Genomic DNA, 50,722 nt, shown 5'->3' with positions numbered 1-50,722 from the left:
GAGAATTGTTACTAAGGAATTCATATAATAGAGTAGACAAATGCACTATTATATGGTATAAGCAACTGCGTAGAGCACTTCAAGAGCACGTTTATACTCTCCGCCCTCTTCATTCGGGTCACCCTTTCCGCGGACTGCAACGAAATTCATGGACGGAACTGTAATGATCTCAGGCTTGGTCTTCGGCATATAGAACTCTTTGTACTCCTTTTTGTAATCAAAAGCCATTGTTCTCTCCCCCTTCGTAATGTAAAATAAGTATATCATACCAACGATTATGTGTCAATCAGGAGAAAGCAATTGACCTTTTTACTCAATAATGATATAATGTAATCATCAAAACATATGTGAGGAAAAAACATGGACAAGAATAAAAACGCCATAATGTCGCTTCATGAGATAGCCGAGTCGGATATGTCCGAAACAGAGTTTTTGCAGGCTGTTGAGAACAACATGATACCCCTTAAGGAGTTTTTCACATACTACAAATGCGCCATTATGGAGATAGAGACCAAATTCCGCGTGCTCAACGAGCAGTTTTCCATAAACGGCGAAAGCAATCCCATTGAATTCATACAGTCAAGGATAAAGAGCTACGGAAGCATCTTCCGCAAGATGATAGCAAAGAATATACCTCGTACCATTGAGGATATCGAGAAAAATGTCTCGGATATAGCAGGTATAAGGGTAGTCTGCTCCTTTGTGCAGGATATCTACCGCCTTGCTGACTGCTTTCTGCGTCAGGACGATATATTTCTCATTGAGAAAAAGGACTACATAAAAAATCCCAAGCCAAATGGCTACAGAAGCCTGCACCTTATTGTTGAAGTGCCTATCTTCCTCGAAAACGAAAAGCGTCTCGTAAAGGCAGAGGTGCAGCTCCGCACTATAGCTATGGACTTCTGGGCAAGTCTCGAGCATAAACTCCGCTACAAGAAGGACCTGCCGCAGAACAAGCTGGATATGCTCACCGACGACCTGAAAAAGTGTGCCGACCAGAGCGCCGAATGGGACATACGTATGCAGGATATCAAAAACATAATCGAGAACGATCAGGCGTGAGCCGCCGATATGCTGAGTTACAAGGAGGTCTGTTATGAGCAGAAGCTATAAGCACAGGAAAAGTCCTGTTGTACACATAAAAGATCCGAACAAGAAATTCTTCAAAAGGAAAGCCTCTGCGGCAGTTCGCAGGGCTGCTGACGTTCCGAACGGAAAGCAGTACCGTAAATTCTTCTGTTCATGGGATATAAGCGATTATTCATGGACCGAAACGAAATACACACGGGAAGAATTCCGCCGCAAATGGTTCGATACCTCCCATTACAATGCCGACAAATACGGAAAAGACAGGTTCAATTACTACAGAAAAAGATTCCGTAACTGGAGAGAAGCATACCGTGACTATATCAGGGATCACAAAACAAAGTAGCTCCTCCGCGACTAAAAAAATGATTTACATTCCCCCTTTTCATGACATGAAAAGGGGGATTTTTGGTAAAATTACGCATTGAAATATTATTATGATGTTTATTTTCTCATTTTCTTACCGAAAACAGTTGCAAAAAATTCACAATTATGGTATATTAAACATAATGGCAGACGCCGCATACAATAATAATGTAGATTATCAACAACATTTATTAACTAACGCTCTGTCATGCACATTAAATTATTGAATGAACGGAACTCGGTTCCGTAGGGGAAATTAAAATCCAAAGGAGGAATTACTTATGAAACGTATCGTTTCAGCAGCTGTTGCCTTAATGACAGCAGCAATGTCCGCAGGAACACTGTTTCCTGCATCTGTAAGTGCAGCAAATGTTTCATTTACAGGCAATGAGTGGACAGGAAGAAACGGCGCAGAGGACGTTTTCGCAGTTAACCGCGAAGCAGCTTCCTGCAATCCTGTACCATATCAGAGCACCGATGCAGCAGTAAACGCTGTATGGGACTACAATGCGCGTGAACAGTCGGATTACCTGCAAATGCTGACAGGCAAGGATCAGGACTGGGATCTTGTGGTCGTTCAGAACTCGGAACAGGCTCAGACCCATATCAATGCAGGCTGCCTAAAGACAGACTATCAGCCATCGGCAGATCACGGCTGGAAAACGGTACAGCTCCCGAAAAGCTGGACCTGTCTCGGATTTGACTATTCTATCTATACAAATATAGGCGAGCCATGGCAGGCAAAGTACGACAGTAACGTACCTGCGCCGCAGGCTCCCAAAAATTACAATCCTGTGGGACTTTACAGGAAAAAGTTCACTGTTGACAGCAGTATGCGGCAGTCGGGCAGACGTATCTGTATTGAATTTGACGGCGTGGAGTCGGCTTACTACGTTTATATCAACGGACAGGCAGTCGGCTACAGCGAAGACACCTTCAGCCCTCACCGCTTCGACGTTACCGATTATCTTACCGACGGTGAGAACACCCTTGCCGTAGAGGTACACAAGTTCTGCGACGGAACATGGTTCGAGGATCAGGATATGATATACGACGGCGGTATCTTCCGCGATGTTTTCCTTGTAAGCTCTCCCGATGTGCAGATAAGTGACTATAAAGTCCTCACCGACCTGGATGATACATATACAAACGCAAATCTTGAGATATCAATGGATATCCGCAATACCTCGGGCAATGCAAAAAACGGCTGGAGCGTTTCTGCGGAAGCCTATGACGAGAAAGGCAATAACATACTCAGCGGTGCTTCCGTGAAGCTGGACGAGCTTGCTTCGGGCAGGGACGGCAGCGCTGTACTGAAAACGAGCGTTAAGTCGCCAAAGCTTTGGTCGGCGGAAACTCCCAATATCTACGCCCTCGTACTGAAACTAACAGACGACAAGGGCAATGTGCAGGAGATACTCTCCACGCAGCTCGGCTTCCGCGAGATTGGCTTCACAAAGGCAGAGGTTGACTGGTCGTATAACGTGACCACAAAGAACTGGCAGCCCATAACCATAAACGGCAAAAGACTGCTTCTTAAAGGCGTTAACCGCCATGATACAGACCCCTTCAACGGCAAAGCCATCCCTCAGGAGACAATGCGCGAGGATGTTGCTCTCATGAAAAAGAACAACATCAACGCTATAAGAACTTCCCACTACAGCAACGATTCTTACCTCTACTGGCTCGCAAACAAGTACGGTATGTACGTTATGGGCGAAACGAATATGGAGTGCCACGCACTTCAGGACGGAACGAACAATAATACCAAGGCTCTGTTTTACGAGCTTGCTATGGACAGAACGGAAACAGCCTACAAGCGCCTGAAAAACAATCCTTCCATTGTCGCATGGTCTATCGGAAACGAAATGGGCTACACGGGCAATGCAGGCGACGCAGGCGGAATGTTCCGCGATATGATATGGTACTTCAAGGACAATGACAGCTCACGTCCTGTTCACAGTGAAGGTCAGGGCTTCGGCATGGGCGTTGATATGGGAAGCAATATGTACCCGGGCTCGGACGTTATCGGCAATAACGCAGGCAAGGGAAAAATGCCATACGTAATGTGCGAATACGACCACGCTATGGGCAACTCCGTAGGCGCTCTCAAGGAGTACTGGGACGTTATCAGAAGTGCGAACAATATGCTGGGCGGCTTCATCTGGGACTGGGTAGACCAGTCAAGAGCTGTGAAGCTTCCCAACGGCGGCTGGGACTACTATTCCGAGCCCTACGCCAAGACCAATCTCTACTCGGAAGAGGCAAAGGGCAGGTACTACGGCTACGGCGGCGACTGGGGCGACTGGCCCAACGACAACAGCTTCTGTGAAAACGGACTTATCAGCCCTGACAGAACTCCTCAGCCGGAGCTTGCAGAGGTAAAGTATCAGTATCAGAGCTTCTGGTTCTCAGCCGACGCTTCTCAGCTGGACAAACAGGAGGTATCTGTATACAACGAGAACAACTTCCTGAACTTAAGCGATTTCGACGTAACATGGACTCTCCTCAAAAACGGTATCGCAGTAAAGAGCGGAACTGTTGAGGATGCGGATGTTGCTCCGCTGACAAGGGGCACGGTCAAAGTACCCTTTGAGATACCGAGCAAATCGCTTTCGGGAGATGAATATTATCTCGATATGTCTGTCAAGGTGCGGAACGGCTCTGATATGCTGCCCGCAGGCACAGAGATATCATACGGACAGATAGCTCTCGCTTCAAACGGTACTGCTGCAAAGTTCGACAGAGGCAGCGACCCTGTAACTGTTGTTGAAACTCCCGATTCATTCGTTCCCACAGGAACGGGCTTCAATTTGCTTATCGAAAAGTCAACAGGTCTCATGAAGTCCTATTCATACAGGGGCGAAACTCTTGTTGCGGAAGGTCCTGCACCCAATTTCTGGCGCGGCAATGTTGAGAACGACACAGGCTGGGCAGCAAGAGGCGAATTCGATGACAAGTGGCGCGGCGCAATGAACGGCGCCAAGTGCACAGGCATAGACGTCAAGGAGCTTGACGGCGGCGAGAAAATGCTGATATCACACCTGTCACTTCCAAGTGCAGGCGGCACTACTGTAGATATAGCGTATACCGTTCACTGTGACGGCAGCCTTGACATCGAGTTCAATGTAAACGCAGTCGGCAAGGGCCTCGGAAACTTTATCCGCGTGGGCTCCATAATGAAGCTCCCCGAGGGCGCCGAGAAGCTCAGCTGGTACGGAAACGGCCCCGTGGAGACCTTCAACGACCGCAAGACCAACGGCAGACAGGGCGTATGGGAGAGCACGGTTTCTGATATGTTCTACCCGTACATGAAAGCTGACGATACAGGCAACCTCACAGACGTCAAGTGGATTGCGGTACAGAACGAAAACAGGAACATGAGCCTTATGATAGCATCAGAGGGCACTGTGGAAGCAAGCGCTCTCCACTTCACTCCCGAGGACCTTCAGAACGCAGACCACCCCTACAAGCTTAATCCGAGAAGCGAGACCATACTCAGCGTTGACTACGGCTCAATGGGTACGGGAAGCGCTACCTGCGGTCAGGCAACTCTTGAAAAATACCGTCTTTCATCGGGCAGACCCTATACATGGAAATACACATTAGTACCTGTTGCTTCGACAGCCACAGGTCAGGATATGACAACTCTCTACGCAAAAATGCGCTCCGACGGAGCAGTTGTACAGGACAAGAGCAGCAACGCTCTTACAGTACCCGTATCTGGCGGCGCAAGGCTCGGACACGACGACAGCGGAAACTACATCTCGGGCGCTGTGAGCATACCTCACAACAGCAGGCTCGATTCCGCACTTGAGGGCAATAACTCATTTACCGTTGAAGTAAATGTAGTTCCCACAGGCGTACAGCAGTTCAATATGTTCGCCGGCAAGGGCGATAATGCATTCGGCTTCCGAACAACGGCTTCATCTCTTGACTTCTTCGTTTACGCAGGCGGCGAATGGCGCAGTCTTTACTATGAAATGGACGTGAGCGCAGATTCAGGCTGGATAGGAAAAAAACATCAGGTTGCCGGTATATACGACGCCGAGAACAATATGCTCCGCGTATACGCAGACGGAAAAATGCTTGCAGAAAAGGCTGTGGGCACTACTGCGGGAGTTGCTCATTCGGGCTACAACCTTACACTTGGCGCCTGCCCCGACACAGGAAGAAATTCTCAGGCAAACTTCTACGAAATGAGAGTATACAGCAAGGCGCTCACAGCAGCCGAGCTTTCATCGCAGAATACCGCTTCACCCGCATATGCTCCCGACAGCGAATACGTACAGCTTTGGCTGGATTTCGACAACCTTGCGGACGCTCCCGATGACGTAACAGTTCCCGATGATAAGACAGTATACGGCGATGCAAACTGCGACGGCGGCGTGGATATGTCCGATGCAGTGCTTATCATGCAGAGCCTTGCAAACCCGAACAAGTACGGACTTAACGGCACCGACAGCCGCCATATCACCGAGCAGGGACAGCTAAACGGCGATGTTGATACATCAGTAAAGGGCATCACTTCCAACGATGCTCTCCGTATACAGAAGTACCTCCTCGGCATAGTCAAAACTCTTGAACCTAAATCATAATCAAACACAAAGAGCCATGACGACTTGTCATGGCTCTGTTTTTCGGGCAAATAACAGGCGACGATTTTACAATAAATAAAGTCTTTACACCATTTCAGTGTTATGGTACAATATTTCTGAGGTGATATTATGAAGATTGACTACATACACGAGCCCACGGACTTGCAGTGCGGACAGGCAGTGCTGGCTATGGTGCTGGGAAAAACTCCCGAATATATATGCTCGCTCCTCGGCAATGACAGAGAGACCGACCTGAAAGAAATGAAACAGACCTTCCGCGCTCACGGAGTATGGATATCCGACGAGAGGAAACAGGCGGAAAGCAAGGAGGACCTGCCGCCTCTTGCTCTGCTGAGCCTTGAAACTCCACGCTGCTGGCACTGGTCGCTGTACTGCGAGGGCACCTTCTACGACCCGGAGCACGGCGTTATGGAGGATTTTCCGCAGTCTGCAAGGAAGTATTTCTGGGAGCTCAGACCACAGAAGCAGAAATAAGCTGTCCGCGCATATCTGCTCCCGAAAGTTATTTTTCAACGAAAAAGCTGCTGTGATCCCCATAATTTTTTATTTATCCCATGTAATAATATCAATTGACATGTATCGTCAAAAGTGGTATAATTTTTGTATGTATATATTTGGGAGGCAACAACAGTGAAAACAAAAAGATACGCATACTTCGTTATGGCAGCCGCTATCCTTGCCGCAATGACAGGATGCTCTGAAACAGAGAACGTGCTCGGCTCACAGCCCGATCCCCTTGCAGTGAAAACTTCACCCGAAAGCGTGGCTTTCGACTGGCAGGAGGTATATCAGAACAAGCTTGAGCAGTTCAAGGTCTCGGCTGACCTTACAGATACATCAATGTTTGATCTCTGCGACATCACAGGCGACGGTGTCCCCGAGCTTATAATCTCTCCATCAGATGATGCCTCTGCATCCTGCGATGTCTATTCCCTTATCGGGACGGATATCGCAAAGATCGCATCCTGCGGCTCATTCGGACAGTTCAGCTTTGTACCCTCACTTCTCGTTATCGGCTACGAATATGAGGGCGAGGAATTCACTATCGGTGAATATCAGAAATATAACGAGGGATTTTATGATATCGACTTCAGCTACTACAACAATATGAACAGCGCTTCTTCGGGAGCTGTTATACGCTACGAGCTCAACGGCGACAATGTTTCCCTCGCAGAATACGAGGAAAAAGTAAACGGCTACAAGCAGGAGGACAGCTTCACTGTCGGAAGAAAATACTCCTTCGGCGACGAAGCCATGGATTATGCGATACATTGCGGCGAGAGCTGGAAGGAAGTACTCACGGACGCTCAGAAGAAGAAGTACAAGGAAAAGCTCGATGAAGTCCTCAAAAATGCTTCAAGCGCTGACTCCGCATTTGAGCTTGCAGACCTTGACGGAAACGAGCTCCCCGAGATAGTCGTATCCTCGGGCTCTCTTGACGAAATGCCTGTGAACGTGTATTATCTTGATAATGACGGCATTAAGGAGATCGAAGCCTCAGGCGCTGAAAACGGCTGCCTGCGCTTTGATATAAAGGCAAATGTCTTTTATTCCACCGATCAGTCGGGAAAGTTCATATGCAACACCCTTTCGGGCGAGAGCGTAAGCGGCTTCAAGCCGTCAGAAAGCATCATGTTATGCGGCAGAAAATATCCTCTCACTTCCGACAATATCAAGCTCGTATTTGACTGATGAGGTAAAAAATGGCTAAATCGAAATACATATACACCTGTAATCAGTGCGGTTACGAAAGCTCCAAATGGAACGGCAAATGCCCGTCATGCGGTGCATGGAACAGCTTTGAGGAGGATATCGCGGACTCTGCTCCCGCAGGCTCGCGCTCTGCATTATCCTCGGGAGCTGCTCCCGACCTTTCCGACAATATCCTTGAGCTTCAGGATATCGGAGCTGACAGCGACGTCCGCTACGATACGGGTATCGGAGAGCTTAACAGAGTCCTCGGCGGAGGCCTTGTGAAGGGCTCTCTTGTTCTTCTCGGCGGCGAACCGGGTATAGGAAAAAGTACGATACTTCTGCAAATATGCCAGTTTCTCGGAGAAGACCACTCTGTTCTCTACGTTTCGGGAGAAGAGTCCGCAAGACAGATAAAGCTCCGTGCGAACCGTCTCGGTGTCGATACGGAAAACCTGTATATACTCACAGCGACAGACGCGGAAGTGATCGCTCAGACGATAGCTTCAAGCGCTCCCGATATAGCTATAATCGACTCGATACAGACCATGAGCATAGGGCGCATAGCTTCAAGTCCCGGAAGCATCACACAGGTAAGGGAATGCACCAATCTCTTCATGCACACGGCTAAAAATCAGGAGATACCCATAATAATAGTCGGTCATGTGAACAAGGACGGAGCTATAGCAGGTCCGAAGGTCATGGAGCATATAGTTGACGCCGTGCTCTATTTCGAGGGTGAACGTCATCAGAGCTACCGTATACTTAGAGCTGTCAAGAACCGTTTCGGCTCTACAAACGAGATCGGAGTATTTGAGATGATCGACAAGGGACTCCGCGAGGTTGCAAATCCGTCGCAGATGCTCCTTGCAGGCAGACCTCACAACGTATCGGGCACCTGCGTTTCCTGTGTAATGGAGGGAAGCCGTCCCATACTTGCGGAGGTACAGGCGCTTGCGGCGAAAACCAGCTATTCTGCGCCGAGGCGTATGGTCACGGGCTTTGATTTCAACAGACTGAATATCATAATCGCAGTCCTTGAAAAAAGGCTGGGGATATTCATGGGAAGCCTTGACGTATACCTTAATATCGTAGGCGGATTTCGTCTTGACGAGCCCGCAGGCGATCTTCCCGTCGCTATGGCGCTTTACTCGGGAATAATGGACAAGCAGATAGACGAGGAGCTCGTAGCCTTCGGAGAGATAGGTCTCGGCGGCGAGATACGCTCAGTATCGCATATAGTACAGCGTATACACGAAGCCGAAAGAATGGGCTTCAGGACCTGCGTTGTGCCGAAGCAGTCCATGTCCTCCATAGACCCAAAGGATCATGACATTGAGATCATTCCCGCAAGCACTCTTAAACAGGCTTTTGCGGCAATAAAATAGTTTTCGGCTATCGGGAGCTTTTGCTCCCGATTTTTTATTCGCTTTTTCTCTGTTACTGTTGATTTAATGATTATTTTATGATATAATCTTTATGTAGAACCTTTACAGGGGGAATCAACATTGAAACACAGAAAATATACTGCGGCTCTGCTTTCTCTCAGCCTGCTTCTTACAGGCTGCGGCGGCATCTCTCCCGCCGAAAACAGCAGTACGGAAACGATCGGTACTGAAACCACCGAAACAGAGCCTTTACATACAGACATGACCACTTCTTATACACAGGCAGAGACAAAAACTACATCTGCCGTAAAAACCGAAACTACTTCATCAGCTGCGTCAAAGACAGAAGCTGTATCCACTGAAGCTCCGCATACACAGCCCAAAAGTGAAGCTCAGCATGAGCAGAAGCATACCGAAGCGGTAACTTCTCATCAGACTGAGCAGAATAACGACAGCTATGAGCATGAACATACTCAGAACAGCGAAATAACATCTACCACTACCTCAGAGACTACTACAACTGCAATGACAGCTACGACCTCAGTAACAACACTTGCGGAGACCACGACTACTGCCAGAAGTACTCCTCTGCCCAAGACAGTTCTTGACGGCATGACACTGGAGCAGAAGGTAGGACAGATGTTCATGGTAACTCCCGAAGCTCTTACGGGAATATCTACCATGACGCAGGTAGGCGACGGAACACGAAAAGCTATCAGAGAAGTTCCTGTGGGCGGTATCATTTACTTTGCCAAGAATATGACCTCGCAGGAGCAGATGAAAAAAATGATAAGCACCACACAGGAATACGCTGCGGAAGCCTGCGGCATAGGACTTTTCACTGCCGTTGACGAGGAGGGCGGAGAAGTCGCCCGCTGCGCTCAGAAACTCGGCACCGCTAAATTCGACAGCATGGCACACTACGGCAAGGACAATGACAGCGGAACTGCTTACAATATAGGCAGCTCCATCGGCAAAGACCTGAAAGCACTCGGCTTCAATGTGGACTTTGCACCCGTTGCGGATGTAAATATATGCAGCTCCAACGAGCTTGGGAACCGTATATTCAGTGATGACCCGAATGTAGTCGCAAATATGTCCTCTTACGTAGTCAGGGGACTCAGGGACGAGGGAGTATGCGCCACACTTAAACATTTCCCGGGACTTGGCGCTGAAAAAGGCAATACCCATACAAATTCCACAGTAGTCATAGAACGCACTCTTGACGAGCTTCGTCAAACGGAGTTTATCCCGTTCTCGGAGGGAATAAATGCGGGTGCGGATTTCGTCCTTGTAGGTCATCAGACAGTAACGGGCTTCGGTGATGAACTCCCCTGCGACCTTTCATACAAAGCAGTCACGGAAATGCTCCGCGGAGAGCTTGGCTTCGAGGGCATAGCCATAACCGACTCACAGCAGATGAACACCATATCCAAGGTCTATACCTCGGGCGAAGCTGCAAAGCTCTCCATAAAAGCGGGCATAGATATAATACTGATGCCCGTTGACTACAGGGAAGCAGTCAATGCGGTATGTGAAGCTGTACGCAGCGGAGAGATATCCGAAAAACGCATAGACGAAAGCGTTATGCGTATACTGAGGAAAAAATATGCTCTCGGACTGCTTAAAAAGTAAGGAAATATGTTTTCGGTTTTCAGAAAAATAATAAACGCCGTACTCTTCAAAAAGTACGGCTTTTATTGTTACATCATCAGTTTACTATAATTCCCTGCATTTTACTATCATTTTTCACAGCAAAAAGTTATAATAATACCATAAGGATGAATTTTCACACTTAAAGGAGAAAAAACATGAAAACAATGAAAGCTTTATCAATGCTCGCTGCTCTTTCGATGCTCGCCTGCACTGCGGGCTGCAGCGGCAATACAGAGGCCAAGAACGACAAGCCCGCCGAAGCCAAGACTGAAGCAGCCACAGAAGCTGTTGACGTACCCGAGCTCGACGGCTACTCACTGCTCTGGAACGACGAGTTCAGCGACAGTGCTCTCGATGAGACAAAATGGAACTACGAGCCCCACGAGCCGGGCTGGACAAACGAGGAATTACAGGAATATACTACCTCAACGGATAACGTGTTCCTCCGCGGCGGAAAGCTGGTCATAAAGGCTATAAAGTCAGAGAAGAACGGCAAGGACTACTATACCTCGGGCAAGGTAACAGGTCAGAACAAGACCGATTTTACCTACGGCAAGGTAGTAGTAAGCGCTAAAGTTCCCGAGGGTCAGGGACTCTGGCCTGCAATATGGATGATGCCCAAGGACGAGAGCTTCTACGGTCAGTGGCCTAAGTGCGGCGAGATCGACATTATGGAGGTCCTCGGAAACGATGTCAGCACAGCTTACGGAACTCTCCACTACGGCGAGCCTCACGGTGAGCAGCAGGGCACGTGGGGACTGACAGGGCAGACCTATGCCGACAGCTTCCACGAGTACTCAGTGGAGTGGGAGCCCGGCGAGATACGCTGGTATATCGACGGCAACCTCTACAATACAGCCAACGACTGGTTCACAGCCGTTCAGGGCGAGGACGAGAAGCCCTATCCCGCTCCCTTCGACCAGCCCTTCTTCGTTCAGATGAACCTTGCAGTCGGCGGTACATGGCCCGGTGATCCTGATGCTACCACAGATTTCGACAAGGCAGAATTTGAGATAGACTACGTAAGAGTTTATCAGAAGCCCGAATATGATACCAATGTCAAGAAGCCCGAAAAGGAATTCCGTCAGGCACTTGAGGATGGCAACTTCATATTCAACGGTGATTTCTCTGAGGCTGAGGACCTTACAGACGACGTCAACTGGAAATTCCTGCTGTTCAACGGCGGCGAGGGCGCAGCCGAGATCAGAGACAATATGATAGTCATAACCTCGGAAAAAGAAGGCACGGAGGACTATTCAGTACAGCTCGTACAGCCCGATCTTCCTATGATAAAGGGAAAGAAGTACCGTGTGACCTTTGATGCGTATGCAGATGAGGAAAGAGATATCATCGTATGCGTTTCAGCTCCTTCCGCAGGCTGGATACGCTATCTTAAGGATACAACTCTCAAGGTAACTCCCGAAAAGCAGACATTCACCTATGACTTCGAGATGAAGGAAAAGGACGACAATAACGGCCGCCTTGAATTCAATCTCGGTCACAGAGGCTCAACTGCAACAGTATACATCTCTGATGTAAGAGTGGAAGAGATAGAATAATCCGCGTTGCAGCCATAAAACAGCAGGCGTACCACACAGATACAGTAATCAATAATAAAAGACAGATACTTCCGAAAGAGGTATCTGTCTTTTTTTCATGCATATTTGAAGCAGTAAGATCACTTGCCTTTTTACGGATCACTGAATACGCGCCTGTTCAAGAGCTTTTCGCGCTGCTTCGATGATACCGTTTGAACTGTAGGTCGCACCCGAGCAGGCATCTATACCGTCTGCGCTGACCTTTGCGCCTATCTGCGGGATAACTGTATTCATGGCATCACTGAAGTACTCGGGATCGTCCTCGTCAGCCCATGCGGAAATGCTTGTTATAGTGTCATTTTCTATGGCAAGCTTTACGTGGACCTTTCCTGCGTAGCCCTCGGCTTCACCCTCATATTCACCGCTGCGGAAAATATAAGTCGGCTGCGGCTCTGCTGTCTGAGCTTCCTCATGCTGCTCCTGTTCGGGCTCGTCATTTTGTTCCTCATGCTTTTCAGTTTCTGCCGACTCTTTATTTTCGTCAGTTACCTTTGTTGTTTCGGTTTCTGTGATGGCAGTTTCCGATGTCTTAGTTGTCGCCGAAGCAGTTCCCGTACTCTTTATACTGCCGCCTGAAGTAGTTAAAGCAGTTCCCACGGCAGTGGTCTCGGGAGCAAATGTAAAAGTTGCCGCGTTATCACTGACAATTTCCTCAGGCTTTGCAGTATCTTTGCCGCCGTTATGAGCCAGAGCTCCCGTAAGTGCTACAGGCAGAACAAAAGCACAGGCGCATACAATATTTGGAATGGTATTCTTTTCGGGCTTTTTGCTTGCAATAAAGTACTTCCTGATACGCATTACGGCATATCCGACGAAAACCGCACTGTAAACAAGGATACTGAGGAAATATCCCTCTCTGCCCTTCTGTGCCTTTGGTACAAAAAGTACAAGGATATGGATAAAGATAAGTGCATAAAAAATATACGCAAGGCGCTGTATCTTCTTCCATGTTTTAGCGTTCATCTTTTTGCGTATCTTCTTGAAGGACATAACTGTGAGCGGCGTCATTATAAGCACCATTGCAAGACATACGATGCTTGTGATAACGAAATCAGAGCCTGTTCTGCCCTTGATAAGATTTGTTATGTACGTCATACCGTATGTTATGATATGCGAAAACGTAAGTATCGCCGCAGTTATTGACAGCTCACCGCGTATGGGCATGAGCTTCTTTATGGGAGCCGAACCGTTCGGCAGAGCACCTGCCCACATGACCACTGCCCAGAATGCAGTTCCGAGAGCTCCGCGGGAGAATATGCCGATAACATATTCACGGACAAATCTGCTTGATACAGTCATATCCGACTGCGTAACAACGACTGAAGCAGCTGTGAGTACAGCTGCCGTGATATAGAAAGCCGCAGGACATTTCTTCAGCGGCTTGTCAAGACAAAAAGCAGTAAGTATTGCTATAAAAAGTGCGATCAAAAATAACATAAATATACCTCTTTACAGTATCTGACCTCCGCAGCATGAGCCGCAGAGGTCATAATTCAGAATGGAGAGTTGGTCAGTCTTTCTTCTTTCTTAATGCAAATGCAGATACACCTGCAAGTGCAAGGAAAGCAGCAGGCAGTGCAATTCCGTCTGTGCCTGTTTTCGGACTGTTGGAGCTTGAAGTCGTTTTTGCAGCTGCAGCAGTTGTTGTCTTGGGCGTTGAAGTTGTCTTTGAAGTTGTTGCAGCAGTAGTAGTTTCAGCAGCCTGATCGTTTATCTCAAACTCGTAATTCTTCTCATAGCCAGTTGATTCAACTGTGAGCTTATACTTGCCCGAGCCGTCGAATACATTTTCCTCACCCGACTTTGCGTCAAGCTTTATCTCACCTGTCTGAGAGTCGATGATAGTTGCTCCGCGTCTGCCTGCGGCGTATCTCTTTTCGCCTACAGTTACGGCTGAGATGTTTTTCAGGTAGTTTGCAGCGTCTGTCAGTGAAGCTCCGTCAGCAGCCACAAGCTTGCCGTCGGAATACTTTACGGGTATAGCGTCGGTGGTAAGTGTAAAGCTTCCTCTTACATCGGAATACTTGCCGCCCTCATCGGACACGGTAAGTGTGTAATTTCCCGGCTGTGCGTTATTGTAGCTTACAGTATTGCCCGATACCGTAAAGCCGTCTGCAACTGTGCCCTTCATCTTGTAATCGGCAGGGAAAGAAGAATTATCAAAGGTAACAGTGCCCTTGCCCGACTTGCCGCTCTCAACTGTAAGACTATCGGCAAACTTTAAAGGAAGATATCCGTTCTGTCCCGAAAGAGTGCTGTAGCCGTTGAGCGTGATGAATGTAACGTCTGTGATAGTCTGTCCCTGTGATGACTTGTAGTGCTCAGAGGAGAGGACATTTCCGTGAGGCTCCTTCTCCTTGACGCCTGCGCCCCATGATATAGCACCGTTTCGCCATATGTTCTCAAGAGCGCGCATACCGTAGTCCGTACCTTCTTTTGTCTTTACGATAACGCCGTAGATATCGCAGTTTGCGGGTATACCCTTAACATTTATCTGATAGTCACCCCAACTTGAAAGGCTCGTTACCGTCATTTCTCCGCTGAGAGCCTCCTCACCGTCTGTATCAACGAGCTTTCCGAAGGACGCCTTGCCGCTTTCCACTGTAACAGGCTTATATGCTTTCGGCTTCTCTGAAAGCTCGGTAAATCCCATTTTGTCGCTGAGCTTTTCAAGGTCCTCCTTGGATATCTCAACAGGATATGTAACGCCGAGGATCTTTCCTCCGCCGTTTTCGGTCTCGGTATTGAAAGTACCTGCGGCAAGTCCGCCGCTCTGCCACTTTCCGTCATCGCCCATGCTTCCCGTATTGTTGCCCTTCCACTTGTTTGTGGTCGCAGAAGAAACTGCGTCAACGGGCACGCTGTTATTGAGCTCGGCCGCGTAGAAATCAGCGTATGGGATATTCATAGTGCCGTATACCTTGTCGCTGTCGGCGGCATTTGCTGTAAAAGGTACCGCATAAGCTGCCATGCAGGCTGCAGCGCATAAAAATGATGTTATCTTCTTCATTTCATTATCTCCTTATGCAAGCTGTGAAGCAAGCTCTTTAAGCTTTGCAAGATCATCGTCTGAAGCAGCTTCGTTTACGATAAAGCCCTCATCACCGATAAGCTCCGCACCCGCTGCCTTTGTACGGTCGTACCAGTTACGCATCCATTCGCCGTCGCCCCAGCCGTAAGAGCCGAAAAGAAGCACTTTCTTGCCGCTGAGCGAAGCCTCGATACCTGTGAAGAATGGCTCGAATGTATCTTCCTCAAGTACCTCTGCACCCATTGCAGGGCATCCGAATGCAAATGCATCATAGTCTGCGGCATTGCCCTTGAACTCAGATACCTCGAAGAGCTCTGCATTCGCACCCTCGGCTGCTGCCTTTGCCATAGCCTCGGTATTGCCCGTGCCGCTCCAATAAATTACTGCTGTTTTCATAAAAGACCTCCTATTATTTTATGGCTTGAAATAAACTCATGCCGTGATTTAATCTATCGAACAGGATATTCCTGCAGCGATCGTAAGTTCTGAATGTCCGCCGCGCCTTTTCGGCATTTCCGTAGACCTTCCAGTAGCCGCACAGCAGGCAGTTCCTGCCGCTGTTGCTGATAAATCCCCTGATATCCTCCACGGGATAACCGAGAAAAGCACCTATCTCGTGAGGAAAGCTGCCGCAGCTCATACGGCGTGACAGCCTGCGGAGCTTTTGTTCAAGGCTCATATCGCAGGTATAGCCGTATTCTGAAAGGAATTGCCGCACTTGCGGCATACCGAGCCATGCAGTCAGCATTTTCTCGTTGCATATATATACAAGTGTACGCCTGCGGCATCTGCAAAGCTGCATTGCCATAAGTCCTTTTCCTGACGCCATTGCTTTGAATTCTTGCAGATACTCGGCAATGGTCCCCTCGTGTATATCAAAGGAAATAAGGTTAGCGCATTTAACTCCGAGGAGAGTAGGTGCACTGTGAAAAGCCAAACAGCTGTCAATGCTTCTGCGCTCAGCTTCGGACATATTTTCTCCCCTTTATCTCTGTAAGCAGCTGTTTCAATGCGCTTACACTTGAGCTGTGAACGTGCTCAACTGGCACGCCTTTTTTCTCGGAGCTTTTCTTGACAGCTCCGAGCATTTTATGGGAACAGGTTCCTGTGAAAACCACCATAAGATCAGGAGTTCCAAGCTTGTTCTCGAAGTCCGCAGGCATCTGAGTAAAGACCTTGGACTTGTGATTGAATGATTTGCAGATATCCTGATAACGTGTTGCCATGCGGTCATTGCCGCCAACGATAACTATGCTCATAATTCCTCCTTTGTGTTAGTTGATACTAATTGATATGCTTTTGTATGGGGCGATGTATGTATCGCCCCGTTATTATGTTTATGTGTTATTTACTTATGGCATTTCCCATGCATGGCGCAATGCTCGCAGCCACAGCCGCAGCCCCCCGTACTTTTACCGTTTTTCCTGTCCTTTGCCATTTTTACAATTATCAGTGCAACAACTGCAATAAGTATCAGCGATACGATGATAGTACCAAGATTTTCAGTCAGCCATGCGAGCATATTATCACTCCTTTATGCCTTTACCTTTACATTGCCCTTGAACTTTGAAGCCTCATGGTACTTCTTCACAAAGAGCATATAGCACATGAACAGAAGTATCAGAGCAGCCGCGATAACGCCGATAACATTTGTCTTGCCTGTGAAAAGTCCGCCGAACTGTGTTATCATAAGAGCGATAGCATAAGCAAATCCGCACTGATAAATGATAGCGAATGCAGTCCACTTAGCATTGTTCATCTCACGCTTGATAGCTCCGATAGCTGCAAAGCATGGAGCACAGAGGAGATTGAACACAAGGAACGAGAAGCCGGTGATGCCTGTGAACTTTGCAGCAAGGGTCTGCCATACAGTACCGTCGCCGCCGCCATAGAGTACGCCCATAGTTCCGACAATATTTTCCTTTGCAACGAGTCCGGTGATTGAAGCAACAGCTGCCTGCCAGTTGCCCCAGCCGAGCGGAGTGAATATCCACGCGATAAGTGAGCCGAAGCCTGCAAGGAGTGAGCTGTCAAGCTGATCCTCCTCAAGCATTGTGAAGCTGCCGTCTACTGTTCCGAAGCGTGACAGGAACCATACAGCAATAGTTGATATGAGTATGATAGAACCTGCCTTCTTGATGAATGACCAGCCGCGCTCCCACATTGAACGGAGAACATTGCTGAGTGTAGGCATATGGTATGCAGGGAGCTCCATAACGAAGGGTGCCGTCTCGCCGGAGAACATCGTTGTCTTTTTCAGCATGATGCCCGAAACGATTATAGCTGCCATGCCGATGAAGTAAGCCGATACCGAGATAAGAGGTGAACCGTCAAAGATAGCTCCCGCGATCATTGCAATGAACGGTACCTTAGCACCGCAGGGAATGAATGTGGTAGTAATGACGGTCATGCGTCTGTCGCGCTCGTTTTCGATAGTTCTCGAAGCCATGATGCCGGGAACTCCGCAGCCCACGCCTACAAGCATAGGTATGAAGGACTTTCCCGAGAGGCCGAACTTTCTGAACACACGGTCGAGAACGAATGCAATACGTGCCATATATCCGCAGGCTTCAAGGAAAGCAAGCAGGAAGAAGAGCACTAACATCTGCGGTACGAATCCGAGAACCGCTCCTACACCTGCAACGATACCGTCAAGAACAAGACCCTTCAGCCAGTCAGCTGCACCGACTTTGTCAAGACCGCTTTCGATTATAGCAGGGATACTGGGCACAAACACGCCGTAATCGGCAGGATCAGGCTCATCGCCTATTCTTTCAACTGTGCTCAGCGCTTCATTGTAATCCTCAAGAGAAGCTGTTTCCTCTGTTGTCTCAAGAGTCTCCTCGTCCTCCACAGTATATGTGAACTCGCCTTCGGGAGCACTCCCCTTTTCTTCAACGTAAGCGTCATAGCCGTCTATTATCTGCTGTGCTTCTGCGTATTCGCCGGCAACCTCGGAGTATGCAGATGAGCCGATGCCAAGCAGATGGAAGCCGTCACCGAAGAGGTTGTCATTGGTCCAGTCCGTAGCCCATGCTCCGGGGCCCTTCATTGCAATGAGATAAACAAGTGTCATAATGACCGCAAAAATCGGAAGTCCCAGCCAGCGGTTGGTAACGACCTTGTCTATCTTGTCGGAAGCTGTAAGGCTGCCTGCATTTTTCTTCTTGTATGACGCCTTGATAACGTCTGCTATGTAGATATAGCGCTCGTTGGTGATGATACTTTCCGCGTCGTCGTCAAGCTCCTTTTCCGCAGCAGCTATATCCTCTTCGATATGCTTCATTGTACTTTCGGGGATGTTCAGCTTTTCGAGTACCTTTTCATCGCGTTCAAACACCTTTATAGCGTACCAGCGCTGCTGCTCCTCGGGCATATCGTGAAGCACTGCTTCTTCGATATGAGCGATAGCGTGTTCAACTGGGCCGCTGAAGGTATGCTGAGGTATGGTCTTTGAATTCTTCGCAGCACTTATCGCTGCCTCGGCAGCTTCGTCAATGCCGGTGCCTTTCAGGGCGGATATCTCAACTATCTTACATCCCAGCTGCTTAGAGAGCTGTGCAATGTTGATCTTGTCGCCGTTTTTCTTCACGACGTCCATCATGTTTATTGCAAGGACAACGGGTATGCCGAGCTCAACGAGCTGAGTTGTCAGGTAGAGATTTCTTTCAAGATTAGTTCCGTCGATTATATTCAGTATAGCGTCAGGTCTGGTTTCGATAAGGTAATTTCTTGCAACGACTTCTTCAAGAGTATAAGGTGATAATGAGTATATTCCCGGCAGATCGGTGATGATGACATCACTGTGCTTTTTGAGCTTTCCCTCCTTCTTCTCAACAGTAACTCCGGGCCAGTTTCCGACGAACTGGTTTGAACCCGTGAGTGCATTGAACAGGGTAGTCTTACCTGCGTTCGGGTTGCCTGCAAGTGCTATTCGCAGTTCCATTTATATCTTCCTTTCAAGTTATTAAAAACTAACACAATATCAAAACATAAGGACTGAAAAAGTCCTTTTGCCTTATCATTCGACCTCGATAAGCTCAGCGTCTGCCTTACGCAGTGAAAGCTCGTAGCCGCGGACCTTTATCTCTATGGGGTCACCGAGAGGAGCTACCTTGCGGACGAATACCTCCGTACCCTTTGTAAGTCCCATGTCCATTATGCGGCGTTTTATTGCACCCTCTCCGTGGAGCTTCTTCACCCTTGCAGTAGAACCTACAGCTGTTTCTCTAAGCGTTTTCATTATCATCACCCCTATCAGACCATTATTCTCCGAGCCATGTCCGCACCGATAGCGATACGTGACTCCTTGACTTTGACAATGACGTTCTCTCCAAGCACATTTATGAGCTTGACTGTTCCGCCGACAGTAAATCCGAGATTTTCAAGATGCTGACGTATCTCGGGAGTTCCTCCCAGCTTCTTGATAGTCAGCTCCTTTTCGGGCTCTGCTAAACTAAGCGGCATCATTTCTCATCCTTCCGATCCAATTATTTTATCATGATACAGTGGTGTGACATTCTGCTTATTATGTTAGTGCTTTATAACGTATAAATAATATCACCTCAGCTTTGATTTGTCAACGATTTGAAAAGTTGGCAGAAAAAGTTTGTATACAATAACAAAATGTGAGTATAAACTAACACAATTTCAGTATTATATTAAGAATTACTCTTAGCTTACCGACAGATCTGCATCAACTGCGATTAACCAAACGCAACAGCTGATATGACTGCTGAAAAAGACAAGGGAGCCCCTTCAGAAAAGAGTCTCCCCCGATCATTATTATAAATGCATTATAATAGTATGCCTTTTATTATATCTCCTGCCTCAGCCTTCAAAAATTTCCTCGAAGTCAAGTCCGCTGTATTTTGCGAACACGTCGTAGACCTCGGGGTATTTGTTTTTTGTGCGGATGACCTTAAGATCATTATCCGTAAAACAGTGCGAAGAGCTTCCCTCTGTACATACAAGACCCGTTTCGCGGCTTATTATCCTGTACGAAACATGGAGCGAAGCACCGTTGAAATTGTCTATCTTCAGATATACTGCAAAAGGCTCGTCAAATCTGAGGGGGCGCTTGTATACAGCTTCCACGGACAGAACGGGCATCACTATGCCCAGAGCCTCTATTTCAGGGAAAGGCATCCCCGCTTCACCGAGATAGTGAACACGTGCTTCCTCGAATATGCGGATGTAGTTTGAATGGTGAACTATCCCCATTTTGTCAGTTTCGTAGTAAAAAACTTTTCTTTCATATGGTCGGATTTTGTTCAAAATAATCTTCCTTTCATTAAAAAAATGTGGTATAATAATATCATTATGAAAAATATTATCGTCGGAGGTGAGCTATGAAGCTGAAAAAACTGCTTAGCAGCCTGCTCAGTACAAATGCGGCTTTTGTTATACTTCTGCTTTTGCAGATATTCTTCCTGATGTTTATGGTGACAAGTCTTGGCGAGCGCTTTGTTCTGGTGTATTTCCTGCTGATAGTACTCGATATCGTGCTCCTTGTATACATCACAAACAAAAACGAGCCTATATCCTACAGAATGGCATGGATAGTGGCAATAAGCATCTTCCCGCTTTTCGGAGGAGTTTCCTATCTGTATCTCAAGCTTTCGCAGCAATTCCCGAAATCATTGGATATGCGTAATCAGAAGCAGTCAAAGGAGCTGCTCGTGCAGGATAAAGCCGTAATGGACGAGCTTTCTCATTACTGTCCTGATTCTCTCAATTTAGCGCGTTATATATCAGATTACGGACTGTACCCCGTATACCGCAATACCGATACGCAGTATTTCCCGCTGGGAGAAATGCAGTTTGAGCGGCTTATTGCAGAGCTTGAAAAAGCCGAGCATTTTATATTCCTCGAATTCTTTATAATCACCAAGGGCTATATGTTCGATACGATGTCAGAGCTGCTTATCCGCAAGGCAAAGCAGGGCGTTGACGTAAGGCTCATGTATGACGGCATAGGCACGGGGATGCTCAATTCCGTAAAGCCCTTCCGCAGGCTTGCGGAAAACGGTGTGAAATGCAAGGTATTCAATCCCTTCCGCCCCATGATATCCTCGGTACAGAACAACCGCGACCACCGCAAGATAGTTGTCATAGACGGTCATACGGCATTCAACGGCGGAACTAACATTGCAGACGAGTATATCAACCGCATAGAGCGCTTCGGCCACTGGAAGGATACAGCCATAATGGTCCGCGGAAAGGCTGTCTGGAACTACACTGTAATGTTTTTGCAGCTGTGGGAAAAGGCGGAAAGCGATGATATCCGCAAATTCTCTCCGCCGCTCTCCGCAAACGCTGATATAAACCGTTATGGCGGCTTTATACAGCCCTTCTCGGATTCACCTCTTGATGAAGAGCCTGTGGGAAAGCGGGTATACCTTGAGCTTATCAGCAATGCAAGGAATTATGTATGCATAACCACCCCTTATCTCATACTTGACGAGGAAATGACCAATGCTCTTGGATTTGCCGCAAAAAAAGGCGTTGATGTAAGGATAATAACTCCCCATATCCCCGATAAATGGTATGTCCATATGATAGCATGGAACAACTACGAAAGACTTACGGCAATGGGAGTAAGGATATACGAATATACCCCGGGATTTATCCATGCCAAGACCTGTGTTGCCGACGGTCTGACAGCTGTAGTGGGGACAATAAACTTTGATTACCGCAGCTTTTACCTGCATTTTGAATGCGGCTCTGTTCTCTACGATATTCCCGTGATAAAGGAAATAGCTGCCGACTTTGAAACGACGATAAAGGCTTCCCACCTCATAACCGCAGAGGAATGCTCGCAAAGGTCTGTAGCCAAAAAAATAGCAGGGGCAATACTTAATATATTTGCTCCCCTGCTGTGATATTAACGCAAAGATGTAAAATATATCGTCAGAAATAGTCTTTTGCGAGGAGACTGCATACACATACCTCGACCGCTTCCGAGTGTATGAGGTCTGAGCTCCTTTGAGTTTCCTCGAACGTAAGACCGCATTTCTCCATTACGCGCCCCGAGGCTTTGTTCTCAGGGGCGTATTTTGCTTCTATCCTGTCTGCATGGACTTCTTCAAAGAAAAACTCGATGACTGCGGCAAAAGCCTCGGTAATGTAGCCGAGCCCCCAGTATGCCGAGCCTAAGCAGAAGCCGACTTCCACAGTATCGGTCTCGTTGTCAACATTTGCCGCAGATATGGTACCTATGGGGAAGCCAACTTCCTTTGGCACGATTACCCAGTGATACCACTGAGGGTCGTTATACTTCATGAGCCATGACTGCCCGAGGGACTGCATCTGTGATATACTGCGGTGAGGCTCACGGCGCAGGTATTTAGTTACCTTCGGGTCGCTGGTCCATACATGGAACGCGACCTCGGTATCGGCTTCCTCAAATCTTCTGAGTATCAGTCTGCTCGTTTCAAGTCTTACAGTTCCAAGGTGTTTCATAATTCACATCATCATGTTCCTGATCCCGACGCAGATAACGGGAAGTTCTCTTACGCTTTTTGTTTTCGTACATTATCTCGTCAGCCTGTGTTATAAGATTAAAGAGCGTTACATCGGCAGTCGCGTCGGTAACTATAGAGCCTATGCTCGCGGATATCTTATAAGGCTTTCGTATGATGCGGTTTATGCTTTCGAGCTGTATATTGAACGTGCTTTCAAGTGCGGGAACATCCTCATCCGTAGCATTTGCGCCGAGTATTATGAACTCGTCGCCGCCGAAACGGGCGCATATCCTGCCGCTCTTGCAGCAGTCCTTGATTATCCTTGCAAGGTGCTGGAGAGCATAATCGCCTTCCTTGTGACCGAAATTGTCGTTGATATACTTAAGTCCGTCCATGTCAATAAAGGATATGAGGACCTTTCTTCCCGCATTCTGACAGGAAGTATATATCTGACCCGCTGTTCTGATAAAACCGTTTCTGTTGAAGATATTGCAGAGCGGATCCACGGTATAGAGCTTGTCGAGCTCGCTTATCATGGAATTGAGGTGAAGCAGCTTGCATATATTCTCCACAGAGTTGCTTATATTAAGCATGAGGGCATGACAGAGAAGGCTTTTCAGCGGGAACGAGCTGTTGATGAATATATAGTATCCGAGGCAGCGCTCGCGGAAGTGCAGAGGCAGGAAATAGCTTACATTACCGCCGCCCGAAACAGGTGTCGGGAACATATCACTGCTGTTAAAGGCTGTAACGGGATTATTTCTTCCGTTAACGAGTATGAGCGGAGCGCTCATCTTTTCGGTATAGCCCTGTATCTGATATATCTCGGGTATCCCGTTCGACGCCTTGCCCGTTATGACCTGATCCCAGTTGGAGCACAGGCATATTGCAAAGCGCTCACACTGTATCTCATGGATAAGGCTGGCAACAGTACGGATATTGTCATCGGGAGTCTCATTTTCCGCAAGCTGTGCAGTTATGCGGTTGAGCAGGGATATATCGTTCCTGAAGCTGTTGAGCATCTTGTATGTCGAGATCTTGTACTCGTCAATATCAATTTTCTCGGCAGTTTTGCATCCGCAGCTCTCCGTAAATACGGGAGAGGACTCAAGAGCAATAGTTTCCTTCTGCTTTTTTCCGTTTACAGCGTTTATTATCACCTCGCAGGCCTTATATCCCGCATCATCCAGCGGACGCGAGACAGTAGTCAGCGCAGGGCGGTGATGCTTTGCGTTGTAGGTATTGTCAAAGCCCGTTACTATAATGTCCTCGGGCACCTTATAGCCCATATTGGTGAGTTCCTCAATAGCAGAGAGCGCCATTGCATCATTTGCACATATTATTGCCTGCGGGTGCTCAAGGGATGAGCTGAAAAAGAATTCTATCGCCTTTTTGCCGTCGGCAGCACGGAAATCTCCGTGGTATATGCGCTCCTCGGGAACTGATATCGAATATTCCTCCATGATATCCTTAAAGGCTCTCTGACGTTCGGAAGCCTCGGGATTTGACACAGGTCCAGCGATATAGTTTATTATTTTCGCACCGTGGACCTCGATAACATGGCTCACGAGAGCTTTCATGGCTGTATAGTTGTCGATGGATATATTGTAGAACTCATGATAGTCTCCGCAGTCGAGGATACTTACAGGGAGCCCCGATTTTTTAACGCGGTTAACGATCTTTTCTTTCTCTATGGGATCGCTTATGGTATTGCTGAGGAGTATCACTCCGTCAAATTTTTCAAAATTGATGAGAGAGAAGATATTGTACTCTCCCACATCGTAATTGCTGTTTGCGAGGACACCGCCAAAGGCGCTGAAGCATGAGATATTGGCATCATGCTCCTTTGCACAGCTTATAATGCCTTCAAAGACGCTGTTCTGATATTCTTCGTCGATTCCTGCAACAATGACTGCGATTTCGATTATTTTCTCCATTAATACACCCCTTTTGTATGATGAAAAAAGAAATTATTGTCAGATATATCTATCCTATCTTTTAATGTATTTGCATTTATTATATCATATTTGCTGTTGGATTTCAAGTATTTTTGGTAAAAAAGTATGATTTTGGCATAAAATGTTAAACAGGCGTAAAAAAGCCATAAAGAAGCCTAAGCTCCTTTATGGCTCTGATCTTATTTCTCATAGGGGTCAAGAGAAGAAAGCTTTCCGAGGAGGAACTCCTGTATACGCAGCGCGTCGTTTGAGGTAACGCCCTTGGCTGTTATATCCACGTCCGCATTTCTCTCGCCTTTTTCGGTGATATGTTTGCTGTCGCTTCCGTTTATGCCGTACTTGTTGGGATTTGCAAGGCTCTGCATAATGAGCACAGCGTCGGACATATCTATCTCGCCGTCGCAGTTGGCGTCGCCGTATTTCACATCTGCTGGAGTAGGAGCTGTTGATGAAGAAGCCGCAGTCGAAGTGACTGTTGCAGTTGTAGTTGAAGTAGTGGTTGTTGTTGTTTTTGAAGTTGTCGAAGCTGTGGTTTTCGGCTGCTCACTGCTTCCGCCCTTGTAAAGGTCCTTCGGAAGCTCCGAAAGGGTTATGCAGAAATCGCTCTGATAGAGCTCAGTAAGCGTCTTTGGGTCCTGATACTGCTCACCGCAGAGGAAGTGCTCCTGCTCCGAGTCGTACCACGGACAGAAATAGAGCCAGTAAGCGTGTTCAACAGTCATATTCTTAAGGCTCGGGACCGTGTCGTTCTCGGGCATTGAGACCATTTTATTTCCCTTTACGAATTTATTGAGGGTATAGAACAGACCAGCCTCCGCGTCCTCATTGGGAGTACCGGCCTGCTTGCCGTCGTGACGGTTGTACTGACAGTTGTATTTGTCATAGCCGACGATATCCACCTTGTCGTCGCCTGAGTACCACTTGGCGGAATTGTCAGACCATGCGTACAGGTTCTGCTCATAGATAAGGTTGTGAAGTCCGTACTCATCCCTGAGAGTATCCTGTAAGAAGGTCCAGAGCTTGTTGTATACAACAGCTCCCTCCTTCGACCACCAGAACCATGCTCCCGAGCCGTCAATGGGGTCCTGAGTATTGCTGGGGTTACCCTCAGCCTCGTGGAACGGTCTGAATATAACGGGAACGCCTGCGTCCTGAAGCTTTTTCAGCTCAGCCGCAAGATTTTTCATACAGAGCTGGAAGTAATCATACTCCATAGTACCCTCTACCATGCAGTTTGCAGTAACGAAATCGGTATTGGGCTTGTACGTTGTCCTTCCGAAGTCGAGAGGCTCCCCGAGGGTATAATCAGCCTTTGTTACAGGTACATTTACGTGCCATGAAGCAGTACATATGCCGTTCTTGTTCTTTGCCCAGTCAATCATGCGCTTTGCAACACCGTCGTCCCATGCATAGCAGGGGCAGTAGCTTCCGAAGTCAAAGCCTCGGATAGCAGGCTCTTCGCCTGTGAGCTCCCTGATATATCTTACCTCATAGTTGTAATCGTTAAGGGTATAGTTGCGGTTCTGCGACTGATAGTTGTACTGCTGACCTTCCTCATCAAAGCACTTCCACACGAACTTCGAACCGTCGTCAGCTGTTGAGATATCGGCTTCATCGAATGTGTATTCCTTTCCGTCCTGGTCGACACACTTTTTCTTTTCCGCGTCAAAGCGGATAGTAGTTGCAACCTCATGACCGCCGCCGTATATCTCCTGCTGTCCCGAGAGGATATGCTTTCCGTAAACGCTCTTGAGATATGCCATAAGAGCCTTTGTCTCGGGAGTTGCATCAGGGTCGCAGGTCGTGCCGCTTGCCTTTGAGAGGTCCGGGAACTCGGCGTTTGATATTGTTACCGTATCTATGGCCATATATCCGTATTCGCATATGAACTCTATCTTGTTGACGCCCTTGTTCATGCGTACCATGCCGAAATCATAGTCCACCCACTTGTCGGAATAAGCAGCCTGAGTGGTATACTTTACGCCGTTGATCTTAACAGCCTGCTGTCTGCCCTCCTCATTGAGTATCTGTGCTCCGTGAACGGTTATGGAGTACATACCGTCCTCGGGAACTGTCACCTCAAAGGAAGCAGGCTTTGCCGTAAGATAGAAGAAGCCCTTTCCCGAATATCCGGGGAGCTCTGTCTGATATATCTTTTCCCACAGCTCAGCGTCCTCCATATCCTCGCCTTCGATAGTATACGGGAACTTTGTAGCAGTACCTCCGTCAGCTGCCACGGAAGTGAAAAGCGCTGACGAGCCTGCCTGTGCAGCCGCAAGCACTCCCGCAGCCGCCAGTGAGATAAGCTTCTGTATTTTTCTGTTCATGTTTTTATCCTCCTTAAAACTGTATATTTTTCTTTATTCATGACTCGGGCAGAGCCTTTATCAGTCCGAGCAGATATTTCTGTATTGCAAGAGCGTCGGAAGTTGTTATGCCGTTTCCTTTGCCTGAAACATCGGCATTAGAGACGTTTTCCACAGCTATAGCGTATTTGTCGGGATTTGCCAGAGACTGCATTATGAGCACAGCGTCCGCCATATCTATGATACCGTCGCCGTTGGCGTCACCTGCTGTCTCCTGTTTCGGAGCCTCAGTTGAAGTCACAGATGTCGTGGTCACCGTTGTTGATGAAGCAGCCGTCGTTGTTGTTTCCGAAGTCGTTGTTGCCGCCGCTGATGCAGCAGTCGTAACTACAGGCGCTGGAGTATCATCCTCTTTAAAGCCGCTTCCCACAGCAATTACACCGTCTTTATAGGAAACAAGAGCGGATTTGAGAGCCTTATTTACAGCATAGCTCTCGTCGTCAACAGCATTGTCGAACTGCCACTTGAGATCGCCGCCGTCAACTCTTCCTGCTTTGGCTGTGACAATAGCAGGCACGTCCTCAGCCCTGTCGGGAGTATACCTATACATTATCTCCGAGGTATCGAAGTTGTTATACACATTATCACCGCTCTTCGACTTTACATTGCCGCTTATCTTTTCATTTGCCGAAGAAGCCTCATAAGCGTCAAAGTCCGTATCATTCTGCTGATAGGAGGTATAGGCTTTCTGTCCCGTCAATATATTGCCGAAGGACTTAATGATACCGCCTGCTTCACCTGAAAAAGTACCGCCTGTTATCTCGTCAGAGCCCTGCATGGAAATGAGCATGGGATACCTGCAATTGCGGAAATAATTATTCTCCGCAAAACATGAAGCTCCCATAGTTACGCCGATACCATACTTTGCATTGCCGTCGAAGTAATTGTTGTAGCAGTGCACCGAACAGGTCCTTATCCTCGGGTGACGGGAATCCGAATGATCGTACCAGTTATGGTGATAGGTTATGTAATTCTCGGTGGATTCCGACTTCATACCCTGTAGATTACACTTTCCGTTATCCCAGAAATGGTTGTAGGAATGAGTAACAAATGCAGAAGTCTTGGTATCGAGAGCACCGTCACCCTTAGCCTGATCCGAGTCCGAACCTGCGTCTCCGTAGAAGAAGTCACAGTTATGCACCCATATATGGTCATTTTTCTGCTGCAAACCGCAGTCGTCGCCCTCATTGCTGTTGCAGTTCATAAAGCCGAGGTTCCTTACCTCCACATTTGAACAGTTCTTCATAACAAGCCCGAAGCCGTTGAATGTCGCATCGCTGCCTATTCCCTCTATGGTACAGCCTGCCTTTACCGCGTCAAGCACAAGGTCGCCCTTTGTGAGCACGGCAGGATCTGTGATATTGCCTATAAAGCGTATATTCAGAGGTCTTTTCTCCTTGCCCTTCTTGTAGCCGAGGATTATATTCTGCACTCCCGTAAGCACTTCCTCGCCTTTTCCTGTTGCGTCGATGCTTGCGGTTACAGTGTCCTTGTTCTCATTTGTAACATATACTAAAACAGCATCACTTTTCAGAGTTCCGTCGTCGTTGTAGGCACCTCCCGAGCTTCCGTTCACGAATCCGAAGCCGCTTCTGTCATGGGCATATGCAGCCGCCTTTGCCTCCGCAGCCTTTGAAGCATCCTCAGCCCCGCCGATCACGGGAACTATTTTCACGGTGTGGCTGCATGCTTTCAGACCTACCGCGTCAGCGCGCATAAAGCCCTTGTACTGCCTGATAAGCATATCGTCGATCTTTTTTCCGTCAACATAAACATTGTAGCCCGAAGCTCCCGATACGGAAGTCCATGTGGCGTATATGCCCTCTGCATAGCCTTCCGTGCTCAGCACCTTTACGCTGCTTTCAGCTGCGTAAGCGGTCATAGCTGCCGTACCCGAAAAATGAACATAAGCCGGAGCCGCCGTGGAAAGAGCTATCATTGCCGCCGCAGCCGCTGCTCTGAGCCTGTAATATCTGCTTTTCATGTTTGATTCCTCCATTATATTAATATCCGCCTGTATGCCTGTGCATACTATTATACTTTATTATATAATGAGAATATGTACTTTTCAATGGCAATTAGCGCTTATAAAATGTACTTTTGAGCTATTTTACCTTTGGGCATACTTTATAAATAAATGATTTTTAACAGCTGCAAATAACATAAAACAATAAAAATGCAGTCTTCTTAAATTTTTTTGAAAATAAGTGAGAAAAACAGCAATTTCTTACGTCTAATAAATAGGAAAAGCTTTAAAAAGGAGGTTCACACATTTTTTAGCAGTAAAAACGGCATTTATCACAGAAGTATCAATCAAAATCCCATAGTAAAGGAGAGATCGGTTATGAAAATGAGTAAAACACTGTCACTGATAGTTTCATCGGCGATTCTGACTTCGTTTATTACAGTTCCCGCCGCGGACGCAGTAACAAGCTCATCTGCCGCAAAGGAGACTTCCGTTTCCTATTCAGCCGACACAGAAGCTGTCACCACCATAAACGGCACCACAAATTATCCCAAAGCCACTGCCACAATTGCAGGCGGAGATACCTTTGCCCTTCTGACTTCTTCATGTAATGTGCAGGTCGGAGAAACCGTAACTATTTCAAAGTGCGGCACAGCAGTTCCCGACTCATGGACAATAGACAATGAAGACGTCATATCCCTTGACTCCACAGGTCTGAAGGTAACAGGACTTAAAGAAGGCACGGCAGTTATCACCTACACCTCAAAGGGCATAAAGCAGAAGGCGGCCGTAAATGTTACAGACGGCGGTTCAAAGACCTTCACCGATAAGGTAGCATACACCGCAGGTATGTTTGTTTTCTTTGCAGAAAACGGCGTATACAAAATTGATCCGAAGGTCATCTTACCTGACAGCAGCGCATTTACTGCGGGAAACACTGTATATACCGAGTTTGAATACAGAGTTGCCGACGATATGCGAACAATTACGGCAGTAAATAAAGCGAAAGTCCTCTCCTCTGAGGAAATGCCTCTTGATATGCCTTTATCAGCAGAGTTTACCGATACTGTAGAAGCAGTTGACCTTAATTACGTTCAGTTCAGAGATCACGGCGGATATTACCTTAATATGGACTACGCGCTCATCTACAGCAAGGAGTTCACAAGGCTCGAAGCAGGCGAGGAGTGCACAGCAAGCTTCATGTACAGGGATTATGCTGATACAAAAGTCATAATAAATTTTGATAAGCTTGATTCTTCCGAAACAGGCATATGCTCTAACTGCGGAAAGAAAGTTCCCCGCAACCATATCATCACCACTTCCTTCGGTCAGAAAGTCTGCGACGAATGTAAGGATCACGGTTGGTGCGGAGACGTCGTTGAGAATGAATTCACCGACCTTGTAACGGCAAAATACGGACAATATATCAGATTCCGCACTCACGGAAGATACAGCACAGCCGACGCAGAAGGTGCTGATATGCTCGATGATATCAAAGTTGGCGATACTGTATCCATAAAATTTGAAAGCGTATCCACCTATGAGGCAAAAATGCTGAAGATAAACGAACTTAATGTTATCAGCAATACTTCCGCAGTAACAACACTGCCAAACACAGCGACAGATGTAAAAACCACAACTACCACAGCAGAACCCGAGGTATGGATGTACGGAACAGGCGTGGATCACTTCGGCAGCATAAAGACTCTCCCAACCAAAACGATCTATGACGCGGGCGAGGAGCTTGATCTCAGCGGACTTGTCATAAATTCTTATCACTCTGTAGCGAGACATTCCAACAAGGGTAACAGTGACTACTTAAGAACTGATTATGAATGGGAGGTTGAGAAGATAGCTCCCGAATACATAACCATATCAGACTTCACAGGCAAGACCTATACTGCTGACGAATTCCCGACGCTCCCCGGCGGCAGTGCTTATACAGTAAAGCTCGGCAAGGCAGGAGCTTCCGCGATAGCTCTCAGCGTTAAGGGGGATCAGTACGAAAAAGAGCTTTACGGCGTAAACGACTTCACATTCAGAGTATACATAAACTCTGATAAAGACAGTTCAAAGTTCATACGCATAGACAATGCAGAGGTCGAGTCCTTTGGATACGGCACAACAAGCCACGGCTTCAAGCTGAAGGGCATGGACGAATTCAGCATAGACATGGACGCACATATGCACGCAGGATATGCGATCGAAGACGATATCCGCAAGGGCGACACAGTATCGGGCGTTCTTGAGATCAACCCGAAAAGCAACTACATCTATCTCGGCGACCTTGAGATAGTAAAGTACAGCGGTGAAACAGGCGACGCAAACAGTGACGGCACAGTTGACATTGCAGATGCGGTAATGATAATGCAGGCACTTGCCAACCCGAACAAGTACGGACTAAACGGCACAGACGCAAGATGCATCAAAAAGAGGGGTAAAAGTCTTGCGGACATGAACGGCGACGGAATAACCGTACTCGATGCACAGCTCATACAGAACAGGCTGCTCGGACTCTGAAAGGTCATATATACAAAAGAAAGCATGATATAGATAAAATAAAAGGCTCTCCGTAAAGGAGAGCCTTTCGCAATATGCAAGAAAGCTCCGCATAAAGCGGAGCTTGTATCATTCTTAGAAGAGGTTAAAATCGCCAAGGATATCGCCGTTAACAACATAGTAAACCCTGTTTACGTCAGGTCTTATATAGATGTCAACCTTATCGGCTTTCTTAACGCCTGAAGCCTTTGTAGCCTTTGCAATAAGGTCAGCAGTACTTACCTCTGAACCCATTGCCTGAATAACTACCTTGCTGTCTACGGCAGCTGCAGCAGTCTTCTTAGCAGCAGGCTTCTTTGCAGCGGGCTTCTTAGCAACAGCCTTCTTTTCAGCAGGCTTCTTTGCAGCAGGCTTCTTAGCAGGAGCCTTCTTAGCAGCAGGCTTCTTTGCAACGGCCTTCTTTTCAGCAGGCTTCTTTGCAGCAGCTGCCTTAGCAGCGGGAGCCTTCTTCTCCTCTACAGGAGCAGCAGCTGTATCTACTACTTTCTTTTCTGCAGTCTTGTTATCTGGCATGATAGTATCCTCCTTAGAATTACTTGTTTACAGCGTTCTTGAGCGCCTGACCAGCCTTGAAAGCAGGTGCCTTTGAAGCAGGAGCAGTCATCATTTTCTTTGTCTGAGGGTTGATGACCTGCTTAGCCTTACGGTCACGAACCTCAAATGTACCAAATCCAACGATAGAAACCTTCTCACCGCCTGCGAGAGCGTCTGTAATTGTTGAGATGATTGCGTTTACAGCAGTCTCAGCGTTCTTCTTTGTGAAGTCAGCCTTGTCAGCTACTGCACTGATTAATTCGGTCTTTGTCATAGTTAGTATCCTCCATAAATAAGATTTTACAATTGAATTATATACCCATTATTCCAATTTGTCAAGTAATTCATGAAAAAAAGACAAATTGACGTATATACAGCCATTTGCAAGGTGTTTTTTATTCAAATCAAACAGAGAATTTGCCTATTTTCCGTTCAAAAAAATTTTTCACGCAAAATTTTATAATACACATAGTATAAAACAGTCAATATATTCCGAAATATAAAGGATTTCAAGGAGTGGAAAAATCTCAGAATTTGTTGACCAATTTTGAAAAAAAGGGTATCCGAGCACATTTTTCTCTTATTATCCTCTGAACGCAAAATCAGGAATTTGCCTGTTCTGCGTTGTTTTGGGCATATATCAAAAAGCTTTTTCATACATCTTTCGTAAAAAAACAGCCCTGACCTGTAAAACAGTACAAATCAGAGCCGTTATTTTTGTGCACTATGGAGATTTTGAAAATTATTTTTTTCTTATTAAACGGTTTTCCGTTTAATTTCAGTCGATTTCAGCCCTCTTACAGAAGGCGTTATATTATTTCTCAGTCTGCGACCAATTTTCCGTTTGCGTCAATATCAATATCTATGACATCTCCCGCCGCGAGGTTTCCGCCTATGATACGCTTAGCCGCAAGAGTCTCCACATTGCGCTGAATGAACCTTCTCAGCGGTCTTGCGCCGAAGTTTGGATCGTAGCCGCACTCAACGATATAATTCTTTGCTGCTTCGCTGACATTTATGCGGATATGCTTGTCATCGAGACGCTTTTGCAGGTCTGCAAGCATAAGGTCAACTATCTTGATTATCTCGGTCTTTGCCAGCGGCTTATAGAAGATTATCTCGTCAAGACGGTTGAGGAACTCCGGACGGAACTGAGTCTTGAGCAGTCCCTCCACCTGTGAACGCGCCTCCTCGGTTATCTCGCCGTTTGCGTCGATACCGTCAAGGATATAAGGTGAACCGAGGTTTGAAGTGAGTATTATGATAGTATTCTTGAAGTCTACAGTTCTTCCCTGCGAGTCTGTGATACGTCCGTCGTCAAGTACCTGCAGAAGTATATTGAACACGTCGGGGTGAGCCTTTTCTATCTCATCAAAGAGCACTACAGAATAAGGCTTTCTGCGGACCGCTTCTGTGAGCTGACCGCCCTCGTCATAGCCTACATATCCTGGAGGCGCTCCGATGAGGCGGCTCACGCTGAATTTCTCCATGTATTCGCTCATGTCGATACGTATGATATTTCTCTCATCGTCAAAGAGTATCTCGGAAAGAGCCTTTGCAAGCTCTGTTTTACCAACACCCGTTGGTCCGAGGAAGAGGAACGAGCCTATAGGTCTGTCGGGCGCCTGTATTCCCGCACGTGAACGGAGTATAGCCTCGCTGACCTTTGTAACGGCTTCATCCTGACCGATGACTCTCTTGTGGAGAAGTCCTTCAAGTCCCAGTATCATTTCCTTTTCGCCCTCCATGAGCTTTGAAACGGGTATACCTGTCCAGCGGCATACTATCTTTGCGATCTCGTCCTCAGTTACCTTGTCACGGAGCAGTCTGCCGTTTTCAACGTCATGCTCAGCCTGCTTTTCAAGCTCTTCCAGTTCCTTCTGAAGCTGGGGGAGCTTTCCGTACTTAAGCTCAGCCGCCCTGTTGAGGTCGTATTCGCGCTCTGCCTTGTCTATCTCGCCGCCTGTGCGCTCTATCTCCTCACGGAGCTTCTGCACAGCGGATATATCATTCTTTTCGTTCTCCCACTTTGCCTTCATGCTGTTGAACTTCTCACGAAGCTCTGCAAGCTCCTTCTGTATCTCCTCAAGATGCTCCTGAGAGATATTATCGCTTTCCTTTTTGAGTGCAGCCTCTTCAATTTCAAGCTGAACTATCTTACGGGAGATAACGTCCAGCTCTGTAGGCATGGAGTCCATTTCTGTACGGATAGTCGCACAGGCTTCATCAATAAGGTCGATAGCCTTATCGGGGAGGAAACGGTCTGTGATATAGCGGTTTGAAAGTACAGCCGCGGATATGAGCGCATTATCGCTTATCTTAACGCCGTGGAAGACCTCATAGCGTTCCTTAAGACCACGCAGTATGGATATCGTATCCTCAACGCTGGGTTCATCGACCATAACAGGCTGGAAACGTCTTTCAAGAGCAGGATCCTTCTCGATGTACTGGCGGTACTCATTAAGTGTAGTTGCACCTATACAGTGAAGCTCGCCTCTTGCAAGCATAGGCTTCAGGAGATTACCCGCGTCCATAGCACCATCGGTCTTTCCGGCACCTACAATAGTATGAAGCTCATCAATAAAGAGAAGTATCTGTCCGTTGCTGTTCTTTATCTCATTGAGAACAGCCTTCAGACGCTCCTCAAACTCGCCTCTGTACTTTGCTCCTGCGACGAGAGCTCCCATATCGAGTGAGAAGACTTTTCTGTCCTTAAGACTGTCAGGAACATCGCCTGCCACGATACGAAGGGCAAGTCCCTCGGCAATGGCAGTTTTTCCGACGCCCGGCTCACCGATGAGGACAGGGTTGTTTTTCGTCTTTCTTGAAAGTATTCTGATAACATTGCGTATCTCGCTGTCACGGCCGATAACGGGGTCGAGCTTGTTTCGCCTGGCAAGTCCGACGAGCTCCTGACCGTATTTTGTGAGCACATCGTATGTGTCCTCGGGATTTTCAGTAGTAACACGGGTATTTCCTCTAACAGACATAAGAGCGCTGAGGAAGCTGTCCTTATTGATATTGAATGTACCGAAAAGCTGTGATACATCCCTGTCCTTGCAGTCGATAAGCGCAAGCATGAGGTGCTCCACAGATACGAACTCGTCCTTCATGTTTGAAGCGATGCTCTCGGCATTTGTGAGGACGCGGTCACATTCAGCTGAGATACCGATATTGCTGCTCCTGCCGCTGCCTGTAACCTTTGGCAGGCTGTTTATCTTCTTCTCGATCTCGCTGTCAAATATGTCCTCGTCTATATTCATTTTTTTCAGCAGCTGAGGGATAAGACCGCTCTCCTGCCTTATAAGTCCCGCAAGAAGGTGTATAGGCTCGATAACGGAGTTCGACTGCATAACAGCGATACTCTGAGCCTTTCTTACGGCGTCAATTGACTTCTGAGTTAATTTCTCTGCATTCATAAAAATATCCTCCTGTCATTTTTCATATTTATCCTTGCTTTCTTCTTCCTAAATGATATATCTGCTAAGAAGAGCACGGTAATTCTTTTCAAGTACTCGGGCGCTCTCGGCAAAAGCCTCGGGAGCTGCAAAATAAGTCTTTACGGCATGATCGAGGTCCTTGATATACTCGCCTATGGCCTCTCCAGCCTGTTCACCTGTAAGAGCACCTGTATTTATGAGCTTTCGTGAGAAGCTTCCGTCACCTATCTCGCAGCTGTAGCCTTCAACGCCAATACCTGAAAGATAGGCATTTTCAAGCTTTGCCCTGTATGCAAAAAAGCTGTGGAACATATCAATGAGTGCGGCACTCTGAGTACGTATATTGACACGAAGTGTACCGAGATACTGCTGCGGCGAGCGTTCAAGCTCTACCTTATAGCTTATAGTCGGTCGGTACTTATACTCCAATGCAGTACGAACAGTCATGAGTGAAGGCGAACGCTGTTCCTGTATCCTGAAAGAGCTGCTCACAAGCTGTGTCACCTGTCCGAATATCTCGCGCATACGCATTTCGGGAGTAACACAGGAAAGGTGCTCTGCGAGTATCTGATTTATAAGATTGGAGCGGCTCGTCCCGAGCCTGTATGCCTGTTCATCCACGGCTTTTATAACATCATCCATGAGAACGAGGCTGTAAACGCTTTTTTTCATAGGCACATCACTTCCCTTCTCTGTTATATACATAATATCACGGATTATAGAATTTGTCAATCGGATTATATAATCTTTCACACAAATTTCACAATGCAAAAAAATTCCGCTCGCAAGGAGCGGAGAATTCGGCCCAAACGATTTTCATCGTTTAGCACTGTGGACCGAGCCATAGACAATAAGTTAAAATAAGTTATTGAGAATAGAAAACATGAAAAAATTACAAATGAAAGGGGTTAGTTTTATTACTTGACAAAACTATCTCTATGGCGTGCAAGTGAAACTAATACTCAAGATCAAGCACATGAGAGGGGAGGGTACTTGAAGCTGAATACCATTAATCTTCATTTGCTGATATTATTATATTGCATATCTACGTACATTTCAATATACATTTATACACTAAAATATAATATCGTGTACTTTTGACTGTTTTTTCACTATTTTTCACGTTAATTTTTTATTAATATGTTTTCTGATTTCTCTTATTTACAATTTGTATGAATATTGTTTTATTTCAATTTATACTTAGAAAAAAGTTTTTTCATTTTCAGTCTGAAAGCTGAACTGAATACTGCTGACAGCCATCCTCAACAGTGATATCATTGCTGCCTCTTCCGTTTACAGATATACTGAAGCTGTTTCCGCTGCTTATCTCGGGAGCGAGCATCATCACACAGCGGAAGCTGTTATGAGGCAGGAACGATATCATCTCACTGCCGTTAAGGTAGAGCTTAACATCGCTTCCGCCGTCATATGAATTGTCAAGAGCCGCAACAACGCACGGATTTTCGCTGTATGACGGAACTGAGACCTTATTTCCCGCCGCATAGACATAGCCGCCTGTATAGTTGAAGCTCTGCTCTGAGTATACCGAACTCTTCTCTTCCTTGGTTCCGCCCGATATTACGGAATATCCGCCGTTTATATTGAGAGTTCCCTTGGATTTTATACCGTTTGTGCCGCCTTTTATGTTAAGTCTGCCCTCATTTATGGTTATATCGTCGTGGGCAATAAGTCCCGACTTGACTGAGTTTATATTATATGTACCGTTATCTATGATGATATCGTCGTCACTGGAAATACCGTGGGCGTTATTGGCGTTAATGTTCAGTTCGCCGTTGCCCTTAAGGCGTATCGTATCATTTGAGAAGATAACAGCATTGTTCTGTTTGTCCTTTCCGCCGTCACTGAGGTAGTTCACAGTGCCCTCGCGGGATTTTATGGTACATTTCTTTGCTTCATTTATAAATATAGCGGGTCCGTTGGAATTGGTGATATCAACGCCGTCAAGTACTATCGTGACCTTTTCTTCCGTAGCCGTATTCACGCATATCTGACCGTCGCTCACGGTGCCGCGGAATATGAAATCTCCGCCTGCTGTTACAGTTACTACAGAGCCGCTGACACTTACATTCGTACCCTTTACCTTCGGAGATGAGCCCAGCTCTACCTCAGCGGTATACTCCTTTACCTCTCCCTCATTGTTTGTGCTTCCGTCATCGGCAGGCACTTCGGGAGTCGAGACATCTCCGCTGTTATTATTGCTGTTATTATCGCCGTTATTGTTGCCGCTGTTTGCAGCAGTTGTTGCTGCTGCCGAGCTGTTTTTCTTCGCTGTAGTTGTCACATCCGACTTCTTTTCCCCTGATTTTGTGGTCGTTGTGCTCTTTTCGGACTTATCTGCCGCTTTTGTGGTTGTCTTCTTATCTTTTGACTTTGTTTCCTTTTCGCTGCTCTTACTTTCCTTTTCACCATCGGCAGTCACTTCCGTTGCGGAAATATCCGACTTATCCGACTTTTCCTTAGTGTCGTCCTTGCCGCATGAGCATACGGTCATCATGAGTGAAAGTGCTGAAAGAGCCGCTAATATCCTTCTATATTTCATATACATATCTCCTTATCCCCTCACAAGCAAAATTTGCCGAACTTAATCTGGCACATTAAGTTCGGCATAGGGTAGAGAGGGTATTTTATCTATTTAGTTTTCCGGCTTAGTTTTCATAGATCTTGTCGTCGTATCTGAAGAAAACAAGATTTATGGTCATATTGCCGTTATGTGTACGGAGCTCGTCAATAAACTTCTTCTGGTCGATGTTGTCAAGAACATCAACGCTGTAGATGAGCTCGAAAAGCGTACCGAAGTTTGTTGTCTTAACTCTTCTGAGCTTGTAGAATGTGGTATATTTTGCAAGTACAGGCTCAAACACGCCCTGATAGTCGAGGTTTTCGGGAATAGCTATCTTAAGAGTCATATGTCTCTTCTTGCAGCCGCCGAAATCGGTCTCGCTGAGGACAAAGAGGATAATGCCGAGTACTGCGAAGAATACGACAGCAAATCCGATATATCCTACTCCGCAGACAACACCTGTGCCCATTGCGAAGAAGATATAAGCCATATCCTTCGGATCACCCGCAACGCTCCTGAATCTTACCAGCGTCAGCGTACCTGCGAGTGTAAGTGCACCTGCCGTGGTATTGATAATGAGAAGAATTGCAGCAACTATGGTAGGAAGCATTATCATTGTCAGAACATAGCTCTGTGAGTAACCTTCCTTTCTGTGAGTAAGCATATAGATAATGCTTATGAGGAAGCCTATCAGAATGGCTGTGCCAACGCAGAGGAAAAACTCTCCCGGCTTGATAGTGCCAAGAAGGGAATTGCTGTTATTGATCACAGAATCCGAGGACTCATAGTACTTTGACAGCACATTTCCAAAAAATCCATGTTCAAACATAAAATTAAACGCTCCTGTTCATCATAATATGATTATTTACCATTGATATACCCGATATATAGATACGCCTTTTGCCCGAGGTGAGCTGAGCGTCCTCTATCTGGCTCCTTACGAAATTCTGGTAAGCTCTTCCGTACTTTGAGAAACTCGTCTTGTAGATCTGGAGCTCTGAAAGCTTGTTTACGAGCCAGTCGGGGATAGCATTTGATACTTTGATCTCCATAAGTCTCTGATCGGCACCGATAATGTAGTTGCCGTAACTCTCGTAGTTAAGTCCGAGATCGTAGCGTCGCTCGGTGATCTTACGATCAAAGGTAAGGCGGAAATCGTTATCGTACTTACCGAAGAAGGCTTCACGCTGATAGCTGATGTACTGCTTCGGTACGACGGGGTAACTGTCAAGAAATACGTCCAGTTCTCCAAAAACCTGCTGAGTTATGTACTTTGTGAACTCAGGCTTGGAACGGTCACGGAAGTAAGCATCGGACTCTTCAAGAGTCATGGAAACTCTTCTCTTCGTTACGATACCGCCGATCTTCTTCTTTATCTCAAGGAAAACCGTATCAGTGGGAGCAGCAGGCGAATAGTAGCTGCGGAGCCTGATCTTTTCCTTATAATAAGGCTTTGCAAGAGATTCTCTGATTAGATAGTCGTCTGGTGTGTCGTAGTAGATGTTGTAGATTCCATATTCTTTTCCGCCTATGCAGAACTTATCAGGGTTCATGTACTCTGATATGACCTCCATAAGTCCGTGATACTGATCCATATTAAGGAGGAACTTGATTTCTTTTCGTGCAAATGTATTAATTGCCATAATCTCCTCCGCTGCAGCGCCTAACTGCGCGGAGCTTCACACTCCTTTCGTATCATTTGATTATATTATAGCGTTAGTTTCTTAAAATAGTCTTAAAGTTAAACTGTTTCACCCAATATTCATCTTTTAAGGGAATATTTTGCGTGAAGTGCATTTTTTCTGCGATATTGCGTGATTTGTCGAGGCAGTGTTTTTTTCACATTATCACCATTTTTTTAGCTTATCAAAAAAATGGCATAAAATGCATAATCCTGTAATAAAATAGCAATTTTTGACCATTAGTATAAAAGAAACAAGTGGAAAAAGCTTTTTCAAGCCGATTCCTTAGCGTTTAACAGCTGTTTTCTGAATGCCGTCGGAGTAACCCCGACAGTTTTCTTGAACTGCCGCATGAAGTGCTCCTCATTGTCATAGCCGCACATTACAGCTATGTGCGAAACAGTGCTGTCAGTCTCGCAAAGGAGCTTTTTGGCTTTTTCGATCTTTCCGTTTATCACATCGGCGATACAAGATACTCCGAAGGTATCATGGTACAGATGCTGGAAATAGGAACGCGACATTTTTGCACCTGCTGCCATGGTATCGACATTCCATTTCATTTCGGGACTGCGGTATATCTTTTTCCTTATCTCTGCAAGGGTATCATAGTGCGGTGATGAGCTCTTTTCCGTCTCTTCGCTGACACCTTTACTGTCCCCCGCCTTTACGAGCAGGGTACGCATAAGGCTGTCAAGAGTTTTCACGCGGCGCGAACCGAGCGAATAAAACTCGTCGCCGATATTCCTTATGAGATCGGATATCATTTCTGCATCCGCAGAGCATATAGGTCTGTTGTATGTAAGCTCGAGAGAATCTATAAACTCCTGTTCCTGCTCTTTTTCTCCCTCAAAGCATATCCAGTCACAGACCAGGGGACATCCCTCAGCCGCGTACTCCACGGGATACTTTCCGTCAAATATGATAAGAGTATCCGCAGGTACCTTCATAACAAGTCCTTTTACACTGAACCTACACCTGCTGCGCGTCAGCATCAGCATATTCTCACCTGTTGCCGCTCTGCGGAACACGGAGCTGCTGTCGTAAACCGAGTTGCAGCCCAAACAGCGTATGTTCATCATTATCACTCCCCGTCGGCGATAAATCGCCATTCAATATTCTTCCAGACCTCGCCTGCGTAATCTATTCCGACCCGCGGCGCAGTCCTTATCCTCGGACGCGCTCCGTCGTCCTCGAACCATATCTCCTCACTGCCGAGGAGAGACCTTCCGTTGAAGCTACCGTCTATCTTCATTTTCTTTGTGAGCTTCGCAGGTCCGCCGAAATTTTCTCCCGCCCTCAGGAGTACTCCCTGCGGCTGATCCGTTTCACCTGTGATGACGTTCATCAGCCAGTGCATACCATAGCAGAGGTAGACGTATATAACACCGCTCCTGCCATAAAGGAGCTCTGTGCGCTTTGTCCTGCCCTTTGACGCATGGCAGCCCTTATCCTCTTCCCCGCGGTAGGCTTCCGTCTCTGCGATACGCTCACGCAGCTCTGTTCCGTCGGGAAGCCTGTGTACCAGTATCTTCCCCACAAGATCGGGAGCTACCTCGAGCACGTCGCGATGAAAGAACTCCGCATCAATGCGCCTGCCCATGTCACACCCTAAGACTTTGCTCAAGCTCTGTATCGGGCTTTACAAAGGCAGTTTTGTAATTGGTGAAAATGACCTTTCCGGGCTTTGCGCCCGCAGGCTTCTTCACGAACTTTGCAAGGCAGTAATCCACGGGGACAAGTCCCGAATTTCTGCCGCTGCTGTTGACAGCCGCAATGACTGCCGCCTCTTCTATAGTTTTGTCCGGCGGCGCCGCTCCGTCTGTGAGTATCAGTACGTGAGAGCCCGTTATGAGCTGAGTGTGCAGCCATATGTCTGATTTCTCGGCAAATTTCAGACTCAGCTGGTCATTCTGCTTGTTATTTCGCCCAACCAGTATGGTAAATCCGTCGCTTGACCTGTACTCCACAGGCGGCAGAGCCTTCGGCGGCTTCGCCTTGCCGCCTGCGTATTTTACGTAGCCCTGTTCCCTGAGCTCAAGCCTGAGCTGGATTATATCATTCTCGGATGAGGCTCTTGTGAGTGAATCAAAAACGCTTTCCAGATATTGCAGTTCCTCTTCACCCTTTTGTATCTGAACGGCAAGCTTTTCCTCTGCCGTTACCGACTTTTTGTACTCACTATAATAGTGCTGCGCGTTCTGCGCGGGAGTTTTCCTCACGTCAAGGGGTATCGTTATCTGCGGACAGCTCTCGTCGTAGAAGTTCTCCACTACAGCCGCGCTGTCGCCCTTCTGTATGCGGTACATATTTGCGGATATAAGATCGCCGCATAGCTTGTCGTGCTCCTTGTCGGCACAGGCATCGAGCTCCTCACGCTGTGCCGCTATACGCCTTGCAGTCCTGTCCGTAAGGTTCATGAGCAGCTTGAACAGATCGTTTGCACGCTGTTTTGTACGGGCTGCCCTGTCACGCTCGGAATAGAAATAATCAAGCAGCTCGGAGGCGCTTTCCAGCTCTTTTGTATACATAAGTGTTCCGAACTGTGAGAGCCTTATAAAGGAGAAGTCCTTCAGCTGCCCCTCCTTGTCGCTGACCGCCGAGAAGCAGCACTCCCCGTTCAGCAGCTGTTCGCGGGTGCGCTTTATCGCAAACAGCAGTCTGTCCAGCCGGTCACCGCTTATCGTATTGCTTTCAATATGTGCTCCCCTGCCTGCAAAAAACGCCCATTCTCTTGCAAGTATGGGAGAAATTCCTTCAAATATCCTTATAAGGGCTTTTGAAAGCTCCTTAGGCTCTGTACTGCTGAGTCTTTCCTTTATCTCCTCGGGCTCTGCTTCAAGGAAGTTCAGTCTGTCGTCCCTTGGGGGCATCGTATAATTCATCCCCGGAAGAACAAGTCTCTCGCGTGACATATCCTCGTCCACGCGCTTTATACTGTCAACGACCTTGCCGCCGCATATTATCACCAGATTTGAGCAGCGTCCCATTATCTCACAGGCAAGCGTCACCGTTACAATATCGCCCAGCTCGTTGACACATTCAAAATCGAGGAAAAGTATCCTTTCAAGTCCGTCCTGCCTTATATCCGTAAGCTTTCCGCTACCGAGGCGCTTCCTCAGGAGCATACAGAACATCGGCGGCGTCTGCGGATTATCCACGCTGCTCTCGGTAATATGCACTCTTGCACTGCCTGCATTTGCCGATATATAGAGCTTGCTGCTTCCGCTTCGGGTGCGTATGGATATTATTACTTCCTCTCGGGAGGGCTGATGTATCTTTTCGACCCTTCCGCCTATAAGCGGCAGAAGCTCCCTTCTGACCGCATACAGGAAAGCTCCGTCCAGAGCCATATTATCATTCCTTTTCAAAAAAATGAACGCAGAGCCATTCCGATACGGTCACTGCGTTCTGCGAACCGCACATTCTCTTCTGATATAATTATACCATTTTATGCGGTTTTATTCTAATCAAAATTTGCGGTATACAAGCAATTCAAAGTCAGCTTTTGTGGTAATACTGCCTATTTGCGACAGCCGCTCCTGCTGCTCCCTGCCTGTTCGGTAGTAATAGGGAGTCATTGAAAACAGAGCGTCGATGTCCTCCTGAGTGCCGATTTGCATATCGTAGGTTATGCGCTTTTTGTCAAGGAGCTCGAAGCCCTCAAGCTCGTAGGGCTTGACCTCGTTCCTGTAAGGAACATCATATATCGCCTGTTTGAGCTCCCACAAATGGTCTGCCGAGGGGATGGCCATTATCATTATGCCATCGTCCTTCAGTACTCTCAGGAGCTCCTCTCCGCAGTAGGGGGCAAAAAGTGTGACAATCATTTCGCAGCTTTTATCAGCTGCGGGTATATGAAATACGCTTGCTACCGCAAGCTCCGCTTCTCTGCACCTCTTTGCGGTGTACTCAACGGCTGCTTTTGATATGTCTATGCCGTATACGTCCGCAGCAATATTGTGCTCACGGAGCTTATCAATTATTGCGGCAGTATAGTATCCCTCACCGCAGCCTGCGTCAAGAATCGCCATTCCCTTAATATGCTCGCATACAGCTTCACATAGCGCACTGCAAAGCGGTTCGTAATAGCCTTTGTTAAGGAAGCTGCGCCTTGCCTGTATCATGAACCTGTTGTCCCCGTGAACTGCTTTTCCCATATGCTTTGAAAGCAGCAGATTGACGTAGCCGCTCTTTGCCCTGTCAAAGCTGTGACGATTCGGGCAAACATAGGAACTTTCCGCAGGTTCGAGCTTTTCTCCGCACACGGGACATATAAATATACTCATGCCCTCACCTCAGACGTACTCGCAGGGATCGACCGATCCCTCGGCGATCTCCACGTCGAGCTGCGGGAATTTTTCCTCGAGGACGCGGCGAAGCTCGGGCAGAACTATATTCTCGGTGTGGAAGTGACCGCAGTCGAACAGCGATATAAGGCTGTTGTTGGCGTCTATCCACACATCATGCTTCACATCGCCTGTTATGAGCGCATCGCAGTCCTTTGCAATAGCTTCTCCCAGCATTGAGCCGCCTGAGCCGGAGCAGAATGCGATCCTTGATATCTTGTGTCTGCGTCTGCTCATGCGGACATACTCGCAGCCGAATATTTCTTTGAGCCCTTTCGCAAGCTCCGCAGGGAATATAGGCTCTTCAAGCTGAACTATCCAGCCGTAGTGCCTGCCGCCGCCAATTTCCTCAAAGGGTTCGGGCTCACCTGTAAGCTTGTACTTCTTCTCAAGCTCCCTGAGGATAACTCCGTTAGTGCCGCCCTCGCTGATATCGAGGTTCGTATGCATACAAATCGCTGCGATACCGCTGTCGATAAGCTCATACACCACGCTGCTGCGGGTTATGGCTTTGAGGGGCTCAAATATCACGGGATGATGCGAAATAATGAGCTCCGCACCTTTCTCCGAAGCCTCCAGCACTGCTTTTTGGCTGATATCAAGAGAAAGGAGCACCTTGCTGCACTCCATATCATAGTTTTCCACGAGAAGTCCCGAATTGTCCCAGCTGTCCTGTGATGCGAAAGGATAAAGTGTGTCGAGATAGCTGTAAATATCATCAGTTTTTACGATGTCGCAGCCGTTTTCCATTTTATACGCAAGAGCTGCGTAATGCTGCGCTCCCGAGCTGTTTCCGCTGCCTTCAAGAGCACTGCCTATCTTCGAAAGTCTCTGTGCCTCTCTCCTGCGGTACTCTGCTCCGAGCTCATCGTTTTCAAAAAAGCCGTAAAGGGATTCAAACTCGGTCAGCAGGCGCCAGTCACCTGCGCCCTCAGCGACGATTATAACGTACATCTTATCGCCGTCCGCAACTATATGCTCCTCGGTTATCTCATAGCACATTTCGTACAGCTTTCGGCGCAGAAGCTCCACCTTTGTCATGGGCTGGAGTATGAACCTGATATCATCGCGCTCATAAGCGGCTTTTTTCCCGAGAATTGCGGCGATAGTCTCTCCGCCCATGCCTGCGATGACAATATCGGAAACGCCCCCCAACGGTACATTTTCAAGTCCGTCGGAAAGTATGAGCTCCACCTTGTCCTGCACTCCATACCTTTCAACGGTATTCCTTGCCGATTCAAGAGGACCTTCCTTTATATCCGAAGCTATGACCCTGCTGCACTTTCCGCTCGTTACGAGCTCAGCCGCAAGGTAAGCATGGTCAGTACCGATATCTGCCGCTGTTCCCTTTCCGCTGACAAGTTCAGCAATTTTTTTCAGTCTTTTATCAAGCATTTCCGCACCTCATATATAAACAAAATAGCGCACCGCATAGCAGTACGCATAAACAAAACCAAGCACAGCCGTTTCCGACTGTGCTCCCGGTCTCATTAATTACGACTCGTTCATTTTGGCAAAGCAATCGCTGCAATAAACTGCTCTTCCTTCCTTTGGCTCGAAAGGTACCTTTGCTTCACCGCCGCATGACGCGCAAACCGCTGTGTACATTACACGCTCAGCCTTACCTGCGTTCTTTCTTGCGTCACGACATGATTTGCATCTCTGGGGCTCGTTAACGAAGCCTTTCTCTGCATAAAATTCCTGTTCGCCTGCGGAGAAAATAAACTCGTTTCCGCACTCCTTGCAAACTAATGTCTTGTCTTCGTACATAGTACTATACCTCGCTTAATTATTTTCGACCACGGTTGGATTTCCACCCACATCTTTGTAAAACAACGCTCTGCTGGCTTGAGCTACACGGTCATATTCAATTTGTATCATGCATAAGTGCGCGGATCTTCTTCCTTGCACGCTGCATTGCATTATCGACCGATTTCTCGGTCATCCCCAGCTTTTCCGCAGCACTCTTGTAGCTGTCGCCCTGTACGCAGAGCGTAAGCACGTTCAGCTCCGTAAGAGAAAGGACGGAACATATATCCCTCCAGAGCTCGGAAAAGAATTCCTTATAAAAATAAATACTTTCAGGAGTTTCCTCAACGGACAGTACATCAGCTGCTTCTTCCTCGTCTACCCTTTCCGCAAAGCTTAGATCCCTTTCGGACTTTTTAAGTAAAGTTTTCATACGATTGACGATACATACCTCGGCAAAGGTACAGAACTTTACGCCTTTACGGGGATCGAATGCGTCGATAGCCTTAAGCAGCCCGATCATACCCTCCTGATGCAGGTCGTCGCTGTCGGTCTCGGAGTTTGCATAAATTTCCGATTTAATAAAAACAAGCCTTGAAAAACGGGAGATGAGCACAGCTGCTGCTGTTTTGTCAGTCTTGCCGAGAACGGCAAGCTCCTCGTCCGCTTTACAGTTAAGTTCATTCAAATTGAAATCCAAATCAAGCAAGATATCCACCTAACAATCTGCATATCCGATAAAATTGTTTATTATCCGCCCCCCTCGGACGAGCCGAGGGGATACGGAAATATCATTCTTAGTTTTCGCCTTCCTTGGCAGCCTCTTCCTCAGCAGCCTTCAGGAGCTCAGCCATATCAAAATTGAAGTTTGCGCTCTTGTTTCCGCCCTGTGCAGGCTTGTTCTGCTGATTCTGTGCAGCAGGCTGATTATTCTGCTGTGCAGGCTTATTGTTGTTATTGAAGTTATTGTTGTTATTCTTGTTTATGCCTGCGTCGTCGCTCTTTGCCTCATTTACCTTTGCTGAGGGGAGCTCCGAAATATCTCCTCTGGGAGCCTTTGAAGGCTTGAATTCAGCCCTCGGAGGATCCGATCTCTTTACGACGCCGTCGTTCTTCTGAGTATCAACAGCCTTGCGGGCTTCGCCGATGATATTCTGAGCCTCGTTCATTCTGCCCGAGCACTGGCCTGTAAGGTTATTGAGTACAGAAGCGATATCCGTGAACTTGCTGTTGATGCTCTCGATCTCTGTGAGGAGCATTTCGCGTACAGTCTTGGACATTGCATTTACCTTGTCAGCGTGTGCATTAGCCTCGTTGACAGTATTGCGAGCCTGTTCGTTAGCTTCCTTTATGCAGGCCTCAGCTGCAACATTAGCGTTTGCAACTGCCTTTTCAGCCTCGATATTTGCATCCTTGATGACCTGAGCAGCCTTGTCGTTGGCTTCCTTGGTAACTGCCTCAGCGTCCTTCTTAGCCTTGTTCTGGATCTGAGTTACGTTCTTCTGAGCCTCGGTGAAGAGAGCGCCCATATCAAATGTAGGAGCTGCATTCTCCTTGAGGTCAACGATCTCGTCATTGAGCTTGGATATCTCAGCAGTCTTTTCAGCAGCTTCCTTGGTCTTAGCCTCGAGCTTGCCGGTGAGCTCTGCGATCTCCTTGGTCTTTGCAGTGAGCTCATCAGAGATCTTAATGATCTCCTGCTTAGCCTTTGCAAGCTCTGCATCGGCAGCTCCGCCGGCAGGTGCAGCACCTGCTGAAGCAGCCTTCTGCTCGGCAGCCTTGAGCCTGTTCCTGAGATCCTCGATCTCCTTCTTTGCAGCTTCAAGAGCGGCAGTTGTCTGTGCGTTTGCCTGCGGATTTGCAGCACCTGCAGCAGCCTTCTGCTCTGCTGCCTTGAGCTTTTCCTTAAGCGTATCTATTTCCTTCTTTGCAGCCTCGAGTGCAGCAGCAGCCTGCTGTCCGCCTCCCTGAGCCTTAAGCTGGTTTATTGTATTCTGAAGTTCTTCATTTTCCTTTTTTGCAGCTCTGAGAGCATTATTGGAGGTATTGAGTTTTTCCTGAAGGTTTTCGATCTGTGTCTTGTACTTATTTATTTCCTCAGGATCAGCCTGTCCCCCTTTTTCCTTCAAAGCCTTGTTGTCTTCTTCAAGGGCAACTATCTTGGAATTAAGCTCATCAAGGTAAGTAATAACGTCCTCTTTGATAAATCCCTTCTGACCGATCTTGGTCTCTCTTAATACGGTTGGTGTTGGTTCGCTCATGGTACTCTCCGTTCCCCTCGGTCAGACCGAGGTAAAAAATTAAGGAATAAGAACCCATATTCGAGCGCTATGAAGGCGGAATTAGTGATATTGCATATAAAAAAGCCTTCACAGTCCATGAATACAGGTTCTGATGATTTTGCCTTATGTAAATTATAACATATTTATTATATTATTTCAACTATTGAAATGTAGAAAATTTGAATTGATTTTAGTGCAATTTACTATAAAAATACAGTAAAAACTGCTCATTCGATATTTCAGTGTCAATGTCTTTACTTTTTTGCGTTATAAAAATATATTTAGTTACAGTTTAGAAATACAAAAGCTATACAAAATGTGCTTTTACAGACATCAAGGAGAAATCCCGAATGAATTTCTCACGCTCGGGTTTAAATAATATATCCGCGTCTCTCCAGAAACATAACGGAAAATATGACAAATTCGATTGCCACGCCTATACCCAAAACCAAAGCTAAAGTCATAATATGTTTCTTTTTCAAGCCCTTCCGCTTTTCAAGCTCCTTTGCCTTTTCGATGTCATCAAGAGTTTCGCCGTTCATGAATGCAATGACCTCACGGTAGGTCTGAACATCGTTCTCTTCCTGTATTTTGCCCATTTTGCGAAATGATATAAAAGTTACCGTCAGAAACGCTCCGGTACGCATCGCAAATAACAATTTTAACATCTCGACTTCCAACGCACCGCAGAGAACAGCCGAAGCCAGACCTGCAAGACATTCTATGCCTGCAAGGTTATAGAGCTTTTTCATTTCTTTTCCGTCATTCTTTGTAACCTTCTCTTTCATAGCATCAACATCTCCTTTGATAAGCTCATCGAGGGAAACGCCGAATACATCGCTTAGGATAAGCAGACTATGAACATCGGGATAGCTCCTTTCGGTCTCCCAGTTGGATATGGTCTGACGGCTGACATACGCGCGCTGTGCCAGTACCTCCTGCGACCAGCCCTTTTCAGTTCTCAGTTCCTTTATCCTGTTGCTCAGTTCCATACGTTCCACTCCTTTCTGCAAGGGTGCTTCCCTTGTCTGAACTCATCATAGCAGACACGGCATATTTTTTCAACCAAAAGTCTTTTGCAGACGCCGGAAATACGCTGTCAAAACCTTTTATCAAGCCGATTTCAAGCCGTTCTTCGGCTTTCTCCGCATAAAACAAAAGCGGCTCATAACGAACCGCTTTATATTTCTATTAGTTGCCGAGCATCTTGAAGATGTCGTCAAGGTCGTAATCCTGATTTGATGTCGAAGCAGGTCTCGGAGCGCTGCTCGGTGCGCCGAAGCCAAGTCCGTCAATAAGAGGATTGTCGATCGGGATGATATCATCATCGTGGCTCTCTTCGCCTGCTGCTGCCGCCGCAACTGCTGCGTCATTGGCAGAATCCATATCGTCGAATCCCGCAGCGATAACTGTGATAGTCATCTCATCCTGCATATCTTCCTTGAATGCTGTACCAAAGATGAACTCAACACCGTCAGCGGCTGTATCAGTTATCATCTTTGTAGCTGCATCAACATCGGATGAAAGGATATCCTCTGACATTGCGATATTGATAAGAAGTCTCTTAGCGCCCGAGATAGATGTCTCAAGAAGCGGGCTGGAGATAACTGCATTTGCAGCGTCTCTTGCCTTGTCCTTGCCTGTACCGTGACCGATAGCCATGTGAGCATAGCCTGCGTTTCTCATGATAGTTGAAACGTCTGCGAAGTCAAGGTTGATATAGCCCTCTTCAACAATAAGGTCGGAGATGCTCTTTACACCTGTCTTGAGCACGTCGTCTGACAGTGCGAAGGACTGGAGCATTGTAAGGGGCTTGTCAAGTCCCACAAGAAGTCTTTCATTAGGGATAACGATAAGGGAGTCAACATACTTTCTGAGTTCTGCGATACCTCTCTCAGCCTGAGCCATTTTCTGCTCTCTCTCGAAAAGGAATGGCTTTGTAACGACTGCGACTGTAAGGATATCCATTTCCTTTGCGATCTTTGCAACTACAGGAGCAGCTCCCGTACCTGTTCCGCCGCCCATACCTGCGGTTATGAAGATCATGTCAGCACCCTTGAGGTGTGTCTCGATCTCGTCGCGGTTCTCCTCGGCACTGCGCTGACCGATCTCTGGCTTGTTTCCTGCTCCTCTTCCCTTTGTGAGCTTAGCGCCGATCGGTATCCTTGTAGTGGCCTTTGACTTGTTAAGAGCCTTGGCATCTGTATTGATCGCGATATATTCTATATTATTGACACCCGAATCTACCATGCAGTTTACGGCGTTTCCACCACCGCCGCCTACACCGATGACCTTAATGTTAACATCGGGTTCGAGTGTTTCCTCATAATTGAAATCTGACATTTGAACTCCTCCTA

41 protein-coding genes and 1 pseudogene are annotated in these 50,722 nt (G+C 47.1%); 10 read left to right on the top strand and 32 right to left on the bottom strand.

Annotated features, from left to right (window positions below; translation table 11 throughout):
* Positions 1-51: 51 nt before the first annotated feature.
* Positions 52-228, bottom strand: a pseudogene (locus Q0R37_RS05045) (transcriptional regulator); the annotation flags it as partial.
* 132 nt (positions 229-360) lie between these two features.
* On the opposite strand from Q0R37_RS05045, the gene Q0R37_RS05040 reads away from it, so the two are divergent.
* From Q0R37_RS05040 to Q0R37_RS05005, 8 genes are all read left to right on the top strand, one after another.
* On the top strand, positions 361-1,062 hold the full coding sequence (locus tag Q0R37_RS05040; protein WP_294752102.1) for a GTP pyrophosphokinase family protein: 702 nt from the start codon (positions 361-363) through the stop codon (positions 1,060-1,062).
* Between the two features lie 34 nt (positions 1,063-1,096).
* Entirely contained in the window at positions 1,097-1,432 is a 336-nt protein-coding gene (locus Q0R37_RS05035; protein ID WP_294752099.1) for a hypothetical protein, read from the top strand.
* Positions 1,433-1,733: 301 nt separating this feature from the next.
* Positions 1,734-6,050 (top strand): glycoside hydrolase family 2 TIM barrel-domain containing protein, encoded by a 4,317-nt coding sequence (locus Q0R37_RS05030; protein ID WP_294752096.1) that lies wholly within the window; start codon positions 1,734-1,736, stop codon positions 6,048-6,050.
* 129 nt (positions 6,051-6,179) lie between these two features.
* The gene (locus Q0R37_RS05025) at positions 6,180-6,545 is read left to right on the top strand and encodes a hypothetical protein (protein ID WP_294752093.1); all 366 of its coding nucleotides are present in this window, start codon (positions 6,180-6,182) and stop codon (positions 6,543-6,545) included.
* A gap of 156 nt (positions 6,546-6,701) precedes the next feature.
* Complete coding sequence (locus Q0R37_RS05020; RefSeq protein ID WP_294752090.1) at positions 6,702-7,763, top strand: hypothetical protein; 1,062 nt, start codon at positions 6,702-6,704, stop codon at positions 7,761-7,763.
* Positions 7,764-7,774: 11 nt separating this feature from the next.
* On the top strand, positions 7,775-9,151 hold the full coding sequence (radA, locus tag Q0R37_RS05015) for a DNA repair protein RadA (protein ID WP_294752088.1): 1,377 nt from the start codon (positions 7,775-7,777) through the stop codon (positions 9,149-9,151).
* Positions 9,152-9,271: 120 nt separating this feature from the next.
* Positions 9,272-10,786, top strand: coding sequence for a glycoside hydrolase family 3 protein (locus tag Q0R37_RS05010; protein WP_294752085.1), 1,515 nt, complete (start codon positions 9,272-9,274; stop codon positions 10,784-10,786).
* Positions 10,787-10,962: 176 nt separating this feature from the next.
* On the top strand, positions 10,963-12,366 hold the full coding sequence (locus tag Q0R37_RS05005; protein ID WP_294752083.1) for a family 16 glycosylhydrolase: 1,404 nt from the start codon (positions 10,963-10,965) through the stop codon (positions 12,364-12,366).
* Between the two features lie 138 nt (positions 12,367-12,504).
* Here Q0R37_RS05005 and Q0R37_RS05000 read toward each other — a convergent pair whose 3' ends face one another.
* From Q0R37_RS05000 to Q0R37_RS04955, 10 genes are all read right to left on the bottom strand, one after another.
* Positions 12,505-13,842, bottom strand: a complete 1,338-nt coding sequence (locus Q0R37_RS05000) for an FMN-binding protein (protein WP_294752081.1) — start codon at positions 13,840-13,842, stop codon at positions 12,505-12,507.
* Between the two features lie 73 nt (positions 13,843-13,915).
* Entirely contained in the window at positions 13,916-15,415 is a 1,500-nt protein-coding gene (locus Q0R37_RS04995) for a hemoblobin-interacting domain-containing protein (RefSeq protein ID WP_294752079.1), read from the bottom strand.
* 12 nt (positions 15,416-15,427) lie between these two features.
* Positions 15,428-15,832, bottom strand: a complete 405-nt coding sequence (locus Q0R37_RS04990; RefSeq protein WP_294752076.1) for a flavodoxin — start codon at positions 15,830-15,832, stop codon at positions 15,428-15,430.
* Between the two features lie 13 nt (positions 15,833-15,845).
* On the bottom strand, positions 15,846-16,409 hold the full coding sequence (locus Q0R37_RS04985) for a DUF3793 family protein (RefSeq protein WP_294752074.1): 564 nt from the start codon (positions 16,407-16,409) through the stop codon (positions 15,846-15,848).
* Positions 16,396-16,695: a DUF2325 domain-containing protein gene (locus Q0R37_RS04980; RefSeq protein WP_294752071.1), complete on the bottom strand. Its 300-nt coding sequence runs from the start codon at positions 16,693-16,695 to the stop codon at positions 16,396-16,398. Before Q0R37_RS04980 ends, Q0R37_RS04985 begins: the two co-directional genes overlap by 14 nt.
* Before the next feature lie 89 nt (positions 16,696-16,784).
* Positions 16,785-16,958, bottom strand: coding sequence for a FeoB-associated Cys-rich membrane protein (locus tag Q0R37_RS04975; RefSeq protein WP_294752068.1), 174 nt, complete (start codon positions 16,956-16,958; stop codon positions 16,785-16,787).
* 12 nt (positions 16,959-16,970) lie between these two features.
* On the bottom strand, positions 16,971-19,382 hold the full coding sequence (locus Q0R37_RS04970) for a ferrous iron transporter B (protein WP_294752065.1): 2,412 nt from the start codon (positions 19,380-19,382) through the stop codon (positions 16,971-16,973).
* A 75-nt stretch (positions 19,383-19,457) separates the two neighbouring features.
* The gene (locus Q0R37_RS04965; RefSeq protein ID WP_294752063.1) at positions 19,458-19,679 is read right to left on the bottom strand and encodes a ferrous iron transport protein A; all 222 of its coding nucleotides are present in this window, start codon (positions 19,677-19,679) and stop codon (positions 19,458-19,460) included.
* Between the two features lie 14 nt (positions 19,680-19,693).
* Positions 19,694-19,906: a FeoA family protein gene (locus Q0R37_RS04960; protein ID WP_074717498.1), complete on the bottom strand. Its 213-nt coding sequence runs from the start codon at positions 19,904-19,906 to the stop codon at positions 19,694-19,696.
* Between the two features lie 360 nt (positions 19,907-20,266).
* The gene (locus Q0R37_RS04955; RefSeq protein ID WP_294752055.1) at positions 20,267-20,713 is read right to left on the bottom strand and encodes an acyl-CoA thioesterase; all 447 of its coding nucleotides are present in this window, start codon (positions 20,711-20,713) and stop codon (positions 20,267-20,269) included.
* 74 nt (positions 20,714-20,787) lie between these two features.
* Between Q0R37_RS04955 and cls the strand changes: the two genes are divergently transcribed.
* The gene (gene cls, locus Q0R37_RS04950; protein ID WP_294752052.1) at positions 20,788-22,320 is read left to right on the top strand and encodes a cardiolipin synthase; all 1,533 of its coding nucleotides are present in this window, start codon (positions 20,788-20,790) and stop codon (positions 22,318-22,320) included.
* A 28-nt stretch (positions 22,321-22,348) separates the two neighbouring features.
* Here the strand turns inward: cls and Q0R37_RS04945 are convergent, their stop codons facing one another.
* The 4 genes from Q0R37_RS04945 to Q0R37_RS04930 form a co-directional block, all read right to left on the bottom strand.
* The gene (locus Q0R37_RS04945) at positions 22,349-22,900 is read right to left on the bottom strand and encodes a GNAT family N-acetyltransferase (RefSeq protein WP_294752049.1); all 552 of its coding nucleotides are present in this window, start codon (positions 22,898-22,900) and stop codon (positions 22,349-22,351) included.
* On the bottom strand, positions 22,872-24,839 hold the full coding sequence (locus Q0R37_RS04940) for a GGDEF domain-containing protein (RefSeq protein ID WP_294752046.1): 1,968 nt from the start codon (positions 24,837-24,839) through the stop codon (positions 22,872-22,874). The genes Q0R37_RS04945 and Q0R37_RS04940 overlap by 29 nt, the downstream gene beginning before the upstream one ends.
* Before the next feature lie 200 nt (positions 24,840-25,039).
* Positions 25,040-27,187 carry a glycosyl hydrolase gene (locus tag Q0R37_RS04935; protein ID WP_294752043.1) on the bottom strand — a complete coding sequence of 716 codons (2,148 nt, stop codon included), beginning with the start codon at positions 27,185-27,187 and terminating at the stop codon, positions 25,040-25,042.
* 37 nt (positions 27,188-27,224) lie between these two features.
* Positions 27,225-29,210: a dockerin type I domain-containing protein gene (locus Q0R37_RS04930; protein WP_294752040.1), complete on the bottom strand. Its 1,986-nt coding sequence runs from the start codon at positions 29,208-29,210 to the stop codon at positions 27,225-27,227.
* A gap of 360 nt (positions 29,211-29,570) precedes the next feature.
* On the opposite strand from Q0R37_RS04930, the gene Q0R37_RS04925 reads away from it, so the two are divergent.
* Positions 29,571-31,712, top strand: coding sequence for a dockerin type I domain-containing protein (locus tag Q0R37_RS04925; protein WP_294752037.1), 2,142 nt, complete (start codon positions 29,571-29,573; stop codon positions 31,710-31,712).
* 114 nt (positions 31,713-31,826) lie between these two features.
* On the opposite strand, the gene Q0R37_RS04920 is transcribed toward Q0R37_RS04925, so the two are convergent.
* From Q0R37_RS04920 to ftsZ, 17 genes are all read right to left on the bottom strand, one after another.
* Complete coding sequence (locus Q0R37_RS04920) at positions 31,827-32,264, bottom strand: DUF6465 family protein (protein ID WP_294752035.1); 438 nt, start codon at positions 32,262-32,264, stop codon at positions 31,827-31,829.
* Between the two features lie 19 nt (positions 32,265-32,283).
* Entirely contained in the window at positions 32,284-32,559 is a 276-nt protein-coding gene (locus tag Q0R37_RS04915) for an HU family DNA-binding protein (RefSeq protein WP_294752033.1), read from the bottom strand.
* A gap of 547 nt (positions 32,560-33,106) precedes the next feature.
* Positions 33,107-35,704: an ATP-dependent chaperone ClpB gene (gene clpB, locus Q0R37_RS04910; RefSeq protein ID WP_294752030.1), complete on the bottom strand. Its 2,598-nt coding sequence runs from the start codon at positions 35,702-35,704 to the stop codon at positions 33,107-33,109.
* A 48-nt stretch (positions 35,705-35,752) separates the two neighbouring features.
* On the bottom strand, positions 35,753-36,397 hold the full coding sequence (locus Q0R37_RS04905; RefSeq protein WP_294752028.1) for a hypothetical protein: 645 nt from the start codon (positions 36,395-36,397) through the stop codon (positions 35,753-35,755).
* A 550-nt stretch (positions 36,398-36,947) separates the two neighbouring features.
* Positions 36,948-38,285, bottom strand: a complete 1,338-nt coding sequence (locus Q0R37_RS04900) for a carbohydrate-binding domain-containing protein (protein WP_294752025.1) — start codon at positions 38,283-38,285, stop codon at positions 36,948-36,950.
* A 106-nt stretch (positions 38,286-38,391) separates the two neighbouring features.
* The gene (locus Q0R37_RS04895) at positions 38,392-39,135 is read right to left on the bottom strand and encodes a DUF4956 domain-containing protein (RefSeq protein ID WP_294752022.1); all 744 of its coding nucleotides are present in this window, start codon (positions 39,133-39,135) and stop codon (positions 38,392-38,394) included.
* 4 nt (positions 39,136-39,139) lie between these two features.
* Entirely contained in the window at positions 39,140-39,949 is an 810-nt protein-coding gene (locus Q0R37_RS04890) for a polyphosphate polymerase domain-containing protein (RefSeq protein WP_294752020.1), read from the bottom strand.
* A 311-nt stretch (positions 39,950-40,260) separates the two neighbouring features.
* Positions 40,261-41,097 (bottom strand): AraC family transcriptional regulator, encoded by an 837-nt coding sequence (locus Q0R37_RS04885; RefSeq protein ID WP_294752017.1) that lies wholly within the window; start codon positions 41,095-41,097, stop codon positions 40,261-40,263.
* On the bottom strand, positions 41,070-41,588 hold the full coding sequence (locus Q0R37_RS04880; protein ID WP_294752013.1) for a DNA-3-methyladenine glycosylase: 519 nt from the start codon (positions 41,586-41,588) through the stop codon (positions 41,070-41,072). Before Q0R37_RS04880 ends, Q0R37_RS04885 begins: the two co-directional genes overlap by 28 nt.
* 1 nt (position 41,589) lies before the next feature.
* Positions 41,590-43,356, bottom strand: coding sequence for an NFACT RNA binding domain-containing protein (locus tag Q0R37_RS04875; RefSeq protein WP_366517396.1), 1,767 nt, complete (start codon positions 43,354-43,356; stop codon positions 41,590-41,592).
* A gap of 99 nt (positions 43,357-43,455) precedes the next feature.
* On the bottom strand, positions 43,456-44,274 hold the full coding sequence (locus Q0R37_RS04870) for a putative RNA methyltransferase (RefSeq protein WP_294752010.1): 819 nt from the start codon (positions 44,272-44,274) through the stop codon (positions 43,456-43,458).
* A gap of 9 nt (positions 44,275-44,283) precedes the next feature.
* Positions 44,284-45,729: a Nif3-like dinuclear metal center hexameric protein gene (locus Q0R37_RS04865; RefSeq protein ID WP_294752009.1), complete on the bottom strand. Its 1,446-nt coding sequence runs from the start codon at positions 45,727-45,729 to the stop codon at positions 44,284-44,286.
* 99 nt (positions 45,730-45,828) lie between these two features.
* A complete protein-coding gene (locus Q0R37_RS04860) occupies positions 45,829-46,104 on the bottom strand; it encodes a zinc-ribbon domain containing protein (RefSeq protein WP_294752007.1) in 276 nt (91 codons plus the stop codon).
* Between the two features lie 97 nt (positions 46,105-46,201).
* Positions 46,202-46,801, bottom strand: a complete 600-nt coding sequence (locus Q0R37_RS04855; RefSeq protein WP_294752004.1) for a sigma-70 family RNA polymerase sigma factor — start codon at positions 46,799-46,801, stop codon at positions 46,202-46,204.
* Positions 46,802-46,880: 79 nt separating this feature from the next.
* Positions 46,881-48,344 (bottom strand): hypothetical protein, encoded by a 1,464-nt coding sequence (locus Q0R37_RS04850; protein ID WP_294752001.1) that lies wholly within the window; start codon positions 48,342-48,344, stop codon positions 46,881-46,883.
* Positions 48,345-48,736: 392 nt separating this feature from the next.
* Complete coding sequence (locus Q0R37_RS04845; protein ID WP_294751999.1) at positions 48,737-49,357, bottom strand: helix-turn-helix transcriptional regulator; 621 nt, start codon at positions 49,355-49,357, stop codon at positions 48,737-48,739.
* A 199-nt stretch (positions 49,358-49,556) separates the two neighbouring features.
* Positions 49,557-50,708 (bottom strand): cell division protein FtsZ, encoded by a 1,152-nt coding sequence (ftsZ, locus tag Q0R37_RS04840; RefSeq protein WP_294751996.1) that lies wholly within the window; start codon positions 50,706-50,708, stop codon positions 49,557-49,559.
* Positions 50,709-50,722 lie beyond the last annotated feature (14 nt).

It is taken from the genome of uncultured Ruminococcus sp. (assembly GCF_946415235.1).
Lineage (GTDB): Bacteria > Bacillota > Clostridia > Oscillospirales > Ruminococcaceae > Ruminococcus.
Note: the sequence above shows the minus strand (reverse complement) of the source record. Positions and strands in the feature narration are given on the sequence as shown.

Bases quoted from the DNA above. Each gene is read 5' to 3' on its own strand.
- Q0R37_RS05040 (WP_294752102.1), top strand. From the start codon at position 361: ATGGACAAGAATAAAAACGCCATAATGTCGCTTCATGAGATAGCCGAG.
- Q0R37_RS05035 (WP_294752099.1), top strand. From the start codon at position 1,097: ATGAGCAGAAGCTATAAGCACAGGAAAAGTCCTGTTGTACACATAAAA.
- Q0R37_RS05030 (WP_294752096.1), top strand. From the start codon at position 1,734: ATGAAACGTATCGTTTCAGCAGCTGTTGCCTTAATGACAGCAGCAATG.
- Q0R37_RS05025 (WP_294752093.1), top strand. From the start codon at position 6,180: ATGAAGATTGACTACATACACGAGCCCACGGACTTGCAGTGCGGACAG.
- radA (WP_294752088.1), top strand. From the start codon at position 7,775: ATGGCTAAATCGAAATACATATACACCTGTAATCAGTGCGGTTACGAA.
- Q0R37_RS05005 (WP_294752083.1), top strand. From the start codon at position 10,963: ATGAAAACAATGAAAGCTTTATCAATGCTCGCTGCTCTTTCGATGCTC.
- Q0R37_RS05000 (WP_294752081.1), bottom strand. From the start codon at position 13,842: ATGTTATTTTTGATCGCACTTTTTATAGCAATACTTACTGCTTTTTGT.
- Q0R37_RS04995 (WP_294752079.1), bottom strand. From the start codon at position 15,415: ATGAAGAAGATAACATCATTTTTATGCGCTGCAGCCTGCATGGCAGCT.
- Q0R37_RS04990 (WP_294752076.1), bottom strand. From the start codon at position 15,832: ATGAAAACAGCAGTAATTTATTGGAGCGGCACGGGCAATACCGAGGCT.
- Q0R37_RS04985 (WP_294752074.1), bottom strand. From the start codon at position 16,409: ATGTCCGAAGCTGAGCGCAGAAGCATTGACAGCTGTTTGGCTTTTCAC.
- Q0R37_RS04980 (WP_294752071.1), bottom strand. From the start codon at position 16,695: ATGAGCATAGTTATCGTTGGCGGCAATGACCGCATGGCAACACGTTAT.
- Q0R37_RS04975 (WP_294752068.1), bottom strand. From the start codon at position 16,958: ATGCTCGCATGGCTGACTGAAAATCTTGGTACTATCATCGTATCGCTG.
- Q0R37_RS04970 (WP_294752065.1), bottom strand. From the start codon at position 19,382: ATGGAACTGCGAATAGCACTTGCAGGCAACCCGAACGCAGGTAAGACT.
- Q0R37_RS04965 (WP_294752063.1), bottom strand. From the start codon at position 19,679: ATGAAAACGCTTAGAGAAACAGCTGTAGGTTCTACTGCAAGGGTGAAG.
- Q0R37_RS04960 (WP_074717498.1), bottom strand. From the start codon at position 19,906: ATGATGCCGCTTAGTTTAGCAGAGCCCGAAAAGGAGCTGACTATCAAG.
- cls (WP_294752052.1), top strand. From the start codon at position 20,788: ATGAAGCTGAAAAAACTGCTTAGCAGCCTGCTCAGTACAAATGCGGCT.
- Q0R37_RS04945 (WP_294752049.1), bottom strand. From the start codon at position 22,900: ATGAAACACCTTGGAACTGTAAGACTTGAAACGAGCAGACTGATACTC.
- Q0R37_RS04940 (WP_294752046.1), bottom strand. From the start codon at position 24,839: ATGGAGAAAATAATCGAAATCGCAGTCATTGTTGCAGGAATCGACGAA.
- Q0R37_RS04935 (WP_294752043.1), bottom strand. From the start codon at position 27,187: ATGAACAGAAAAATACAGAAGCTTATCTCACTGGCGGCTGCGGGAGTG.
- Q0R37_RS04930 (WP_294752040.1), bottom strand. From the start codon at position 29,210: ATGAAAAGCAGATATTACAGGCTCAGAGCAGCGGCTGCGGCGGCAATG.
- Q0R37_RS04925 (WP_294752037.1), top strand. From the start codon at position 29,571: ATGAAAATGAGTAAAACACTGTCACTGATAGTTTCATCGGCGATTCTG.
- Q0R37_RS04920 (WP_294752035.1), bottom strand. From the start codon at position 32,264: ATGCCAGATAACAAGACTGCAGAAAAGAAAGTAGTAGATACAGCTGCT.
- Q0R37_RS04915 (WP_294752033.1), bottom strand. From the start codon at position 32,559: ATGACAAAGACCGAATTAATCAGTGCAGTAGCTGACAAGGCTGACTTC.
- clpB (WP_294752030.1), bottom strand. From the start codon at position 35,704: ATGAATGCAGAGAAATTAACTCAGAAGTCAATTGACGCCGTAAGAAAG.
- Q0R37_RS04905 (WP_294752028.1), bottom strand. From the start codon at position 36,397: ATGAAAAAAAGCGTTTACAGCCTCGTTCTCATGGATGATGTTATAAAA.
- Q0R37_RS04900 (WP_294752025.1), bottom strand. From the start codon at position 38,285: ATGAAATATAGAAGGATATTAGCGGCTCTTTCAGCACTTTCACTCATG.
- Q0R37_RS04895 (WP_294752022.1), bottom strand. From the start codon at position 39,135: ATGTTTGAACATGGATTTTTTGGAAATGTGCTGTCAAAGTACTATGAG.
- Q0R37_RS04890 (WP_294752020.1), bottom strand. From the start codon at position 39,949: ATGGCAATTAATACATTTGCACGAAAAGAAATCAAGTTCCTCCTTAAT.
- Q0R37_RS04885 (WP_294752017.1), bottom strand. From the start codon at position 41,097: ATGGCGATTTATCGCCGACGGGGAGTGATAATGATGAACATACGCTGT.
- Q0R37_RS04880 (WP_294752013.1), bottom strand. From the start codon at position 41,588: ATGGGCAGGCGCATTGATGCGGAGTTCTTTCATCGCGACGTGCTCGAG.
- Q0R37_RS04870 (WP_294752010.1), bottom strand. From the start codon at position 44,274: ATGAGTATATTTATATGTCCCGTGTGCGGAGAAAAGCTCGAACCTGCG.
- Q0R37_RS04865 (WP_294752009.1), bottom strand. From the start codon at position 45,729: ATGCTTGATAAAAGACTGAAAAAAATTGCTGAACTTGTCAGCGGAAAG.
- Q0R37_RS04860 (WP_294752007.1), bottom strand. From the start codon at position 46,104: ATGTACGAAGACAAGACATTAGTTTGCAAGGAGTGCGGAAACGAGTTT.
- Q0R37_RS04850 (WP_294752001.1), bottom strand. From the start codon at position 48,344: ATGAGCGAACCAACACCAACCGTATTAAGAGAGACCAAGATCGGTCAG.
- Q0R37_RS04845 (WP_294751999.1), bottom strand. From the start codon at position 49,357: ATGGAACTGAGCAACAGGATAAAGGAACTGAGAACTGAAAAGGGCTGG.
- ftsZ (WP_294751996.1), bottom strand. From the start codon at position 50,708: ATGTCAGATTTCAATTATGAGGAAACACTCGAACCCGATGTTAACATT.